The following is a 55724-nucleotide window of genomic DNA, read 5'->3' as shown; positions in this document are numbered from 1 at the left end:
GTCCGATTTCGGCCGCGTCGGCGTCCGCGTCAATTCGATCGCCCCGGGCGAGATCGACACTTCGATCCTGTCGCCGGGCACCGACAAGATCGTCGAGGAAAAGATCCCGATGCGTCGGCTGGGCACGCCGGACGAGGTCGCCAAGATCATCTATGTGCTGTGCACGGAAACCAGTTCCTACGTCAACGGCGCCGAAATCCACATCAACGGCGGCCAGCACGTTTAGAGCATGATCCGGAAAAGTGTGCAGCGTTTTCCGAAAAGATCATGCTCAAACAAATAGCTAAAGCGGTATGACGATTCGAAGAAAAGTCATTCCGCTTTAGGCCCGCGCGACCGCCATTCCGGGACACGCGTCCTTGCGCGGACCCGGAATGATAACAAGCCGTCTACTCCGCGTAGAATTTTCGTGGCGCCGACGCCTCGATGCCGGACGCGCTGGAGCATTCGTCCTCGATCTCGCCGTCCGCCAGCCTCGCGCCGCAGTGCCGGCAAAGCCGCGTCGCGAACGCCCGCGCCTCGCCGGCGGCGCGACCCTGCCGGTAGTGCGCAAGGTCGATGACGTTGCGTGGCGACATTATGAGTTTCTCAACCATGGCATCCTCGCGGCCTGAGACAGCTTTATCGCAGACAAGTTTCGATCATTCGTTCAGCGCACCGCTCAAATTTTAGCGGTGAAGTTGAGATGCGGTTCGCCCGTCGGAAACCAGTCGGCAATCTACAGCCACTTCTTCCACCTGAACAGGAAATAAGGCAGCACGGCCGCCGTCAGCATCATGGCCAGCGCCATCGGGTAACCATGCACCCACTCTAGCTCCGGCATCACCTTGAAATTCATGCCGTAGATCGAGGCGATCAGCGTCGGCGGCATCAGCACCACCGCCATCACCGAGAACAGCTTGATGATGTTGTTCTGCTCCAGGTTGACGACGCCGAGCATGGCGTCGAGCGTGAACGTGATCTTGTTGGAGAGATAGGAGGCGTGGTCGGTCAGGGAAGCGACGTCGCGCTGCATGGTCTTGAGCTGCTCGCGCATGTCCTTGGACCATTTGACCCCCTCCACGACCGCCGACAGGAAGGTGACGACACGGCCGATCGAGACCAGGCTCTCGCGGACTTTCGAGACCAGATCGCCCTTGCGCCCGATCGTGATCAGGATCTGCGAATACCGTTTGGCCTCGCCGTGGCGAGCGCTTTCGGGCTCGAAAATGTCGTGGGAAACCTGGTCGACCTCGGCGCCCGCGCGCTCCAGAATGTCGGCGCAGCGGTCGATCACCGCGTCGAGCAGTTCCATCAGCACCATCTCGCCGGATATGCCGGCCATGCAGGATCGCGCCAGCTTGTGCTCGACCAGGACAAACGGCCTCGGCTCGTCATAGCGCACCGTCACCAGGCGATGGCCGGCCAGGATGAAGGTAACGGCCGTGGTCCTGGGCATGTCGGTATCGGAATGGCACATCAGCGTCGCGGTCATGTAGCGGGCGCTGTTCTCGATGTAGAGCCGGCTGGAAATCTCGATTTCCTGCATGTCCTCCCGGGTCGGCACCGCGATCCCCGCCAGCCGTTCCACCGCACGGTCCTCCTCCGGCGTAGGCTTGACCAGGTCGATCCAGACCGCGCTTTCAGGCAAAACGGGCGGGTCGGCGGCGGGTAGTTTTCTAAGGGTGGCTTCAGCGGGCACATACACCGACAACATGGAACAACTCCGGACAACGCGGACCGGAAATCGGCCCAGCGGTACTAAACCCGATTCTGGCAATCGGCGCATGACCGGCCGGACAAGGCCAGGCTTTTGGTAACGTGGTGGCGTCCCGCCGCCCCCCGATTGGTCGCTGGGGCGGCGTTTTTGCCTGAAAATCCGCCACGAGCCGCAAGGCTTGCGGCACAAAAGCCACAACCAGCGCTTTGCAACACCGGGCCAGACCGCGAACACTGGAATGATCGGCGATTTGCCGATATTGAGTTTAATGGAATCGTCGCGTTTTTGGCGCAGGATCGTTGCCGCGAACGTGAGACTTTCGATTGGAAGTATACCATGTCGTCGCTCAAGATAATCTTCGGGGTCCTCGCCGGCTTGATGCTGTCCGGCTGCATGCAGGCCACCACCTATCAGGCCGCGCCCGAAGCCACGCTCAAACCAAGCGACAAGGCCCAGCTTGCCAAGGCGCGCTACGCCGCGGTCGCCCCGGCTGAACCGTTCCGGCGCGCCATCGTCGACTACCACCGCAAGGAGATGCCGGGCACGATCGTGGTCGATTCCGACAACCACTATCTTTATCTGGTGCAGGACGGCGGCAAGGCGATCCGCTATGGCGTGACCGTGGGCGAAGACGCCCTGGCGTTTTCCGGCATTGCCCGCGTCGGCAACATGGCCGAATGGCCGAAATGGACTCCGACCGCCGACATCCACAAGCGGATCGAGGGCCTGCCGGCGTCGGTGCCGGGTGGCGTCGACAATCCGCTTGGCGCCCGCGCGCTATATCTTTACCAGGGCAACCGCGACACGCTGTTCCGCATTCACGGCACCAACCAGCCCGAATATATCGGCGCCTCGATCTCGTCGGGCTGCATCCGCATGACCAACGAAGACGTCATCGATCTCTACAGCCGGGTCAAGCTCGGCACCGTGGTGGTCGTCCTCGAACCCAAGCAGGGTGATTCGCCGTTCAATTCCAAGATGGCGCTACAGGGTGCGGGCGGCGCCGGCCCGATGCTGCATTAGCGTTCAGCCGATCACGTCGGCGAGATCACGGCAGCGACGGAATGGAAGGCGTCGGTTTGGCTTACCGACGCTTTTTTGCTGTAGCGCCCGGCGAACGGTTGTCGGCGCCGCCCGGAGCAGGCGCGTCACCCGCCGACTTTCCGGCATCCTGTCTGCCGTCATCTTCTTTTGCATCGCCTGATTTGGCGGCGACCTCGCGCGGCGGGGCGTCGTCGGGTCGATCTGCCGGCATAAGAGGCGCGACCTGCGGCAGCGGGTCCCATACGTTCCACTGGCAGATCCGGTAATTGCCGCGCCGCTCCACCAGGTCGAGATGAATGTGGTCTTCATGGTACCAGTCCGAGCCCGGGCCGAGCACCGTCGGGAATCGCGCGCAGGCGGAGCGAAGCACGGCCTCGCGGAACTCGCGCGGTACGGCGCGATCGGTCAGCGAGATCAAGCGGCCGTCGGCGAGCTTGAAGGCGCGAACATCGATCGCGTTGGCGCGGCCATGTTCGGACAGTCGGGCGCCCGCGATCCGGTTGCGGCCCCGGCATTCGTAGGAGTCGAAATTATCCAGATCGGAAACGGTGCTGCCGAGACCTGACGCCAGCGGCGCAATGTCGTTTCGGATCCAGTCGGCCAGCGCCGAGGCCATGCTACAGCGCAGGATTGCCGCCGGCTTGACCGACACCCGCCGCTGGTCCGGCAGCACGATCGCCTCCAGCCTCACCAGGTCCTCGCCGCCGCAGCCGCCGGCGCCACGGATATCGGGGATGCTGGGCGCAATGGCGATCGCCTCCGTCAGCGCCAGCCGGCATGCCGATTCTGGCGGCGGTGCCGAGGCGGCCTGTTCATCGGACTTGTCGGCCTCCTTTGGCGCAGCCTGCTGCTCGCCGGCGGCCGGCCGCCCGGACCCTGCAGGCGGCGCCTCGGCCGGGCGCGGCTTTGGCAGCGGCACCGCCGCGCGCCGCGCCGCCTTCGCTGGCCGCGACGACGCGGCGCCGGACAGGTCGAGAGGACGGGACGCTTTCGCTGCGAAGGCCTGCCCGATGGGCATGCCGGGAACCAGCAGCGCCGACGCCGCGGTAACCATTGCCGCGGCGAGGACGCCAAAGGCCCCAGAAAGCCATTTTCGGCTTGCTTTCTCCGCGTTAAAGTTCATTTCAATTCCATGACCTTACGCCGCACCCTTGATGCTTTTTTGCGGATCGCGGCGGCAAACCATGATCGGGAGGAAGTGCGTATGCTCGGATTGATGCAAGACTGGCCTTTGCTGTGCCACCGGATCATCGAACACGCGGCGAAGTATCATGGCACGCGGGAAGTGGTCACGCGGTCGGTCGAGGGTCCCATCCATCGCACGAATTACGCCGAAATTCATGCCCGCGCGCTGAAAGTATCGCAACGACTCGATCGCGACGGCATCAAGCTCGGCGACCGTGTCGCCACCATCGCATGGAACACCTGGCGCCATCTCGAGGCCTGGTACGGCATCATGGGGATCGGCGCGATCTGCCACACCGTCAATCCGCGGCTGTTCCCGGACCAGATCGCCTGGATCATCAACCACGCGCAGGACCGCGTGGTGCTGATCGACGTCACCTTCGTCCCGATCGTGGAAAAGATCGCCGCCAACCTGCCTAGCGTCGAACGCTATGTCGTGCTCACCGACAAGGCTCACATGCCGCAGACCACGCTGAAAAACGCGGTCGCCTACGAGGACTGGATCGGGGAAGCGGACGGCAAGTTCAAATGGAAGGATTTCGACGAGAACACCGCCGCCGCGATGTGCTATACGTCGGGTACGACCGGCGATCCCAAGGGCGTGCTGTATTCGCATCGCTCCAACGTGCTGCACGCGCTGATGGCCAACAATGTCGACGCTCTCGGCACCAGCGCCGCCGAGACAATGCTGCCGGTGGTGCCATTGTTCCATGCCAACAGCTGGGGCATCGCCTTCTCCGCGCCATCGATGGGCACCAAGCTCGTCATGCCCGGCCCCAAGCTCGACGGCGCATCGGTCTATGAGCTGCTTGACACCGAAAAGGTCACCCATACCGCCGGCGTGCCGACCGTATGGCTGATGCTGCTCAACCACATGGCGGCTGGAAATCTGAAGTTACCGCACCTGAGGAGCGTGGTGTGCGGCGGCTCGGCGATGCCGCGCTCGATGATCAAGGCGTTCGTCGACATGGGCGTTCGCGTCCGCCACGCTTGGGGCATGACCGAGATGAGCCCGATCGGGACCGTCGCGGCGCTGAAGCCGCCGTTCGCCACGCTCACCGGCGAGGAGCGGCTCGACATCCTGCAGACCCAGGGCTATCCCCCGTTCGGCGTCGAGATGAAGATCACCGACGATTCCGGCAAGGAACTGCCCTGGGACGCCAAGACCTTTGGCCGTCTCAAGGTCAGCGGGCCTGCGGTCGCCAAGGCCTATTTCCGGGTCGACACCGAGATTCTTGACGACGAGGGCTTCTTCGACACCGGCGACGTCGCGACCGTCGACCAGCATGGCTACATGCGGATCACCGATCGCTCCAAGGACGTCATCAAGTCAGGCGGCGAATGGATATCGTCGATCGAGCTGGAAAATCTCGCGGTCGGCCATCCCGCGGTGGCGGAAGCCGCCGTGATCGGCGTCTATCATCCCAAATGGGACGAGCGTCCGCTGCTGATCGTCCAGCTCAAGCAAGGTGAGAAGGCGGCACGCGAGGACATCCTGAAATTCATGGATGGCAAGATCGCGAAATGGTGGATGCCTGACGACGTCGTCTTCGTCGACGGCATCCCCCACACCGCGACCGGGAAGATCCTGAAGACCGCGTTGCGCGAGCAATTCAAGAGTTACCGTTTTCCGAACGCTGCGGCCTGAGCGGACCGCCGCCGGACGACCATGATTCGGCCCAAGCCGGACCGGATCATGGTGCAGCGGGCGTGAACCGCCCCGTGCTTTGCCCGGCGGGTGTTGCCCGGCAAAGCTTGAAATTCGCCGCCGGCCATGGTCTCAAGCTGCCAGCTTGCGGCCCGACCCGATCGTCGGCGAGACCGACACCCAACCGGCAGATTTCACCGATGGCACGAAGGTTCTCGGCTCCCTACCAGTCGGAGCCCCTGTCCAGCCTCGCCACATGGTCGCGCAATCTTGCCATCTTCTCCGCGGTCGCGGTGGTGGTTTCGATCCTGATCGTCCGCTTCGGTTTCCTGGAGATGAAGCCGGCGCTGGCGACGTTCTTCGGCGCGCTTGCCTGCGCGGTTCTCTCCATCCTGGTTGGCCTCGCCGCGTTTGCCGCGATCTGGCAGAACGGATCGCGCGGCATGGGCCGGATCCTGCTGGCGTTCCTGATCAACGCCGTCGTGCTCGCCTACCCGGCCTATCTCGGCCTGCAATACCGCAAGCTGCCAAAAATCTACGACATCACCACCGATCCGATCGATCCGCCGCGTTTCGAGGCGCTGGCGCGGCTGCGCAGCGGCGACGGTGCCAATTCCGCGGTTTATGCCGGACTCTATTCGGCCGAGCAGCAACGGCTGGCCTATCCCGAGATCGAAACCGTGGAACTCGACGCGCCGCCGCAGCGCGCCTATGAGGTCGTGCTGCAACTGGTCGCCAAGCGCAAATGGCTCGTGATCGACGAACGCCCGCCGCAGCCACCGCGCCGCGTCGGCCGCATCGAGGCGGTGGCGCGAACGCCGATCATGGGATTCCGCGAGGACGTCTCGATCCGCATCACGCCGGACGGCGAGGATTCGCGCGTCGATATCCGCTCCTCGTCGCGCTATTTCGAAAGCGACCTCGGCAGCAACGCCGCGCGCGTGAGCAGGCTGATCGAGGACATCAACAGCGCAGTCGATAGCGCCAAGCCGGCGACCAAGAAGCCGCAAGCCCCGGTCAAGGGCCAGGCCAAGACAGTGAAGAAGTGACCGCAGGTCATTCCGGGATGCGCAAAGCGCAGACCTCAGATGCGCAATTACGCATCGGGGAATCTCGAGATTCCGGATTCGACACTTCGCCCCGGAATGACCGTTACGCCAATCTGTAGCTGCCACCAATCACCGGGTCGCCTTCGGTCGCGACGATGCCGCGCGAGACCAGGTCTTCCAGATGGGCCAGCACGGAATAGCCGGCGGCGCCGGTCAACCGCGGGTCGAGGCCGATATAGATCGCGCGCACCATGGTCGGAATATCGGTTTCGCCCTTGGCCAGCCGATGCAGGATTGAGGCTTCGCGGGCCTGGCGGTGCCGGGTGAGAAAACGGACATAGCGCGGGCCTTGCGGAATCTCCGGGCCGTGGCCCGCGAAATACAGATCCTCGCCGCGGGCCTCGAGCCGCGCCAGCGAGGCCATGTAGTCGATCATCGACCCGTCCGGCGGGGCGACGATCGAGGTCGACCAGCCCATCACGTGGTCACCGACGAAATTGATCTTGCGCTCGGCCCAGGCGAACGCGAGGTGGTTGGCGGTGTGGCCGGGGGTCGCCACCGCCTCAAGCGCCCAGCCGGCGCCCTCGATGACGTCGCCGTCGGCGACCTCGACGTCCGGGCGGAAGTCGCGGTCGGCGCCAGATTCCGGGTTGTGCTTCTCGCTCTCGAAACGCGGCCGCGAGGCGCGGTGTGGCCCCTCGGCATAGACCGGGGCGCCGGTCGCGGCCTTGATCCGCGCGGTGTTCGGCGAGTGATCGCGATGGGTATGGGTGACCAGGATATGCGTGACGGTCTCGCCGCGCACGGCGTCCAGCAGCGCCTTTGCATGCGCTTCGTCGTCCGGCCCGGGATCGATGATCGCGACCTTCCCTTGGCCTACGATGTAGCTGACCGTGCCGGTGAAGGTGAACGGGCTCGGATTGTCGCAGAGAACCCGCCGCACGCCGGGGCGCGCTTCCTCGACCACGCCGGGGCGAAGCGGAAAATCGCGGTTGAACGGGATGTCGTCGTTGTCGGCCATCGGGAATTTCACTCCAACGTCATTCCGGGGCAGGTCCGGTAGGATGGGTAGAGCGCAGCGAAACCCATCCTGCAACGCATGCCGGACGGCAAGATGGGTTTCGCTGCGCTCTACCCATCCTACGCTGCCGGGATGGCGCGCCCTTACGAAAACGCTTGAATGCCCGTGATCGCCCGGCCCAGGATCAGGGCGTGGACGTCGTGGGTGCCTTCATAGGTGTTCACCGTCTCCAGGTTGGCGGAGTGGCGCATCACCTGGTATTCGATCTGGATTCCATTTCCGCCATGCATGTCGCGGGACGTGCGGGCGATGTCGAGCGCCTTGCCGCAATTGTTGCGCTTGACGATTGAGATCATCTCCGGGGCCATCTTGCCCTCGTCCATCAGCCGGCCGACGCGCAGCGAAGCCTGAAGCCCGAGCGATATTTCGGTCTGCATGTCGGCGAGTTTCTTTTGCACCAGCTGCGTCGCCGCCAGCGGGCGGCCGAACTGCTTGCGGTCGAGCGTGTATTGCCGCGCGCGATGCATGCAGTCCTCGGCCGCTCCCATCACGCCCCAGGAAATGCCGTAGCGGGCGCGGTTGAGGCAGCCGAACGGCCCCTTCAGGCCGGAGACATTGGGCAACAGCGCGGTTTTCGGCACCACCACGCCGTCCATCACGATCTCGCCGGTGACGGAAGCGCGCAACGAAAGTTTGCCGCCGATCTTCGGCGCCGACAGCCCCTTCATGCCTTTTTCGAGGATGAAGCCGCGGATCTGGTTGTCATGTGCGGCGGACTTGGCCCAGACCACAAAGACGTCGGCAATCGGAGCATTGGATATCCACATTTTGGTGCCGGTGAGCCGGTAGCCGTCGGCGACCTTTTCGGCACGGGTCTTCATCCCGCCGGGGTCGGAGCCGGCGTCCGGCTCGGTCAGGCCGAAACAGCCGACCCACTCGCCGGTGGCGAGCTTGGGCAGGTACTTCTTGCGCTGGTTCTCGTCGCCATAGGCGTAGATCGGGTGCATCACCAGCGACGACTGCACCGAATTCATCGAGCGGTATCCGGAATCGACGCGCTCGATCTCGCGCGCCACCAGGCCGTAGGCGACGTAGCTGGCGTTGGCGCAGCCGAATTCTTCCGGCAGCGTGATGCCGATCAGGCCGAGTTCGCCCATCTCGTTGAAGATTTCGCGATCGACGGTTTCCTCGAGATAGGCCTTGGTGACGCGCGGCAACAGCTTGTCCTGCGCATAGGCGCGCGCGGTGTCGCGGATCATGCGCTCGTCCTCGGTGAGTTGCTCGTCGAGCAGGAACGGATCATCCCACTGGAAAGCCGTTTCAGTCGGCTTGTCCTTGGCCTGCGGGCGCACGCTCATGAAAATCCCTTTCGTATCACTTTCTTCCTGGAACCTATCCACCAAATTAGTGCGCTATCGGTGGAAGCGCAATGTTCTGAACGTGATTCCGGGACGCATCGAAGATGCGAGCGTCAGGTGAGCCCCTGCGCGCGCGATTCCGGGTCTGGTGCCTGCGGCCATCCCGCAATGACTGCGACCTATCCTTCCAATTTCTTGTTGGAGACGATCTCGATGCCGAAGCCGGACAGTCCCTTGTAATCATGCACCGACGACGTCAGGTTGACGATCGAGGTGATGCCAAGGTCGCGCAGGATCTGCGCGCCGACCCCGACCTCGCGCCACTGCCGGTTGCGATCGGCTTCCGCCGACTTCTGCTCAGCCACCGGCTCGACCGGGACGCCGGCCGCGCCATCGCGCAGATAAACCAGCACGCCGCGGCCGGCTTTCCTGAAATGGTCAAGCACGATCTGCATCCGCGCCTGACCGGTGAAGAGGTCCTTGACGATGTTGGGCTTGTGCAGGCGCGTCAGCACGTTCTTGCCGTCGCCGACGCCATTATAGACGAAAGCCGCATGGGCGATCTCGTCGAACGGGGAACGGTAGGCATAGCCCTGCAGCGGCCCGATCGGGCTGTCGGTGGTGAAGGTCGCGACCCGCTCGATCAGCTTCTCGCGTGCCTGACGATACGCGATGAGGTCAGCGATCGTGACATGCTTGAGCTTGTGCAGGGCGGCAAAGCGCGCGACCTGCTCGCCCTTCATCACGGTGCCGTCGTCATTCATCAATTCGCTGATGACGCCGACCGGCGGCAGACCAGCGAGCTTGCACAGGTCGACCGCCGCCTCGGTATGGCCCGAGCGCAGCAGCACGCCGCCGTCGCGGGCGATCAGCGGAAAGATGTGGCCGGGCCGGGCGAAATCGTTGGCGCCGGCGTTGGGGTTGGCCAGCGCGCGGCAGCACGAGGCCCGCTCTTCCGCCGAAATGCCGGTACCGCCGTCGGGCTTGTAGTCGATCGAGACCGTAAAGGCGGTGGTGTGGCTGGAATCGTTGTGGGCCACCATCGGATCCAGCCGCAGCCGACGGGCGTCTTCGGCGGTGATCGGCGCGCAGACGATGCCGGAGGTGTGGCGGATGATGAACGCCATCTTCTCGGCGGTGCAGAGCGAGGCGGCGACGATCAGGTCGCCCTCCCCTTCGCGGTCCTCGTCGTCGGTGACGACGACCAGTTCACCATTGGCGAAGGCTTGCAGAACTTGCTGGATGGTATCGGCCATTTCTCGAAAATCTCGCTATGTACAAATGCATTAGCCGGACTCATGGGCCCGCGCCAGCGTCAATCCGCAGCGCAGGACGGCGCGTCGAAAAGGCATGCCACGAAGGGGCCGGAAAGGCAAAATCATCGGCGTCACGAATTTCCGCCAGGCGGCAGCGGCGGCTTTCGAAAGCGCCCGACGTCCGGCTGCGTCCGCTACGGCAGCACTTCGCGGCGCTCGCTGAGCAGCGCGTCGGTTTCGGCGCGCTTGTCGGCCAGCAGCCCGGCGTCGGCCGCCTCGATCACCCTGTAGAGTTCGTGGGCGTCGCTGAGCCGGGTCACGGTCACGTAGTCCGCTCCCGCTGCATAGAGATCGTTGACGTTGGACAATACCTCGGCGGTCGCCACGATCCTGGCGGTCGGATTCAGCGCGCGCACGTGGCGGACCAGCTTCTCGTTGTCGGCACCCTTGAGAAGCGAATCCGGAATACTGAGAATGATCAGCTCGGCCGCGCCGACCCCGGCGTGAACCAGCGTATCGACGTTGCTGATGTCGCCATAGACCACGTGCATGCCGCGGTCCGACAACGTCCGGAACACCACCGGATTGAAGTCGATCACCGTGATCTGCTCGAGAACCGCGGGGTTGCGCCGCTCGATCTCGCTCAGCAACGCGCTGGCGGCGCGGAAGAAGCCGAGGAGGACGATCCGGCGCGCCTGCCCGTGCCCGCTCTCGTGCCCGGCATCGGCGCCATCGCCGTGGTCGAGATCGCGGAGCCCGATCCGCTTCAGCGGTCCGATCAGCCCTCGCGTGACCTGGTCGCTCCGCGCCATCACGAACGTGCTCAGGACCGCCAGCACCACGAATGCGAATGAGGCCGCGCTCGCGGTCTCGGTCCCGATATGGCGCGCGGTGACGCCGGTCTGGATCACCACCAGCGAGAATTCGGAGATTTGCGCCAGGTTGATCGCCGGCAGCAGGCTGGCGCGCAGGCCCTGCTTCATCAGGTAGAGCGGGGTAAAGGTCGTCAGCACCCGGCTGACGACGGTAAACGCCGCGATCAACAGCGCCAGCCCGATCACCGACAGGCCGGGAATCGGGATGGTCATGCCGAGGGCGACGAAGAACAACGTGATGAAGAAGTCGCGCAGCGTCGTCACCTTGGCGGTGACGTCCAGTGCGTAAGGGAATGTCGAAAGCGAAACGCCTGCCACCAGCGAGCCCATCTCGCGCGACAGATGCAGCCGCTCGGCGATCTCGCCGATCAGGAAGCACCAGGCCAGCGCGCCGAGCAGCACCAGTTCCGGCCGGCGCGCGATATGGTGGAACAGCCACGGCAGCACGTAGCGGCTGAGCACCAGCGCGGTCGCCACCAGCACGCCGACCCGGCCGACCGAGAGCAGGACGATGCCGACCTGCAGATTGTCGAGGCTCGGCTGCACGGCGAGGAACAGGATCGCAAAGATGTCCTGCAGCACCAGCACGCCCAGCGTGATGCGTCCGGGCAGCGTGTCGAGTTCGCGCTTCTCGTACAGCACCTTGACGATGATGACCGTGCTCGACAGCGCGCAGGCGACGCAGAGATACACGGCGTCGAATTTGCCGCCCCCCATCGACATGCCGATCCCGACAAAGAACGCCATTCCGAGCACGACGCCGCCGACCAACTGCCCGCCGGCGGCAAACAGGATAACCTTGCCGGCGCGCACGATCTTCTTCAGGTCGATTTCCAGCCCGATCATGAACAGCATGAAAATCAGGCCGAGTTCGGAGATGACGCCGATCGATTCCTGGGACTTGACCCAGCCCATCCCGAATGGACCAATGACGAACCCGGCGATAAGGTAGGCCAGGATCAGCGGCTGGCGCGAAAAATGGGCCAGCAGGCCGAGCCCCCAGGCGAACAGGATGGACAGCGTGATGTCGTGGATGAGTTCGTGCATGTTTCTGGATTGTCCCCGCCTGCAACCTAAAGCGTTTTCGCGCGAAGGGGAAACCGGTTCGCGGCGATAAAACGGCCCAGCCTGACGGAAGGCCGCAAACCAGGCGGTCTTCTCAACAAGAAACAACCGGGAGCGAACACCCATGTCTACCGCCACGGCCTTCGATTTTACGCCATTGCTGCCGGCCGGACTGCCGGCGCCGGCGGCGCGCTGGACCGGCCTTGCCCGATACAGTTTCGTCGGCGGCAATAACGACCCCGACCAGGTTCCGGTCGAGGGCCTGGTTGAGGCGGTCAACGCCGTGCTCCGGCGCGAGGGCAAGACGCTGGCCACCTATGGCCTGGCCAGCGGCCCGCAGGGCTACCGGCCGTTGCGCGAGTTCCTGACCGCCAAACTCAAGCGCGACGCCGGCATCGCCTGCGCCGCCGACGACATCATGATCGTCTCGGGTTCGCTGCAGGCGCTCGACCTCGTCAACGCGACGCTGCTGGCGCCCGGCGACACCGTACTGGTCGAGCAGGAGACCTATCAGGGCGCGTTGAGCCGGCTCGCCCGGCTCGGCGTCAAGGCGGTCGGCATTCCCCTCGACGGCGACGGCATGCGGATGGATGCGCTGGCCGCTGTTCTGGCCGACCACAAGCGGCGCGGCGTCACGCCCAAATACATCTACACCATCCCGACCGTGCAGAACCCGACCGGGTCAATCATGCCGCAGGCGCGGCGCGCGGAGATGCTGGAGCTGTCGCGGCAGTACGGCGTGCCTGTCTTCGAGGACGACTGCTACGCCGACCTGGTGTGGTCCGGCGAACGGCCGCCCGCGGTCTACGCCATGAGCCCGCATGGCGGCGTTATTCACGTCGGCTCGTTCTCCAAATCGATCGCGCCGGCGCTGCGGGTCGGCTTCATCGTCGCCCCCTGGGAGATGATGTCGCGGATGCTGGCGCTGAAGACCGACGCCGGCAGCGGCGCGCTGGAGCAGATGGTGCTCGCCGAATACTGTGCGCCGCATTTTGCGACACATGTGCCGAAACTGACGCGCGGGCTGCGCGCCAAGCTCGACACGCTGATGGAGGCGCTCGACGAGCAGTTCGGCACCTCGGCCGAATTCGAGGATCCAAAGGGCGGCATCTTCCTGTGGGTGAAGCTGCCCGACCATGTCGATACACTGAAACTCTACCAGGCCGCGCTCGCCGCCGGGGTTGCCATCAATCCCGGCCCGGAATGGTCGACCGACAAGGGTTATGCCGGCTGCCGGCTGCGGCTGTGCTTCGCCAGCCCCTCGCACGCGCAGATCCGCGAGGGCATAGCCGCGCTCGCCGAAGTCTGCCGGAAGCAGTTCGGCGTGCCGGAGCGGAGCGCGAACGTCGAGAAGCGGGCGCGAAGCTGAGTCCTAAAGCGCAATTCGAAAAACCGCTGCACACTTTTCCGGATCGTGCTCTTGCTGGTGAAATCGGGCGCCCCGACCGGTCATCTTCAGACAGGACACCCTGATGACGGGGACGCACGCCCAGCATCGCCTAGGCATTGCCCTCGTCGTCGCCGCGGCGGTCGCCTGGAGTACGGCGCCGTTCTTCACCCGGCTGCTGCCCTATGACTCCTGGACCATTCTGTTTTGGCGGGGGTTGTTCGGCGGGAGCGCAATCGCGGTCCTGATGGTGCTGCTGCAAGGCCATGCCGGCCTGCGCGATCTGACCAGGATGGGGAAAAGCGGCTGGCTTGTCGCGCTGTTCTCGACACTGGCCATGATCGCATTCATCCCGGCCCTGCAACTGACCAGCGTCTCCAACGTGGCGATCATCATTGCCACAGGTCCTTTCATCACGGCGGCGCTCGCCTGGGTCTGGCTGCGGGAAATCCCCCGATGGCGAACCATGGTGGCGAGCGCCGTGGCGCTCTGCGGGGTTGCGATCATTGTCGGTAGCGCGCGCGTCGGTTCCGATATTCTCGGAATCGCGCTCGCCTGCTTCATGGCGTTGGCGATCGCCGCGATGACCGTCATGGTGCGGCGGCACAGGGACACGTCGATGGTGGCTGCCGCCGCGATATCGAACCTACTGGGCAGCGTCGTCAGCCTTCCGTTCGCCCAGGGCCTGGTCGCGATAACAGGGTTTGACCTGCTGATCCTGGCGATGTTCGGATTTTTCCAGGTGGCGCTGGGTCTGACGCTGTTTTTTCTGGGCTCCCGCCTGTTGCCATCCGGCCAGGCCGCCCTGATCTCCACGCTGGAGACCCCGCTGATGCCCTTTTGGGTATGGCTGGCGTTCGGCGAGGTTGTCACACTGCGGGTGCTCGGCGGCGGCGCGCTGGTGATGGGCGCCGTCATTGCCGAGATCATCGGCGATAGCCGCAAACAAACGCCAACCAAGTGACGGGCCGAACTACCGCACCGAGAACGGGGCCTGGTAGGGCCGGCCGAACGGCACGCCGTTGATCACGGTCTGCACCGGCTTCAGCAACAGCTTGCCCTCGCGCCGGTTGGTGCGGGTGTCGACGAACGAGGTCGGCCCTTCCACCAGTTCCAGGATCGCGACGTCGCCGGGCGCGCCGATCTGCAGCGTGCCGATCTTGGGCGCGCGGTTGATGATTTTGGCCGGCGTCACCGTCGCCGCCGCCACCACCTGTTCCAGCGACATCCCGAGCGCCATGAACTTGCTCATGACGTTCGGCAGATAGGGCATGCCGGGCGAATTGCCGGAGAAGACGTGGATGTCGGAGGAGATCGTATCCGGCGTGCAGCCGCCGGGCAGCGCCACTTCCGCCACCGTGAAGTCGAAGCTGCCGCCGCCATGGCCGACGTCGAACATGACGCCGCGCTGCTTGGCGGCGAGCGCCGCCGGCAGCAGCTTGCCGTCCTGCACGATGTTGGTGAACACGCCGGCGATGTTGGGCGCGCCGGAATAGGCGTGGGTCAGGACGTCGCCCGGCCGCAGCAGATTGAGAATCTCCGACATCAGCTCTTTGGTCTCGACGCCGCCGATATGCACCATCAACTTGGCCGGCCAGCCGCAGATCTCGCAGGCCTTGATCGAGCGCTTCAGCGGCTCGAGGCCGTGCCGGGCGATCACGTTCTCCGACATCCGCACCTTGACGCCGAGCAGGAAATCCGGGTTCTCGGCCAGCGCCATCGCGCAGGCGTCCACCTGCGCATAGTCGATGTTGTAGAGTTCGGCGACCGGGAAGCCGGACAGTCCGTTGTTGGCGATGTGGACGAAGGCGTAGATCCGCGCCCGGGATTGCGCCACGATGTAGCGGCGCAGCGCGGCGAGATTGTTGACGCCGGCGTCGCCGGCCGACACCACCGTGGTGGTGGCCTGCGCCTGAACCAGCTCGTCGGCGGGAATGCCGATCGCCGAGCCGTAGGGATAGACGTGGGAATGCAGGTCGATCAGCCCCGGCGTCACCAGCCGGCCGGAGGCGTCGATCGTCCGCGACGCGCGCGCCGCCGGAATTTCGCTCTCGACCGCCTCGATCACGCCCCAGCGGATGCCGATGTCGCGCTTTCCGCGCAGCGACTGGCTGGGATCGAGCACGTCGCCGCCCTTGATCACGAGGTCGAACTTGTCGTTCGGCCCCATCGCGGCATGAGCGCGATCCGAGATCGCGGCGACCGCCGCCGATCCGGACGCCATCAGAAAATCACGTCGTGAAAATCCGGTCATTGCAGCCCTCCTCCCACACGATCTTTGTGACGGGATGATGCGTCTGGCGCCGGGTTTCCGCAAGCCGGACGTAGCACCCTGCGCGCAAACGGCTGCCGTTCATAATTCTCCTGTTTGATCCCAGGAACATTCCCCGCAACGGGAGGTTCAATCCTTCCCTATTGGAGGACTTTGAATGAAGAAGCTTGCAATCGTGATCGCCGCACTCGGCGCGATCTTTCTCGCCGCGCCGTCGGTGGCGGACGCCCAGACCGTCGTGATCAAGAGCGGCGGCTACCATGCCGGAAAACACAAGCACCATCACGGCGCGCGTGCCCACTACAGGTCAAATCGCGGCTGGCACCGCGGACATCGGCACGGTCACAACCGCAACAAGGTGGTGGTCATCAAGAAGTATCGTTACTGAATTCGATCACGCCTTTAACGCAGTAAAATGGCTCCTCGCGGAGCCATTTTTTGTTGCGTTCCATTGGTCGCGTAGCGTCCGGCGGCTGAGACCTCAGCTGTAGATTTCGAACAGCCCGGCGCCGCCCTGGCCGCCGCCGATACACATGGTGACGACGCCCCACTTGGCCTTGCGCCGGCGGCCTTCCTGCAGGATGTGACCAGTCAGGCGCGCGCCGGTCATGCCGAAGGGATGGCCGATCGCGATCGAGCCGCCATTGACATTGTACTTCTCGGGATCGATGCCGAGCTTGTCGCGCGAATAGAGACACTGGCTGGCGAAGGCTTCGTTGAGCTCCCAGAGATCGACGTCGCCGATCTTGAGGCCGTGGCGCTTCAACAGTTTCGGCACCGCGTAGATCGGGCCGATGCCCATCTCGTCCGGCTCGCAGCCCGCGGCCGCCCAGGCGACGAAGCGGCCGAGCGGGTTCAGCCCGCGCTTCTCCGCGTCCTTGGCCTCCATCAGCACCACCGCCGCCGCACCGTCCGAGAGCTGGCTGGCGTTGCCGGCAGTGATGTATTTGCCGGGACCCTTGACCGGCTCGAGCTTGGCAAGGCCCTCCATGGTGGTGTCGGGCCGGTTGCACTCGTCGCGGTCGACGACGTAGTCGACGATGCTTTCGGCCTTGGTCGCCTTGTCGACCATTTTCATTTTGGTCTTCATCGGGACGATTTCGTCCTTGAACTTGTTGGCCTGCTGGGCCGCCGCCATCCGGCGCTGCGACTCCAGCGAATACTCGTCCTGGTATTCGCGGCTGAGCTTGTAGCGGTCCGCCACGATGTCGGCGGTGTCGATCATGGCCATGAAGATATCGGGCGCGACCTTGAGCAGGTCGGGATCGATCGATTCCTTCGGCGAGCCGCCGCCGGGAATCGAAATGCTTTCGACGCCGCCGGCGACGATGCAGTCGGCGCCGTCGGAGCGGATCGAGTTGGCGGCCATTGCGATCGTCTGCAGGCCCGACGAGCAGAAGCGGTTGACGGAAACCCCGGCGGTCGACTTCGGCAGGCCCGCCAGCAACGCTGCCTGACGGCCGATATTGGGGGCGCCATGCGCGCAATTGCCGAGATAGCAGTCCTCGACATAGTCCTTGTCGACGCCGGCGCGCGCGACGGCGTGCTTGATGGCGTGAGCCGCCATCGACATCGGCGGGGTGATGTTGAACCCGCCGCGACCGGACTTCGCCAGCCCGGTACGTGCATAGGAAACGATAACAGCTTCACGCATTTTGAAAGACCTCCCTTGGATGCGGCCAGTATGGACCGGACCACGGCCCGTGTGTAGCGAAAACCCGAATTCCGGCGGGCGGAAAAGGCGATGTCTTGATCAATCCCACGCCGGCGCGAAGCCGGGATTGACGCAACGCTTGTCTTTCGGCAACGCCGCGATCGCCTTGCGGTCGGCGTCGTCGAGGTTGACACGGGTTGCGTCAAGGTTGGCCTGCTGGCTTTCCGCGCGCGACGCCTTCGGAATGGCGGCGACGCCGTCCTGGTCGAGCAGCCATTTCAGCGCCACCTGCGCCGCGCTGGCGTTGTGCTTGCGTCCGATCGCGGCAAGGACCGGGTCGGCGGCGGCGCGACCCTGCGTCAGCGGGCAATAGGCGACCAGCGGGATTGATTTCTCGGTGAGGTACCGACGCAGCCGGGCCTGGTCCAGCATCACGTGGTATTCGACCTGGTTGCAGGCGATCGGCGCCTGGATGTCCTCGATCACCGTCTTCAGCAGCGCGATGTTGAAATTGGCGACGCCGATGGCGCGGGTGCGGCCCTCCTGCTTCAGCCGCATCAGCGTCTCGAAGATTTTGGGCAGGTTCATGTTCGGCGCCGGCCAGTGCACCAGATAGAGATCGACCTGGTCGAGCCGCAGCTTCTTCAGGGATGCGTCGAACGCCCGCTGGATCGCCTCCGGCGCCAGGTTCTCGTTCCAGACCTTGGTAGTGACGTGAATATCCTTGCGGGGGATCTTCGCGGCGGCGATCGCCGCCCCGATCGCTTCCTCGTTGCCATACATCTCCGCGGTGTCGATATGGCGGTAACCGAGCCCAAGCGCGCTCTCGACGGCGGCGCGGCAGGCGTCGCCCTGCATCCGGAAGGTGCCAAGGCCGAGCTTGGGCAGGCTGATGCCCTGGGTTTGCAGATGTTCCATCGGTCGAGTCCTGAACTAATAATCGTCGCAGGCGCCACAAATGCCGCGCCAACGGTATTTCATTGCGGGGAGTTGGCCGTTATTGAATAGCTTGCGCGCATGGCGCAGGGCAAATCAAGAGCGGGCCAGGTGACGGATGGGCAGAGCGTTGCAACAATGGCTGGACAACCATGAACTGCCCGCAATCATTGCGGCCGTCCTCGGCGTGGTCGTGACGCTGGCCCTGCTTCTGGTTGTCGGCGGCTATTTCCTTGTGACCCCCCTGACGCCGGCCCCCTACTCGGCCGCCTGCGCCACCGGTCGGCCGATCGCGCCCTCCAGCCGCGCGCACTCCGCGCGGTATTTCGCGACATTGGCTTCCTTGATGTGACCATAGCCGCGCACCAGTTCGGCCGATTTCGCCAACGCCACCAGAAGCGGCCAGTCGTGTGGCCTGGCCCGGTCGAGCTGGCGGAAGATCATGGCCGAATACTCACCCGGCAACGCCCGCTCCATTCGCCGCTCCGCGGTGTAGCCGAACGGATCGAGCGCGCTGCCGCGCAGGAACCTGAGCCGGGTCAGGATCGCAAAGGCGCGGAAGATCCAGCCGCCGAACTCGCGCTTGCGCAAATGCCCGGTGACCTTGTCGCGCCGCGCGAGTAGCGGCGGCGCCAGGCTGACCTTGACGCTCGAATCGCCGTCGAACTGCGCTTTCAGCGCCTCGGCGAATTCGCCGTCGGAGTAAAGCCGGGCGACCTCGTATTCGTCCTTGTAGGCCATCAGCTTGAACAGCCCCTTGGCAAAGGCCTCGGTGAGGTCGTGCGACCCCGGCGAGGCCTTGGCTTCGGCGGCGCGGACGCGCGCGACCTCGGCGAGGTAGCGCTTCGAATAGGCTGCGTCCTGGTAGCCGGCGAGGAAATCCGCCCGGTAAGCGATGCTTTCGTCGAGCGTGCGCTTGGCAGGCTGCGCGCCCGAATTCCTGAACCGCGCCGCGCTGACGACGCGTGGCAGGTCGTGCGCGGCCAGCCGGCCCCACGAAAACGCCAGCTTGTTCATCTCGATCGCAGCGCCGTTGAGATCAATCGCCTTCATGATCGCCGCCAGCGACAACGGAATCGCGCCGCGCTGGAATGCAAAGCCGAGCATGAACGCGTTGGTGGCGATGCTGTCGCCCATCAGCGCGGTGGCAAGCCCGGTCGCATCGAGGATGTCGAGTTCGGAGGCGCTGACCGCCTCGTTGAGCGCCTCCCGCATGGCGCCGGCCTGGAAGTCGATATCCGGGTCGATCACGAAGCTGGCGGTCGGCAACAGGTCGGCGTTGACGACGGCGCGTGTCACGCCGCGTTCGGCGCGACTTAGCGCCGGGACGCTGGTGGCGACGACGATGTCGCAGCCGAGAATGAGGTTGGCGCTGCCGGGGCCGATGCGGACATTGGCGAGGTCATCGGCCGACGGCGCGATCCGGACGTGGCTCATGACCGCGCCGTTCTTCTGCGACAATCCGGTGAAGTCGAGCGTCGAGCAGGCCTTGCCATCGACATGCGCGGCCATGCCGAGCAGCGCGCCGATCGTGATGACGCCGGTGCCACCGATGCCGGTGACGAGGATGTTGTAGGCGCCGTCAAGCTCGCGCACCGCCGGAATCGGCAGGTCGGCAAACAGCGCCGAAGGATCGGCGGCGGCGCGATCGACCTTGCGCAAGCCGCCGCCATGCACGGTGACGAAGCTCGGGCAAAAGCCTTCGATGCAGGAGAAGTCCTTGTTGCAGTTCGACTGGTCGATCCGCCGCTTGCGGCCGAGTTCGGTCTCCAGCGGCTGCACCGAGACGCAGTTGGAAGCAGCCGAGCAGTCGCCGCAGCCTTCGCAGACGCGCTCGTTGATGAAGACGCGCTTCGGCGGGTCCGGATAGAGCCCGCGCTTGCGGCGGCGGCGCTTTTCCGCGGCACAGGTCTGGTCGTAGATCAGCACCGTGAGGCCCTTGACCTCGCGCAGTTCGCGCTGCACGGCGTCGAGTTCGCGGCGGTGATGGACGGTCGTACCAGCCGGAAAATAGTTCGACGGATACTTCTGCGGTTCGTCGGAGACGATCACGAGGCGCTTGGCGCCTTCCGCCGAAACCTGATGCGCGATCTGGGAGACCGTCAGGCCGCCTTCGGCGGGTTGGCCGCCGGTCATCGCCACCGCGTCGTTGTAGAGGATCTTGTAGGTGATGTTGACGCCGGCGGCGGCCGCCGCGCGGATCGCGAGCAGGCCGGAATGGGTGTAGGTGCCGTCGCCGAGATTCTGGAACACATGCGGCTCGCTGGTGAACGGCGCCTGCCCGATCCAGGTGACGCCTTCCGCGCCCATGTGCGAGATCGTCTGGGTCCGGCGGCTCGGCACCGAGAGCGCCATGCCGTGGCAGCCGATGCCGGCCATCGCACGGCTGCCTTCGGGTATCTTGGTCGAGGTGTTGTGCGGGCAGCCCGAGCAGAAATACGGCGTGCGTAGCAGCTTGGCGGCGCCGACGCCGTCCGCCGGCCGATCGAACGCCTCCAGCTTGGCCAGCCGCTGCTCCAGCGCCGGGCTGCGATGGCCGAGCCTGCGTAGCCGTGCGACCACGGCAGCGGCCACCATGGTCGGCGTCAACTCGCCCTCGCTCGGCAGCAGGGTCGCGCCGGTCTCATCGCGCTTGCCGACCACCGAGGGCCGCTTCGACGCGTCGACGTTATAGAGTATCCGCAGCAACTGGTCCTCGATGAAGCCGCGCTTCTCCTCGACCACCAGCACGTCCTGCAGACCCTCGGCGAACGCCCGGGCGCCGTGTTCCTCCAGCGGCCAGGTCAGCGCGACCTTGTAGATGCGCAATCCCAGCGCCTGCGCTTCGGCGTCGGTGATGCCGAGATCGGCCAGCGCCTGCCTGAGGTCGAGATAGGCCTTGCCGGTCGCCATGATGCCGAGCCGCGCCGGCTTCGAATCCAGCACGATGCGGTCGAAGCGGTTGACGCGGGTGAATGCCGCGACCGCCTGCATCTTCGGGCCGTGCAGCCGCCGCTCCTGGTCCATCGGCGCGTCGGGCCAGCGGATCGAAAGCCCGCCCGGCGGCATCTCGAAATCGTCGGGCGTGATGATCTGGATGCGATCGGGATCGCTGACGATCGAGGCCGAGCTTTCGACCGTCTCCGAAATCGCCTTGAAGCCGACCCAGCAACTCGAGTAGCGCGACAGCGCAAACCCCAGAATGCCGAGGTCGAGGTAGTCCTGCAGGGTTGCCGGGTTGACCACGGGCATCAAGGCCGCGGCGAACACCTGCTCGCTCTGGTGCGCGAGCGTCGAGGACTGGCAGCCATGGTCGTCGCCGGCGAGTGCGATCACGCCGCCATGGCGCGAGGTGCCGGCCGAGTTGGCGTGCTTGAGCGCATCCATCGAGCGGTCGACGCCAGGTCCCTTGCCGTACCAGATGCCGAACACGCCATCGACCTTGGCACCGGGGAACATTCCGACCTGCTGGCTGCCCCACACCGCGGTCGCCGCCAGGTCCTCGTTGAGGCCGGGCGAGAATTCGATGTCGTGCTGCTTGAGGAAGGTCTTGGCGCGCCACAGCGCGTGGTCGTACATCCCGAGCGGCGAGCCGCGGTAGCCGGAGATGAAGCCCGCGGTGTTGAGTCCCTGCGCGCGGTCGCGTTCGCGCTGCAACATCGGCAGGCGGACCAGCGCCTGGGTGCCGGACAGGAAAATCCGCTTCGCATCCAGCCGGTACTTGTTGTCCAGCCCCACTTCCATCAACGCCATGGTCTGCTCCCCGCCGCGATATCAGCCGTGCCGGTCGGTCGAACCGGCCTCGTTGGCGTCAGGATGCACCGGTTTTGCCATGCGTGCCCAGCCTGAATCCATGGCCACAGGACATATCTCGCCATTCTGTTGACGATCGCCGGCCCCTTGCCGAAGCCCGGCTTCTTTGAAACGCTGCCATTTGAAAACGCCGCAAGCGCGCGGCGCAATCGGCGATGGTGCCGGCGGCGCTCCGCGCCGCGGTCCTCGAGCGGGATGCGATCACGCCAACAGGGAAACAACAGATGGCCCGCCTGCCCTATCTCGAAGCCGACCAGGTCGCCCCCGAATATCGCGACATGCTCAAGCGCAACACCAACCTGCACAAGCTCTTGGTCAACTCGCCCGACATGGCGCGCGCCTTCAACGGCATCGGCGGCTACATCCGCTTCGACAGCAAGCTCGACCCGCGGCTGCGGGAACTGGCGATCCTCCAGGTCGGCTGGCTGGAGAAATCCGAGTACGAATTCACCCATCATGTGAAGATCGGCAAGGAGTTCGGCGTCACCGACGCGGATATCGCGGGGCTGATGGCCGAGACCGCGGGCAAGTCCTCGACGCTGGAGCCGCTGGCGAAGGCGATCCTGCGCGGCGCGCGCGAGATGACGCGCGAGCTTGCGATGTCGGAGGCGACCTTCGCCGAGATCAAGCGCGAGCTCTCCGACGAGCACATGGTCGACCTCGTGCTCACCATCGCCTTTTACTGCGCCGTCGTGCGCGTGCTGGCAACGATGCAGATCGACAACGAACCGCATTACAAAGAGGTGCTGAAACAGTACCCGATTCCGGGAGTGAAATGAGATGCGCCTGAAAGATCGCGTCGCCATCGTCGTCGGCGCCGGACAGAGCCCTGGCGAAGGCGTTGGCAACGGCCGCGCCACCGCGCTGACCTTCGCGCGCGAAGGCGCCAGGGTGCTGTGCGTCGATCACAATCTGGCGTCGGCGCAGGAGACGGTCGACATGATCCTCGCCAAGGGTGGCACGGCGGCGGCCTTCAAGGCCGACGTCACCCAGAATTCCGACCTCAAGGCGATGGTGACGGATGCGATGGCTCGCTGGGGCCGCATCGACGTGCTGCACAACAATGTCGGCGTCAGCCTGTCCGGCGGCGACGCCGAACTGCTCGACATCACCGAGGAAGCGTTCGACCGTTGCGTGGCGATCAACCTGAAGAGCTGCGTGCTGGCCGCCAAGCACGTGGTCCCGATCATGCGGCGCCAAGGGAGCGGCGTCATCATCAACATCTCCTCGATGGCCGCGATCACCACCTACCCCTATGTGGCCTACAAGGCGACCAAGTCGGCGATGATCGCCTTCACCGAGCAACTCGCCTATCAAAACGCGCAATACGGCATCCGCGCCAACGTTATCCTGCCGGGCCTGATGAACACGCCGATGGCGGTCGACACCCGCGCCCGCGCGTTCAAGAAGAGCCGCGCCGAAGTCGAGGCCGAGCGCGACGCCAAGGTGCCGCTGCGCCAGAAGATGGGCACCGGCTGGGACGTCGCCAACGCCGCCTTGTTCCTCGCCTCCGACGAGGCGGGCTTCATCACCGGCGTGACGCTGCCGGTCGACGGCGGCGCGAGCGTGCGGCGGGGATGATCCGGCAAATTGACGGTGAGAGCCGGCCGCGATGGCGTGAGACGACGCGAACGCGAGATGGTGACAACCATTAATCCCTCATGGTGAGGAGGCGCGAAAGCGCCGTCTCGAACCATGAGGCCCCGCCGGCGCCATTCATCCTTCGAGACGGCGCTTTCGCGCCTCCTCAGGATGAGGTCCGACAACGTGAGCGGCCGAACCCCCGTGTTGCTACGGCCCCTAAATTTACCTTTGGTTAGTAACCTTGACTTAAGGGTTGCGGCAATCGGGCGATCTTTTGGACGCCCCTTGTTCACGCAACCTGCGCCAGCGTATTTGTCCGGCGCGTCTGTGTGATTCGACACATTCAATCGATTGCAATGACACGATGATGTGACAGCGCATCGTCGCGCGTCAAAGTCCGGACTCGTTGCGGTCGCACGAACTTCACGTGCGCCCGCTATGAGACGCCACAAGAATTGTGGGCAAGAGCTGCGAGAACGCCGAGGCACCATGCAAGACGAATTCGACTACGACCTGACCCCGGACCAGTGGGAAACGCTGAAGGCGTTGCGCTCGCCGGCGTCGCGGCTCCCGCGCATGAGCCGGCACGCCATCGATGGCTTGATCGCGCTGGGGCTCGCCGCCATCAACGGCGATGCGCCAGGCATTACGCCGACCGGCCGCAGGGTGCTGGTCAGGGGTTCGTCGCGGCTGCTGCAGGACCTGGCGGCTTGATATCGCCATCCTCGCGAGAGGCGATCGCGAATCAGGCCACCGCGGCGCGACAAAAGCCGCTCAATGCGCCTCGGGCCTGGTCCGGGCGATGATCTCGGCGGCGCCCTTGTCGAGCAGGTCGAGGCCGGCGGCGCGGCCGAGTTCGCGCGGGCGGTCCGCAGCGCCCTGCTGCGACACCTCGATGAAGCGGTCGCCCGCTTCGTCCAGCACCGCCGCCGTCAGCGTCATCTCGCGGCCCGCAAGCGTCGCATAGCCTCGTCGCGCCCGCGCGCGAAATGTCGATGATGGTCGGCGCGCTGTTCGGCATGCTGATCCTCGGTGAACGGGTCACGGCATGGCGGGTCTTGGGGTGCGCGATTCTGATCGGCGGCGTCATCCTGCTTGGATCGGATTCGGCGTAGGACACGATAGCACCGCATTCCCCAGCACCGACGTTATTCCCTCCTAGCTAGCAATCTGGCAAACTGCGTCTTCGAGTTGGCGCGGGATGCAGGGGGCTAAAGGCGCTAAATGGCAACACTGAACGAGTACTTCATCAAGAATGGTGGACGTAATCTCACTCTCGATGAGAGGTGGCCATTGGGAGATAACACGGGCAAGGTGTTTGGCGAAATTACTGCGCGCCTTCATTTTGACTTCGAGGCATATGCTCAATACATCTCATTCTATGTTCCGAGTATGGAAGAGCTGGAGCTTCCAGAAGCATTTGCGCTTCGGGATATCCCTCGTCTATTGAAGGCTCCTTCAGAGCGTGCGCAGGTTACGATGGGATTAGGTGAAGAGCAAACAGACGGCAAAGACTTGATTTTTACTGGTCAGGTATATCTTTACTCCGAACGACCAGTGAAAGCGGAACACAAGGCGCGATTGCTACAGGAGGCAGCGGCGATTGGGCATAGACTGACGTTTAGAAGCGTCGAGTACATGAACGAGCGAAATAAGTATGAGAAGCCTCTAGCGTTCATCTCGCATGACAGTCGAGATAAGAAGGCAATTGCGGAGCCGCTCGCCCTGCAATTGCAGAGAATGATGTGTCCCGTATGGTTCGACCAATACTCGTTGCGCGTCGGCGACAGTTTGCGCGGCAGTATCGAGAAGGGGCTTCAAGAATGCCCGAAATGCATCCTCATCCTGACACCAAACTTTCTCAACAACAATGGTTGGACTAAGGTGGAATACGACTCGATATTCACGCGCGAACTCGTTGAGCGTCAACGTGTCATCTTGCCCGTATGGCACAACGTCACGCCAGAGGACGTGTACAAATATTCGCCGATCCTTGCGGATCGATTTGGCGCTCGATGGTCCGAAGGAGTCGAGGAGACCGCCAGGAAGTTACTGCTAGCTATTGAGGCTCCCGCCTAACGGTTATCCTCACCATTCACGTTCGACGGCGTCATCCTTGACCTGCTTGAATCGGCCTCGGCCTGACGTCCACCGACCGTCACACCGGCTTTTCGTCGTACGTCACCGGCGAAGTGACCACCAGCAACACCGGATCGACCAGTCCCGAATTTGCGATGGCGTGTTCGACGCCGGACGGCGGGACGATGAAGTCGCGTGCGGGCGACGTGATTCCCAATCCGCGGGTAGATGCCGGTTCGCGTCAGGCCAACGCGGCGCGACCAACACCGCTCAATGCGCGTCAGGCCTTGTCCGCGCGATGATCTCGGCAGCGCCCTGGTCAAGCAGGTCGAGGCCGACGTCGCGTCCAAGTTCGCGCGGGCGGCTCGCCCCGCCCTGTCGCGACACCTCGATGAAGCGGTCGCCGGTTTCGTCCAGCACGGAAGCCGTCAGTGTCATCTCGTCGCCCGCGAGCGTCGCGTAACCCGCGATCGGCGAGTTGCAATGGCCGTTGAGGACCCACAGCACCTCGCGCTCGGCCTCGGCGCAAAGCCGCGAGGCCGCGTCCTCGATCTTCGCCAGCCGGCCGCGCGTCGGCCAGTCCTGCGCGACGCATTCGACCGCGACGATGCCCTGCCCCACCGCCGGCAGCATCTCGCGAACCGAAAAATCATAAGCGATGCGTGAGGCCATCCCGATGCGCTCCAGCCCCGATCGCGCCATCACCAGCGCGTCCGCAGGCCCGACCTCGCCGCCATCAGGCAGCCGCTGCCTGTCGCCGCGGTCGAGTTTGGCCACGCGGGTATCGGCGGCGCCGCGGAAATGAATCACGGTGATCTCGGGAAACAGCCGGCGCAGATAGGCCGCGCGCCGCACCGCATCGGTACCGACCTTGAAGCCCTTGCCGCGCGCGGCGCGTATTTCCGCCAGCGCGAGTCCGGGACGCAGCACCAGCGCGTCGTTGGCGGCGTCGCGCGGCAGCATCGCCGCAATGACGAGGCCCGGCGTCTCCTCGTTGCCGGGGACGTCCTTCAGCGAGTGCATCGCCGCCTGCAATTGCCCGCCGCGCATGGCCTCGCGGATTTCGGCGACGAAGGCGCCGCCCTTGCCGCCATAGCGCAGCAGCTTGCTGGTCTGGTCCTGGTCGCCGCGGGTTTCGAATCTGACGATTTCGACGTCGATCTCGGGATCGGAGGCGCGCAGCAGCCGCGCGATCGCATCGGTCTGCGCCAGCGCCATCGCGCTCTTGCGCGTGCCAATCCGTAGGCTCTGTCCCGACACAAGCTCTCCGTTCGAACGCGATCAGGGCCGCCGAAAGCGGACCACAACCCGATCGCGACGCCCCGTTTGGTAAAGCAAGCGGCCGATCAAGACAATGACCTGACGGCGTAGGTGCTGTGCCGCTCAGCCTTCCGCTTCCCGCTCCATGTCGCGGCCGGACAGGTCCTCGCCCTGCATGTTGGCGTAGTCCCGCGCCATCTCCCGCATCAGGAATTTGGCGGGGACGTCATGATAGGAACCGTGGTCGTTGATATATTGCATGTAGGTCCGCCCGGCGCCGTCGAACGGGTGCAGCAGCGCGTCGTCGTGGCCGTCGAAATCGAGTGGCGCGACGCCGACCTTGGCGCAGAGCGTGGCGTTGAAGGTCGGCGTTGCCTTGCGCCAGGCGCCATCGACATGGACTTCCGAATAGCCGTGCCAGGTGAAGATGTCGGTCCCCATGCTGGCGCGCAGCTTGGCCGTGGTGAGATGGTTGCGCACGTCGGCGAATCCGACCCGGGCGGCAACGCCGTGGACGCGGCACGCCGCGGCGTACAGCGCCGCCTTGCCCACGCAATAGCCGACGCCGGCCGCCAGCACGCTCGAAGCACGGAACGTCTCCGGCGCGCGCATGTCGACATAGGGGTTGTAGCGGATGCCGTCGCGCACCGCGCGGTAGAGCAGGCTTGCCTTTTCCCGATCGCCGGCGTTGACGGCGACCGCGGATCTGGCGAAGTCCTGCACCGCCGGATGGTCGCTGTCGATATATTCGCCGGGATCGGTGTAGAGGCGGCGGAGCGTGTAGGAAAGCGCGTCGGGCATGCCACAGTCTAGCAAGCGGCATTTGCGCAATTCAATTCAATAGTCGGGCCTGGCGCGGCCTTGCCGGAGGGCGGCTGACCACGCCTGCCGGGGGCGCGGACGCCCCCGAGCCGGCAGCGTCCATCCATGCTTCGCCGCCCCGGGGGGTGGCGTTCCTGCTCACCCGGGGAACAGGCGATGTGCGTTGATCAGTCCCGATGAGCGCCGTTCTTGCGGACCAGGTCGGACAACTGGGCCACGAGTTCTCGAAGCCGGGCGTTCTCCTCGATCAGTGCTCGGGCTTCGTCGGCAGGTTCATTGTTGGCGCGAGGCGCCGGCCCATCGCCCTGAAGGGCGTCTTCAAGCAGCGCCAGCGCGTCGTCGGTCGGTTCGTCAACCCAAAATGTGGGTTCGCTGCGGCGGCCTTGCTTGCTATGCAGCGGTTGGTCTACTCGCATGATTTATACTCCACGAAAAAATGCAACATACCCCCAGTCAATCTGGTCGCGCGGCCAGACTGAAGTGAGTCGGCCGGCAATTTTGCGACGAAAATGGGAAGCGGATGGTGACGACCCCGGCGCCAAAGCGGCGTCATTGCGGCGAATCACAGGCGTCTTTGCAAGCTCGCTACAGAGCGACGATCGCCAGTTGGCGCAGCGCGTAGAGCACCTGCAGGCCGGTCACAACCAGCGCCGCGATCATCAGATAAAAACTAAGATGCATGTAGGGCTTTGAACCAAATGCTTTTCCCGGCCCGCGCGGATTTTGCGCCAGGCCGTCAACCAAACTCGGTACGCGTCGGAAAGGGCACGCGCCGGCGAAGCTGCTGCCGGCAATCGCAAAAGAAAGCCTCCGCCGCCGCGGAAGTGATGCGGTTATCGCGAACTTCTGGTTGGTATCGTGAACCTCTTCTGTCCGGAGGTTTCCTGTTCGACGCCGGATTCCCGGCTTTCTTACGTGCTGTAGAAGATCTTGATCGCCCACAGCACGACGACGATGGCCGTTACCAGCGTGGCCGCCGTCAATACACTTTCTAAGGAAGCGACTCTCATACTACTCTCCGCTTCCCAGCCCCGTTAGCGGTCTAGTTGATTCGTCGATTCCACCGCAACCGCGCCATCATGACGGCTTGAAAGCCGCAACCGCTTGTGCTTTGCGGGCCACACCTTCTCCTGCGCCGGCAGCGGACCGAACATTAGCAACACACCGTCGCCCGCAAGCGGCTAGCGGGCTATTCCGGCCGAACTGCCGCGGCATAGCCCGTTGCGACCGGCACGCTTCGCCGCCGTTCCGCCAGCGCCGCCAGGCGGTCATATTCCTCCGCGACCTTGAGCAGGCGCCCCTGGTCCTTGACGGCGTTGGCGGCGATGGCCCTGGTCCGCGCTGCGCGCCGGCGCCAGTGCTCCGCATTGGTCAGGTAATCCGTCATCGCTGTCCCCCAACGTGGTTCGGTATTCGAAACCCGCGCTGACTTCAGAATGCCGGGCGATACGTCAAATTTTTGGCCTAAACCGATCCGCGATGTGGCTGGGAGCCGCGCGAGCGGCGTCGGCGATCCCGGTCGCCGCACTTGTCGGCGGTCCCGGGCGCCGAGCTCGTCGGCGATCCCGGTCGCCGAGCTTGTCGGCGATCCCGAGCGCCGAGCTTGACGCGTTTGCCGGCGCGTTTCCGACTCAAATTCGCCCCCGACTCAAGCGAAGTTGTTCGCCGCGAACGCGCCGCGCGATCAGGATCCGTCATGAACACCGAACGCCCCCCGCCCCGTCAACGCGCCCGTGCCGGTGTGCCGGGCGAGCGGCATACTGTTCCGCCGTCGCGCCAGGACGATGCCGTGATCCAGGCGGGTGGATCCGCGGATCGGGAATCCCGCGACATTGCGCTGCTGCTCGAGGATAACGCCAGGCTTCGCAAGCTCGCGGTTCAACTGTCGAACCTGCTCGGCGACCTTCCCGATCGCAACGCGTGAGTCCGGACCGGGCGTCGAACGGATTGAGACATTAGTGCAACAACCGTCATCCGAAATTCCGGAAGGTACAGCGTTGGGAAGCGAACACGGTCTTGTGGGAGTATAATTGCAGCGGTGGTAGCGAAAGGAGTTTTCGGTGTCGAAGTCTGCAATTGGCGAGCAAGTCGAGAACGTCGCCCACGAATCGGGCACGGCCATCGTCGCGCTCTCGCGCGCTGAGGGAACTCTTGCACCCGTGGTCGATGCAGACGGTCACGGCGCGCGCGGACTTTTCCCCAGGTCGAAGCCGGCGTTCATGCTGGCAAGTCAGGAGACCGCATGACCGCCCGTCCAGCCACACAAGCAATCCCGCCAAGCGAACTGACCAATGGCGGCGACAGCGCCGCGCGCGCCGAGCATCCGTTCGACCGCCTCGCCAACGCCTTGAATCGTTCGCCTGGATTGGAGCGCGTCCGCGCGAACTGGAATCCGGTTGGCTTCAAGCCAACGCCGGAGATCATCCATCGGGAGCCACGTTCCGGTTCGATCGAAACCGAAAAGGCGCTGCTGGCGGCGATGACGGACGGTATCGTCAAGACGTCTGGCAAGGCGCCCGCAGCCAAGCGCAGCCGCGCCGCTCCGGCGTCCAAACGCCCGAAGGCGGCCAAGCCCGATGTGGCCAGGCTTGAGGAAATCAAGCCTGAGGAAATCAAGGCTGAAGAGATCAAGGCGCCTGAGATCAAGGTGAATGACGGGCAGGCGGCGCCGGCCGCGCCGCTGACGGTTGCCGCCGCACCGATCGCGCCCGAAGCGGCTGCCGTCGCCCCGCAACGCACCAGCCGCGCCTTTGCGATTATCGCAGCCCTCGCGCTGGCGACGGTGGCGGCGTATTTTTCCGTCACCGGCATGGCCGAGATTTTTCCCGGCGCGCCGGTGGCGGTGATGGTGCTGGCGGCGACGATGGAGGCCGGCAAGCTTGTGATGGCGGGGTGGCTGGCCGCGCATTGGCGCCGGGTCGGATGGACGACGCGCGCGGTCATGGTCAGCCTCGTGACCGGCCTGGCGCTGATCAACGCCGTCGGGGTGTTCGGCAAGCTGGTCGAAGCCCATGTCGGGGTGGCGGCCTCGGCGCGATCGGGCGTCGCCGAGCGCATTGAGTCGCTCGACGCCCGGATCGCGGCGCAGTCGGCCGCGATTGCCGACCTCGGCAGTCGCATCGCGCAGATCGACCGCGCCGTGGACGAATCGACGCGGCGCGGCCGGGTCACCAGCGCGATCAACATCGCCACCCAGCAGCGGGCGACCCGCGACGGACTCGACGCGCAGCGACAGGCGGCAACCGCAACGCTGGTCGGTCTGCAGGCGCAGCGCGCCGCGCTGGTGGGCGAGCGCGCCCGCATCGAGGCCTCCACCGGCCCGGTCCAGTATCTGGCGACAATGGCCGGCGCTGCGCCGGAATCCGCGGTGCGATGGCTGATCCTCTTGATGGTGCTGTGCTGCGATCCCGCGGCGATCGCCCTGACCGCGGCGGCGGCGGGTTCCCGGCGCTGATGCGCCCGGGTCAGCCATCCGAAATCAGATATGCGGCCGGCGGCGGCGTGGCGGTGGCGTTCGGGCCGTGGCGCATCTCACGCCTTGGGCTGCCGGGAGGGCTGACTGTGATTGAGGGTCTGATAGGATTGTCCTCCCTCGGGATTCCATGGCAATATTGGCTCAGGAGGAATCGAGACAAATGAAACGCGCCAAGATGATCCTGACCGCTTCGCTGCTCGCCGGGATGAGCGCGCTAACGGTGAATGATTCCGCGGAAGCCCGCCACAAGCGCGGGGGATCCAGCGATTATGTGGTAAGTGCCGCGGTCTGCAGCCCTCCGCCGCCTCCCCTCTCCTATATCTATCCTGCCCCGAATTGGGAGCCGTTCTTCCGACGTCATGTCTACCGCTACGGCCCGATCCTGATTTGTGAACCATCATTTCGGACGACAAAGGTGATTTCGGTTCTCAATTAGAGTGAAGTAAATGGCGGCTTCGCCGCAGCTGTGATCTTTTCGCGACAGCCCTGGAAAATCAGCGTCACGCGCGGCCATACCCCCCGAGCGGCGGACGCCCGAAATCCCGACTGCCCCTATCGATAGCTGACACGCAATTCGTCGGGGGCTCCATGCGACAGCATATCATGGCCGCGGGACTGGTCGCCGCCACCGTGGCGGGATTGGACGCGGCGGCTTCCGCGCAGCAAGCCTCGCCTTACGCGCCGCGCGGCGCGGTCAGCCAGGGCCTGGAAAGCGGGTTTTACGTCTGGCTTGACGGCGCGTACCACAATGTCAGCCTGCCGGCCTACCGGCTGGGTTTGCACGCAGCGACCCGCGTCGCGCTTCAGGACCGCGGTTCGGTGCAAACGATCGAGCCTCATGTGGATGGCGGCGGCTTTCGCGGCGCCATCGGTTATGCCGTGCCCGGGACCGGCGCAAGATTTGAGTTTGGCGGCTCCTATGTGCAGGCCAAGGCCAGCGATTCCAGCTTCACATCGACCTCCGACATGGCGATCGGAACCCAATTCGTGGATGGTCGCATCGGCAGCGGATATGTTTGCTCGACGGCCGTGTTCTTCGGCAGCTGCAACGTCTCCGGTGTGCTCAACAGCGAGTACGCGGCCTGGCAGTTCAACGGCAAGGTCGCCGCCGAACGCACCCTTGGCTCGGTGAAGCTGACGCCTTTCGTGGCCGTCTTTGGCGGCAATACCCGAGCCTTGCAATCGCTGTCCCAGTCATTTGCCTATATCGACAATGGTACGGGATTGACAACCACAACCGGTCGGTATTCCGCCAACACAGACCTGAAGTGGACCGACATCGGCGCGCGCGCAGGTTTCGATCTTCACGTCCCGGTTTCCGCGGCGCTCACCATCGGGTTCACCGGCTGGCTGGGAGCGGCCGGACGCGAGACGTCGCTGTCAGCGAGGGACTCCGCGAGCGACACCTTTGCAAACTTCGACGGCAGCGGAGCGCTCTCGACCCGCGATAACAAGACGGTGCTGCTCGCCAACGCGGAAACCGGCTTCGCCTACAAGCTGACCCCGGCGGCGGCGTTGCGTGGCTTCGTCGGGCTCAACTATGATGGCGGCGTTCCCGGCATTGCCACTCCCTCGTTCGCTGGGTCCTTCGCCATCGCAACCTCAGGGCCGGCGGCCGCGATCAACTACCACAGCGAGACCAGCTACTACGCCGGCGGCGGCGTGACGGTGAAGTTCGGACCGTAGCGCATCACGCCTACGGCCGCGCCGCGACCGGCGGCGTCAGGCTTGCCACCAGCTTCGCCAGTTCACTTTGCTCCGACGTGCCGGTTTTCTCGAACACGCGGGCGAGATGGGTTTTCACCGTGGAGTCGGCGATGCCGAGCGCCTCCGCCGCCGCCGCGCGGTTCTTGCCCGAGGCGATCTCGACCAGCACGCGCGCCTCGGTCGGCGTCAACTCATAGAGCGCGACCAGCGCCTCCACCGGCAGCAAGGCATCGACCCGCGCCGGCGTCACGAATACCGCCGCCACCGCGCCGGGCGCCAGATCAGGCCGCAGTTTGCCGGATTTGAGCGGCAGCACATGGGCGATGGCGGGCCGGCCGTCGCGGCCGGAGACGGGCACGCCGATGCCGGCCAGGCCGATCCGGGATTCGTTGCGCGCGGCGCGGTTGATGGCGGTGACGAGCGCCGACGTCGCCTGCGTCGAGCTGGCGCGCAACAATCCGTCTTGCGACATGATCGGCGCACCAGCGCCCAGCATCGCTTGCGCGGCGGCGTTGGCATGGCGGATGCGCGCGTCGGCGTCCACCAGCACCACCGCGACGGCGAGCGTGTCCAGCGTCGTCTCGAACGCCGTCGCGACGATCGACTTTATGTCCAACAAATCGCCGATGGCGACGGCGCGGCGGATATGCGGGACGAGTAACTCGGCGATCGCCAGATCCCGCGGCCCGACCAGATCGCGCGTGGGCGGAATATACAAATGAAACGCCCCCATCTGGCTTCCTGATCGCATGATGGTGCCGTTGATTGCGTCTTGGTAGCCGGCAGGCTTCGCCCATTCCAGAAAGAAGCGGCTCTGACAAAACTCCTCGGTGCTGATGCCGGTCTTGTCGCAGAGGCGGCGCGTATCCGAGATGTCACCCACTTCTTCGCGCTGCATCGCCGGCCAGAACGGCATCAGGGCCGCATACTTTTCCTCGAATAGTTTCGTCCAGGCAGGATCGCCGCCCCATTGCGCGGCCCAGCGCATGGACATCTGCCGATAGTCAAAAATGCTGATAGACCCCATCGTCGCGCCGACCAGGCCGCAGGCGGACTCGATCGCATCCGGCCACAGCGCCGGATCGACTGCGCTGTCATAGATCTTGCCGATGACGGCGGAGAGCCTGTCAGACGTAATGTCGGCAATCATCGAGCGCTCCAGCATCCAGCCAATCGATGAACGCAATCACGCGAGAAGACAATTGCCATCGTGTAACCAGCTACCACGTTCGGACCGGAACGCATCTTACGCTACGGCCGCGCTGCGACCGGCGGCGTCAGGCTTGCGACCAGCTTCGCCAGTTCGCTTTGCTCCGAGGTGCCGGTCTTCTCGAACACGCGGGCGAGATGGGTTTTCACCGTCGAGTCGGCGATCCCTAGCGCTTCGGCTGCCGCCGCGCGGTTCCTGCCCGAGGCGATCTCGACCAGCACCCGCGCCTCGGTCGGCGTCAGCTCGTAGAGCGCGACCAGCGCCTCCACCGGCGGCAGCGCTTCGAGCTGCGCCGGCGTCACGAACACCGCCGCCACCGCGCCGGGCGCCAGATCCGGCCGCAGCTTGCCGGACTTCAGCGGCAGCACATGGGCGATGGCGGGGCGGCCGTCGCGGCCGCTGACGGGCACGCCGATGCCGGCCAGCCCGATTCCGGATTCATTCGCGGCGGCGCGGGCAATGGCGGTTGCGAGCGCCAGCGTCGCCGGCGTCGTGCTGGCGCGCAGCAATCCGTCTCGCGACATGATCGGCGCATCAGCGCTCAGCATCGTCTGCGCGGCGGTGTTGGCATGGCGAATGCGCGCCTCGGCGTCCACCAGCACCACTGCGATGGCGAGCGTGTCCAGCGTCGCCTCGAACGCGGTCGCGGCGATCGATTTCATATCCAGCAGATCGCCGATGGCGACGGCGCGTCGGATATGCGGGACCAGCAGTTCGGCGACCGCCCATTCCTCCGGGCCGCAGAGATCGCGCGTCGGCGGAGTCAGCAGATGGAAAAGCCCAAACTGCGTTTCCGAACGGCTGACGATGGAGGTGACGGAGTCGCGATGCCCGGCCGGGTCGGCCCATTCGGTGAAGAATGGGCTCTTGCGGATTTCCTCCTCGTTGCCGCCGGCGATCTCGAACGTGCGGCGCGAACTGATGACTTCACCCACGTCAAATTTCGGGATGATCTTCCAGAACGGCATCATCTCCCCGTATTTCTCCCGATACAATTTCATCCAATGCGGATCGCCGCCCCATTGCGGACCGTAGCGCATGCCCCACCGATCCGAATCGTAAATGCCGATATAGCTGTGCGTCGCGCCGATCAGCCCGCACGCGCCTTCGAGCGCAAGCGGCCACAGCGCCGGATCGACCGCGCTGTCGTAGATCTTGCCGATGACATCTGAAAGCTTGTCAGGGGCGATATCGATGGACATCGAGTGCTCCAAATTATTTGCGGCCGGTTTCTCGGCCGTCACGGCCGGGCCTATGTCCCGGCCATCCACGCCTTAATCTGAATTGAAAGTATCAAGACGTGGATGCCCGCGACAAGCGCGGGCATGACGTGTCTTTCTCCAAGCGCACAATGAAGAGCGGAAACTAACCAAAAACAATAGTGTCTTTTCCTTCATCCCCCGCACGGGGGATGCGCGGGCGATTGCCGCCGAAACCTTGAACGCGGATGAAAAAATTGCCGCGAATTGCGCCGCGAACATGCGCATCTGCGCGCCACTTCACCCGCGCGGGGGACGCCCGGCGACATCCCGTTCACTACAATTTTGCAAATCCAATCAAAACCGATTGGCGCTACGATTCGTTCGAACCGATCCATAACGGCCCACGACTAGTGTCCGGTGGAGTCATGATGACTCCATGCAACATCAGGAGAATCTCTAATGAGCGCGATCACCAATCTGCTCAAGAGCACCGCCGCCATCGGCGCTGTCGCTCTCGGGCTGTGCTTCGTCGCCTCGCCGGCGAGCGCCGAGGGCAAGGCCGCTGGCTCTACCTGGAATGCCTCCACGTTCGCTGCCGCCTGTCAAAGTTCAAACAGGTGCATCGGAGGAACTGGACCGGGAGGAAGCGGCTACTACGGTCAAATCAATAACGACGGCAAGACGACGCACGTCAGATGCACGACTACCCGATGCACCTATGATACGAGATCCGATCCTACGACTGGCGGTGGCGGCGGCGGCGGCTCGCCGGCGCGCGTGGCCGCTCCCGATAAGACTCTCGGCACCGGCGTCGGCCTCAGCGGCCTGCTCGCGGCTCAAGGTGCGAGCACGCCGGCCAAGCCCAGCGTCCCAAAGACTGGCCCGAAAGTCGATACCGTGTACGCGCCGGTCGACAAGCCACCGAAGATCGAGATCGCCAGGCCGGCGCAGGTCGAGCCTCCTAAGCTGACCGCCGTCCCGGCCAAGGACATCAAGGTCAACACCATCCGGTAACTGGCGTTTGATCATGCATCGGTGGCGCCTGCGGGCATGATTGCCCGCAGGCGGTTTCGAAAAGCCGGTTTGAACCTCTCACGGCGAGCCGCGATTGATGCTGGATGCAACCGAATCGCTTCAACAGGGGATACCGATGTCTGCCATCGCCGATCTGCTCAAGAGCGCGGCGGCCGCGGGCGCTGTGACGCTCGCATTGTGCGCCAGCCACACCTCCGCCTCCGCGGAGGTGCGCGCTTGTACAGCTTCGGAGTTCACCTTTGTGACTGATGCAAACATCATCAACTGCGCCGTAGCGGGGGGTGGCATTCTATGCACCAGCTTCGGCGCACCACGATGCTGCCCGCCGAACGCCACACAAGCTTTTCAATGCGACGGGCTTGTGAACAGAGTTACCACTCCCCCGCCAGGAGTACGCCCGCCAACCGTCAAGCCGGATATCCCGGCCGTCACCAGCGTTAGTCCACCGCCGAAAACTCCGCGCATTCCGCGCGCCGAGACCGCGCCCGCCAACGTCGCACCGGTGAAGCCGCCGTCTGGCCCGATTGTCAGATAGGCGGCCGGGGGTGCGCGGACATAACTCGTTACACTTTTGGTTCGATCGATTTAACCAAGACAATTTTCAGGCTGGATGAGCAATGCGACGATCTCTCGATGAAGTCAGATGCTGGACCGCGCCGTTCACAACCCTGCTGCTGGCAAGCGCGCTGCCGCTCGCGCAACCCGCGTCCGCGCAGCAGGCGCCGACCTTTTTCTTCATGACCAATTTCGAGGCGCTGCACACGTCGGAGAACGGCGGCAGCGCCGTGCCGGCGCGCGGCGCCAACGCCAACATCCGCCCGATCGCCGGGCTGACCGGCAAGGTGCTGGGCGACGCGACGCTGACCGTGCTCGGCGGCGCGTCCGCCACCCGCTATTCCGAAACGCCGCGCAGCGACGCCGACAGCCTGTTTGCGATGGCGAACCTTTCCAGGACCGTCGGCGACTACAAGTTCGGCGCTTCTTTCCTGTTCGCCAATTCGCAAGACCCGACCTTCGCCGTCGGCGTCGCCAAGACCTACGACACCACGCTGTCGATCTCCCGCGCGTTCACCCCGGAGGCGTTCGGCGGCTGGTCGATCACGCCGCAACTGAAGGCGTCGCGGCGCAATTCGGACGCGCTGATCGTCGAGCGCTGGGCGGTCGGCGCATCGATCGAGGCCTCGCGCCCGGCCTTCGGCGGCAGGTTCACCATCAGCGGCGGCTACGACTGGCTCGACTACGTCGCGGACGGGCGACACGACGACGCCTTCATCATGTCGTCGAGCTGGCTGTACGACCTCGACGCCACCGTACAGTATGGGCTGAAGGCGGATGCGGTGTTCGCTAAATCGAACGTGACCGGCAAGAGCGTGGATTCGTTTTCCATCGGACCCACCTTGCGGGTATTGTTCGCCAAATGAACCGGAGAAAAATCATGCGCAGGCTTGTCCTCTCGATGCTGATCGCCGCGGTGGTGGTCCCGGCGCCGGCCATGGCCGCCGCGCTGGGCAAGAATCCCGGCGCCAGTCCCGCCGCCGCCGAGGTCGACGACCTGCTTCGCCGCATCGAGCGCGATCTCGACCGCTTGACCCGCGGCCTCAACAGCGACGTGGCGCACATCGAGAAAAAGCGCCGCCCCGCCGCGACGCCGGCCGAGGGATCGCCACGGCTGATGCAGCGGTGAATTCGGTTAGGGTTAGCGCATTACGGACGACCGATCCGATATTCCCTGGCGAGTTCATTATCTACCGCGTCGATCATCGCGACCACATCGCGCGCGTCGGACTGAACTACAAGTTCAGATAGCGGCCAAACGCCCTCGCGCGTCGCGACCGGGACCCCATGACAGGCACGGCTGCGATGCGCCTATCACTTGGCAGCGCCGCGCGCTCGCAGGCATACGGACAACTTCGCTTGTCGGGCAAATCACTTCCACCGGCTGCGTCGCCCGGCTGTCCAGCCTCCTGCGAAAAAATAATCTGCTTTTCTGATAATCCGAATTGATCTATAAGCCGCTTGTCTCTTCCCGGCAAGAGGGGCGATCGCGCGTCGTCACGAACGTGGGAAGGGATGCGGTGGACGCGGGCAGCGCCGGCGCGCAAGGGATCGCAGGGCGGACTTTCCGTGAGCGATTCTTCGAGCGCGCGATACGAACGGCGATGGCCTGCGTACGGCAAAAGCGTGTGGTCCTGGCAACCCGTGGCTGGTGTCAAGCCGGCGGAGATAGCGAGAGCCCAACCGGGCTTTTCGCAATCGTCAATCCGCCGGCGATGGAGGCAAGACGAATTCGTCTCCAGGGAGAGTACGCCATAAGCCGTCAACCCATTGCGCAGGGAATGCCGGCGTGCCCCGGCTGTACCTGTATGCTCGTGTGCGCCCACTACCAAATCTTTGCACACGAGACCGCGGGTGCAGCAAGCACCCGGCATTCCCTGCTCCCTCTTTTCGGGGGAGACAAGGTTCAACTACAGCAAACCTCGGGCTCTATGAGCCGCGAGAACGCGAACGTATACTCAGTCGTCGTCATCCGCGAAGGCGGATGATCCAGTATTCCAGAGACAGCCGTGATAGAATCGAGAAGCCGCGGCGTACTGGATACCCCGCATGCGCGGGGTATGACGATCCAACGCATACCCAGTCGTCGTCACCCGCGCGAGTGCGCAATTGCGCACGGGGCGGGTGACCCAGTATTCAGAGACAGCAGTGATAGAATCGAGAAGCCGCGGCGTACTGGATACCCCGCTTGCGCCGGGTATGACGATCCAACGCGCACTCAGTCGTCGTCACCCGCGCGAGTGCGCAATTGCGCACGGGGCGGGTGATCCAGTATTCCAGAGCCAGCCCTGATAGAATCGAGAAGCCGCGGCGTACTGGATACCCCGCATGCGCGGGGTATGACGATCCAACGCGTACTCAGTCGTCGTCACCTGCGCGAGTGCGCAATTGCGCACGGGGCGGGTGATCCAGTATTCAGAGACAGCCGTGAACGAACCGATAAGCCGCGGCGTACTGGATACCCCGCATGCGCGGGGTATGACGATCCGCTACGGAGCGGGCAGCCATGGGCCTGCAATGGCCGCGCCAATACCTTCAACCCAGCCGCGAGAACGAAGGCTCATGCGCGTCTGAGGCGGGAATCGGCGGTTGACTCGGGAACCGCCAGCAATCAGAAAAAGCCGTGAAAATTGAATGGTCGGAGTAGCAGGATTCGAACCTGCGACCCCCTGCTCCCGAAGCAGGTGCGCTACCGGGCTGCGCTATACTCCGACATAGGAACGCGGCTTATAGCCTTGGGTCCCGGTGACCGCAAGGAGCCGGATTGAGGAATAAATCACGGTGAAAGTCGGCCTTCAGACCCAGATATTGCCCGCCGGCGAGGCCGCGGTGGCGGCGGCTGCGCGCATCCTCGCCGCGGGCGGGCTGGTCGCGTTCCCGACCGAGACGGTCTATGGCCTCGGCGCTGATGCCACTAACGCGGCCGCGATCGCAAGTCTTTACCAAGCCAAGGGCCGCCCCGCCTTCAACCCGCTGATCGCCCATGTCGGCGACCTCGCCGCGGCGCGCCGGATCGCCCGCTTCGACGCCGCCGCGCTGGCGCTCGCCGCAGCGTTCTGGCCGGGCCCGCTGACGCTGGTGCTACCGAAGGCGCCGGGCTGCGCGGTGGCCGATCTCATGACCGCCGGCCTCGAAACCATCGCGGTCCGGATCCCGGCCCATCCGGTGGCGCGCGACATCCTGCGCGCGTTCGGCGGCCCGGTGGCGGCGCCGTCGGCCAACCTCTCCGGTCATGTCTCGCCGACCACCGCCGCGCATGTGGCGAGCGACCTTTCCGGCCGCATCGACCTGATCGTCGACGGCGGCGCGGTCGCGGTCGGCGTCGAGTCGACCATCGTCGGCTGCTTCGACCAGCCGATGCTGCTGCGGCCGGGCGGCCTGCCGCGCGCGGAGATCGAGCGCGTGCTGGGCCGCGCGCTGCTGGCCCCGCCCGATGACGCCGACAGCGACAGCGAGCAGCCGCTGGCGCCGGGCATGCTGGCGTCGCATTACGCCCCGCGCGCCCGGGTACGGCTCGATGCGGTCAGCCTGGAACCGGGCGAGGCGCTGCTGGCGTTTGGCTCCGATGCAATGGCGGGAATTGACGCCGCCGCCGCCGTGATGAACCTGTCACCACGCGGCGATATCGACGAGGCCGCCGCCAATCTGTTCGGCCATCTGCGCGCGCTCGACAGCAAGGGCGTTGGCACGATCGCGGTGATGCCGGTTCCCGAGCAAGGATTGGGCGAAGCCATCAACGACCGGCTGCGCCGCGCGGCGGTCGGGCGGCCATGAGCGGGCGGCGATGAAGGAAGAAACGGCGATGAACATCTTGCAGGGCACCGTGCCCCCGCTTCCGCCCGAGCTGATCGGGAAATTTCGCGCCATCGTCGGCGAGAAATACGCGGTCACCGATGCCGCCGACATCGCGCCCTACCTCACCGAGGAACGCGACCTGTTCCGCGGCCGCTCGCCGCTGGTGTTGCGGCCGAGCTCCACGGCGGAGGTTGCCGCGATCTGCCAGCTCGCCAACGCGCACCAGATCGCGCTGGTGCCGCAGGGCGGCAATACCGGCCTTGTCGGCGGCCAGACCCCGCATCATGGCGAGGTGGTGGTCTCGCTGCGGCGGCTCGATAAAATTCGCGAGGTCGATCCCGCCTCCAACACCATGACCTGCGAGGCCGGCGTGGTGCTGCAGGTAGCGCAGGCGCGCGCCGCCGAGATCGACCGCCTGTTCCCGCTGTCGCTCGGCGCCGAGGGCAGTTGCACCATCGGCGGCAACCTCTCCACCAATGCCGGCGGCACCGCGGCGCTGGCCTACGGCGTGGCGCGCGAGATGGCGCTCGGGCTGGAAGTCGTGCTCGCCGATGGCCGTATCCTCAACGGGCTGTCGAAACTGAAAAAGGACAACACCGGCTACGACCTGCGCAACCTCTTCATCGGCGCCGAAGGCACGCTCGGCATCATCACCGCGGCGACGCTGAAATTGTTTCCGAAGCCGCGCGCGGTGGAGACCGCCTATGTCGGCCTGAAATCGCCGGCGCAGGCGCTCAAGCTGTTGTCGATTTCGCAGAACGAGGCGGCCGGCAGTCTCACCAGCTTCGAATTACTGGCCGACGTCGCCGTCGATTTCAGCCTGCGGCACGGCATCGACATCCGCGATCCGCTTGGCAGCAAGCATCCCTGGTACGTGCTGATGGAATTGTCGTCCCCGCGCGATGACGCCCGCGCCGCGCTGGAATCCATCCTCACAAAAGGCATGGAACAGGGCTTCGTCGAGGACGCCGTGATCGCGGCGAATCTGAGCCAGCGCGCCGCGTTCTGGAAGCTGCGCGACGAGATGTCGGCGGCGCAGAAGCCGGAAGGCGGCTCGATCAAGCACGACATCTCGGTGCCGGTCGCCGCCGTGCCCGATTTCATCGCGGAGGCCGATGCGGCGGTCGTGAGGTTGATTCCGGGCGCGCGGCCGGTGCCGTTCGGCCATCTCGGCGACGGCAACATCCACTACAACGTGAGCCAGCCGGTCGGCGGCGACACCGCCGACTTCATGTCGCGCTGGCACGAGGTCAACGCGGCCGTGTACGCGATCGTGCTGCGGCTGGGCGGATCGATCTCGGCCGAGCACGGCATCGGCGTGCTCAAGCGCGACGAACTCCCCGACGTCAAGGACAAGGTCGCAATCGAACTGATGCGCGGCATCAAGGCGATGCTGGACCCAAACGGCATCATGAACCCCGGCAAGGTGTTGTAGACGGCGCGCGACGCGTGATCGCGCGGGAATTTCCGATGAATGCTCAGAACAACGACCCCTGCCCCTCGTCTTCGGAAGCCGGCTTGCGCGGCCTCGGCTTTTTCGCGGGCGCGGACGCCAAAGCCGCCCTCTCCTCCTCCGTAACCGGCAGCAGCAATTGCGCGTCGTCGTTGACGACGCGATTGACTCGCGTGGAAATCTCGCGCCAGGCGAACGCGCCGTCGGCCGGCGCGCGCAGCAGCGCCATGACGTCGTCGGCGGTGTTGCTCCGGCTGTCGAGCCAGCGCTCGAAATCGCCGGGCGCGATGGTCACGGGAACGCGGTGATGCAGCGCCGTCATCTCGCCGGTGGCCTGTGCGGTGACGATGGCGACCCCGTCGGTTTCCTCGCCGTTCGGGCCGATCCAGGTTTCCGCCAGCGCGGCAAAACCGACCGGCGCGCCGTCGCGGCGGTGGACGAAAAACGGCCGCTTGCGGCCGCCGGCCTCCTGCCACTCGTAGTAGCCGTCGGCCGGGATCAGGCAGCGCCGCCGCCGGATCGCGTTCCGGAAGGCCGGCTTCTCCCGCACCGTTTCAGAACGCGCGTTGATCAGCAGCGCGAATTTGCGGGGGTCTTCGGCCCAGGACGGTACCAGCCCCCACCGCATCAGCCGAAAGTGGCGGCCGCCATTCTCCAGGATCACCACAGGGACAGGTTGGGTCGGCGCGATGTTAAACCGGGGCGGGAAATTGGGCTGCTCGACATAGCCGAACATCTGCCGAAGCGCGGCCGGAGGCGAAGTGATGACGAAGCGTCCGCACATTATATGTCCATGATAATCATCCGTTTAACGGGTGTTAACTCCGAATGCTAACAGTGGGTCCGATGACCTCAACGGCCGCCACACCAGCGCGATCCGATCGCCCGACGTCGCCACCAGCAGGCCGCATGGACGAGGCCCGTGCGGCGGAGCTGCGCGCGGCCAACATCAACCCCCACACCGGCCTTGCCACCGACTACCTCAATCATTTCAACGAAGCCGTCATGCTGCTCGAGATGGTTCCGGACATGCCGGAATGCGCCGAGGATTTCCTGACCTGGACCCCGCTGTCCTACGCCGAACATTTCTGGGCCTCCAATTTCAAGGCCCGCGACCTCGCCATCGAGGCCTATGAATCCGCCGATCCCAAGATCCGCGAGGATTTCGACAATCTCACCGCGTCCATGACCTCGATCCTGACCGCGGTGGGCGCGGCGATGCGGGAGGCCACGCAGGACAAGACCCGCGCGACGCTGGCCGAGCAGGCGGCGTCCTGGGTCAAGCCGCTGGTGGCGCTGGCTGGCGGCGTCATCAATGGCGGCCCAGAGTCCGAAGCCGAAACCAGCGTACCGGACCGCTGACCGCATGACGCCCGATCGCCCTCAGCTCGCCATCAGCGGCGCGATCTTTCGCGACGGCAACATCCTGCTGGTTCGCCGCGCCCGCGCGCCGGGCCTCGGTCTCTACTCATTCCCCGGCGGCCGGGTCGAATTCGGCGAATCGCTGCACGCGGCGCTCCACCGCGAAGTCGACGAGGAAACCGGTTTGCGAATCGCCATTGTGGGCCTGGCCGGCTGGCGCGAGGTGCTGCCGGCAGGCGGCGGCGGGCATTATGTCATCATGTCGTTCGCCGCGCGCTGGACCGCGGGGGAGCCGGTTCTCAACGACGAGCACGACGACTTCAAATGGCTGGCGCCGGATGCGATCGGCGATCTCAAGGTCACCGGCGGCCTGGCGGAGGTCATCGCAACCGCCCGCAAGCTGGTCTAGGCGGCTCAATCCGGCGCCGCACGCCTTGCCTCGGGCGCATTGAGGAGGCATATCGGGCCAAATGCTCAAGCACGCCCTCGCCGCCCTCCTCCTCATCTCGGCATGCCATCTGGCCCCGGCGCGGGCCCAGGACGCCGCCGCGCCGTTCGACGGTGACCTGCAGCGGCTGGCCGAAATCCTCGGCACGCTGCACTATCTCAGGGGCATCTGCGGCGCCAATGAGGGGGCGAAATGGCGCAACGAGATGCAGGCGCTGATCGACGCCGAAACCCCCTCCGGCGACCGCCGCGCCCGCATGGTCGCCGGCTTCAACCGTGGTTATAACGGCTTCCAGCAGACCTACCGGACCTGCACGCCCGCCGCCTCCGTCGCCATTCGCCGATACATCGAGGAAGGCTCCAGGATCTCGCGCGACCTCACCGCGCGCTACGCGAACTGAGCCATGGACGCGATTTTCTTCGACCTGGACGGCACCCTGACGGACCCCAAGCCCGGCATCACAAAGTCGATCCAGTACGCGCTGCAACGGCTTGATCACCCTGCGATTCCGACCGACGACGAACTGACCTGGTGCATCGGGCCGCCGCTGCGCACGAGCTTCGTGCGACTGCTCGGGGGCGAACATTCGGCGGATCGCGCCGTGTCGCTCTACCGCGAACGGTTTTCCGACGTCGGGCTGTATGAGAACGCCGTCTACGACGGCATCGACGAGGTGCTCACAGCGCTACGCGCCTCCGGCCACCGGCTGTTTGTCGCCACCAGCAAGGCGCTCGTGTTCGCCGATCGCATCATCGACCATTTCGGCCTGCGCGACCACTTCGAACGCGTGTTCGGCGCCGAGCTCGACGGCACCCGCGCGGACAAGTCGGATCTGCTGCAATACGCGTTGAAGGAGACCGCGGTCGATCCGTCCAAGACCCTGATGGTCGGCGACCGCAGCCACGACATGGTCGGCGCAAGAAACAACGGCATGAAGGGCATTGGCGTGCTGTACGGCTACGGCAGCCGCGAGGAGTTGCTGGAAGCCGGCGCGCGCCATGTCTGCGCGACGCCGAGAGCTATCCTGAGTTGCATCTCCTGAAGTTTGCACAATTGGGGGCGGCTGCCGCCATATCGGCGCCGCCGTTAACCTTTCTTAAAGATGTGGTCTTTGCGAAACCCTGACGCGTGCTAGAGCTTGCCGCGTTCGACGCGATCCGCCCTGGATCGCGCGCAAATGTTGTCGAGTTTCATGCGCCACCCAGCCGCCATTTCGATCGCCCGCCAGCCGCTTGCCGACCACGAACAGAAGCAGGCCGCACTCGGCTACCTCAACGAGGCCTGGGCGGAGGCGCGGCACGACGGCGTTGACGGCGACTGTCTCGCGCAGGCAAGCCTGTTCACGGCGCTCGCCGAACTGGTGTCGACCTATGGCGAGGATGCGGTGGCGAAATTCGCCGAAGGCCTCCCGGCCCGCCTGCGCAACGGCGAGTTTTCGCTGTCGCTGGCCAGGCAGTAGCTACCCCTTCAGCGTCTCCAGAAACCGCACCGGCTCGCCGGTCGACGGCGTTGTCACCTCGCCCTGCCACATCACGCGCTGGCCGCGAACGAACGTGCCGACCGGCCAGCCGGTGACCCGGACGCCGTCATAGGGCGTCCAGCCGGCGCGCGAGGCGATCCATTTGTTGGTGATGGTCTCCGAGCGCTTCAGGTCGACGATGGTGAGATCGGCGTCATAGCCGGCCGCGATGCGCCCCTTGCAGGCGATGTTGAACAGCCGCGCGGGGCCGGCGCTGGTGAGGTCGACCAGGCGCGAAAGCGACAGCCGCCCGGCATTGACGTGATCCAGCATCACCGGCACCAGCGTCTGCACCCCGGTCATGCCCGAGGGCGACGCCGGGTAGATTTTCGCCTTTTCCTCCAGGGTATGCGGGGCGTGGTCGGAGCCGAGCACGTCGATGATGCCCTGCTCGATGCCGCGCCAGATACCGTCGCGATGATCGGCCGAACGCACCGGCGGGTTCATCTGCGCGCGGGTGCCGAGCCGCTCGTAGCATTCGGGGGCGACCAGCGTCAGATGATGCGGCGTCGCCTCGCAGGAGGCCACGTCCTTGTGGTCGCTGAGGAAATCGATCTCCTCCTTAGTCGAAATATGCAGAACGTGAATGCGCTTGCCGGTCTCGTGGGCGAGCTTGACCAGCCGCTGGGTGGCCAGCAGCGCCGCGGTGACGTCGCGCCAGACCGGGTGCGAGCGCGGATCGCCTTCGACGCGGAGCGGCTTGCGATCGTTGAGGCGGTATTCGTCCTCGGCGTGAAAGGCGGCACGACGGCGGATCACCTGGAAAATGCGCCGCAGGCTCTCGTCGTCCTCGACCAGCAATGCGCCGGTCGAAGACCCGACGAACACCTTCACCCCGGCGCAGCCATGTGCCCGCTCAAGCTCCGGCAGATCCTGCACGTTCTCACGGGTGCCGCCGATGAAGAATGCGAAGTCGCAATGCATGCGGTGGCGGGCGCGGTTCACCTTGTCTGTGAAGTCGCGTTCGGTGACGGTCAGCGGATCGGTGTTGGGCATTTCGAACACCGCGGTCACCCCGCCCATGACAGCACCGCGCGACCCTGTTTCGAGGTCTTCCTTGTGAGTCAGGCCCGGCTCGCGGAAATGCACCTGCGTATCCATCACGCCGGGCAGGATGTGCAGGCCCTTGCAGTCGATCGTCTCGCCGGCGGCAGCCTGTCCGAGCCCACCGATCGCGGCGATCCGGCCATTGGAAATGCCGACGTCCCGAACGCCCTCGCCGTCCTGATTGACCACGGTGCCGGATTTCAGAATGGTATCAAATCGCTGATTCATCGGGAGTTCATCGTCCTGCGCGCTGGCTTTAGGGCCTTGTTGACAGCACCTTAGCGCCTTACGTTGCGATGTGATATCCGGCGCCTGCGTTTTTCCAAGAACTTGAACGGGCGTCGACAACCCTAGCCGGCAAGAGAGGCCATTTCAGCGAATGAAAGCAGCGTTTCTTCCAGACCGGGGCGTGGTCAGGGTCAGCGGCGAGGATGCCCGCACCTTCCTCAATGGCCTCGTCACCACAGATATCACGCTGCTGCAGCCCGGACTTGCCCGGTTCGGCGCGCTCTTGACGCCGCAGGGCAAGATCACCGCCGACTTCCTGATATTCGAAGCCCCGGCCGGCCAGGACGGCGACTTCCTGATCGATGCGCCCCGCGCGCTGGCGCAGGGCCTTGCCGACAAGCTCGGCTTTTACAAGCTGCGCGCCAAGGTCGCGGTCGAGAACATCTCCGACAGCATGGGCGTGCTGGCGGCATGGGGCGGCGAGCCGGCCACGAGGCCGGGCCTGGCGTATGCCGACCCGCGCCATCAGGCGCTGGGCTGGCGCATGCTCCTCTCGCCGGTAGACCGCAAGCAGGAGGTGGCCGACCTGATCGGCGCCGACCTCATGGATGGCGAGGCGTATGAGGCCCATCGCATCGCCTGCGGGGTGCCGCGCGGCGGCCTCGATTTCATGTACAGCGACGCCTTTCCGCACGAGACCAATATGGACCGTCTGAACGGCGTCGATTTCGACAAGGGCTGCTATGTCGGTCAGGAAGTGGTGTCGCGGATGCAGCATCGCGGCACGGCGCGGACCCGAATCGTGCGGGTGATCCTCGACGACTTCTCGCCCGAAACCGGCATCCCGATTCTCGCCGGCGACAAGCCGGTGGGCACGATGGGCTCGACCGCCGGTGGCCAAGGGCTGGCGCTGGTCCGGGTCGATCGCGTCGCCGACGCCCTCGACGCCGGCCTCGCCCTGACCGCTGGCGGCCTCGCCCTGCACCTGGCCGATCCGAACGACGTTCGTCCCGTGCCGAAACAGACCGTCGCATGAGCCGATCCGCGCGCCTGCACGCCGATGGCAAGCTGCGCTGCCCCTGGCCGGGCGAAGACCCGTTCTATGTGGCCTACCACGACACCGAATGGGGCGTGCCGGAATATGACGACCGCGCGTTGTACGAGAAGCTGATCCTCGACGGCTTTCAGGCCGGACTGTCCTGGATCACGATCCTGCGCAAGCGCGAGAATTTCCGCAAAGCCTTCGACGACTTCCAGCCGGAGAAGATCGCGCGCTACGACGCCAGGAAAGTTCACGCGCTGATGAACGACGCCGGCATCGTGCGTAACCGCGCCAAGATCGAAGGCGCCGTCAACAGCGCGAAGTCCTATCTGAAGATCATGGAGGAAGGCCCTGGCTTCTCTGGCTTCCTCTGGGACTTTGTCGACGGCAGGCCAATCGTTAACAAATTCAAAACCGCCGCCACCGTTCCCGGCTCGACACCGCTCTCGATCCGGATTTCCGAGGAGCTCGGCGCGCGCGGGTTCAAGTTTGTAGGCCCAACCATCGTCTACGCCTTCATGCAGGCCACCGGCATGGTCAACGACCATCTCGTTACATGCTTCTGCCACGAGACCTGCAGCGGCCAGCATCGCAAGCCCCGGCTCAAGGTCAAATGACGGCCGGAAAGTCCCCCGCCACCGGTAGCTCACCCCGCGCCTGGCAGCGGATGCTTTCGGGACGGCGGCTCGACCTGCTGGACCCCTCGCCGCTCGATATCGAGATCGCCGACATTGCCCACGGGCTGGCCCGCGTCGCGCGCTGGAACGGACAAACCTCCGGCGCTCATGTTTTCTCGGTGGCGCAGCATACGCTGCTGGTCGAAGCCGTGATGCGCGAGCAGATACCGCGCGTCGACCTCCGCTTCCGGCTGGCGGCGCTGCTGCACGACGCGCCGGAATACGTCATCGGCGACATGATCTCGCCGTTCAAGGCGGTGCTCGGCGGCGACTACAAGGTGGTGGAAAAACGCCTGCTCGCGGCGATCCATCGTCGCTTCGGCCTGCCGCCGGTTCTGGCGGATCAAATCACCGATGCGATCAAGGCCGCCGACCACGGCGCGGCCTACCTCGAAGCCACGCATCTTGCCGGCTTTTCGCAAGCCGAGGCGAGGCGCCTGTTCGGCAAAGACCCCGGACTGCCCGAAGCAGCAATGCGCGATTATCTGACGCCATGGACGGCGGCCAAGGCGGAGAAGAGGTTCTTGACGCGATTCAACCTGTTGTTCGCTTGATCGGTGACGTAGGGTAGCGAAGGCGCTTTTGACGCCGCGCCTTGCCAAATCCGGGCATCGTTAACGGGGACGGGCATGCTTTCCGCTTTGCCTACCCCAGGGGCAACCGCCTATTATCCGCAGCCAAAGGACACCCCTCCGGGGAATGCTTCGAGGGATCGCCATGCTTCACATCTGTTCGCTTGCTGCACTTCCAGAAACCGTCAAAGCCACCGGCGCCAGCCACATCCTCACCGTGATGGCCAATGTCGACCAGGTGCAGCGGCCGGCAACGGTGCTGGAGGCGAACCATCTGCGGGTGTCGATGGACGACATCACCGAGCACATGGATGGATTTCTCGCGCCTTCCGATCAGCATATCGAGAAGGTACTGAATTTCGTTCGAAGCTGGGACCGCCGCGCCCCGATGGTGGTGCATTGCTATGCCGGCATCAGCCGCTCCACGGCGAGCGCCTTTGCCGCCGCCTGCGCGCTCAATCCGCACCGCGACGAGAGCGAGATTGCGCGCCAAATTCGCGACCGTTCCCCGATCGCTGCGCCAAATCGGCTGATCGTCAGCCTCGCCGACAAGGCGTTGGGACGAGAAGGCCGGATGCTGCGTGCGCTCGACGAGATGGGGCCGGGCAGCATGACCGTCGAAGGCCGGCCGTTCCGCCTTGATCTCGACTAAAGCGTGATCAGTGCACTTTGACTTGTTGATCGAGCCTGATTTTTCAGACTGATGCCTCCCGACTCTCCGGATCATGCCAGGCGCCAATTTGAACTTTTGGCGGGAGAAGCCGCACTCACTGGATTGCAACCGGGCCGTTTGACGTGGCGGGTTAACGGTCTGACGTGCCCACCTGGAGGCCTTATGTTCGATTCTGAGTTCGCTTTCCTGGCGCTGGCGATCGCGATCGCCGCCCTCATTTTCGCGCGAAAGGCGATAAACCAGGTTGCGGCGCTGCAAGCGCGGCTGGAAGCGATCGGGACGACGACGGCCACGCCGCCGCCGCTCCCGCCGCGGCAAGCGTTCACGCCAACACAGCCACCGGCTTCGGCCGCGGCCCAGCAAGAGCCACCGCCTATCATTGCGGACGTTGGGTCTATCGCACCGGCTGCGGCTCCCCATACGGCCGCGCCAGCCGCCGCCGGCCCGCCTCCGCTGCCGCCACCCGATCGCGGCTTCGAAGAGACCGTCGGCACGCGCTGGGTGGTGTGGATCGGCGGGCTGACGCTGGCGCTCGGCGGATTCTTCATGGTTCGCTACTCGATCGAGGCAAACCTGCTCAGCAACGAGATCCGCACGGCGCTGGGGGGCCTGTTCGCCCTGACGCTGCTTGCCGCCGGCGAATGGACCCGCCGCAAGGAAAGCATCTCGGCCATCGAAGCGCTGCCTGTCGCCAACATCCCCGCCATTCTCACCGCCGCGGGAACAGCGGTCGCGTTCGCGACGGTCTTTGCCGCCTACGCGCTGTACGGCTTTCTGGCGCCGGCCAGCGCGTTCATCCTGCTCGGGCTGGTCGCGCTGGGGACGCTTGCCGCGGCGCTGCTGCACGGGCCGACGCTCGCCGGTCTCGGCATCGTCGGCGCCTTTGTGACGCCTGTTCTGGTCTCGTCCGACAAACCGGACTATTGGGCGCTCTATATCTATCTCGCCATCGTCACCGCGGCGGCCTTCGGCCTGGCGCGGGTCCGGCTGTGGCGCTGGCTCGCGGTCACCACCATCGCCTTTGCGTTGTTGTGGACGTTCCCTTGCCTGCAATGCGGACCGTCGATGGTCGCCCCGCACGCCTTCCACGTCTTCGCCGGCTTCGCCCTCGCCGCGCTGCTCGTGGTCTGCGGATTCATGTTCGGGCCGCCCGCGGTCGAAGGCGAGGTCGAGCCGATCTCGTCCGGCTCGCTCGCGGCCTACCTGTTCGGCGCAACCTTGATCGTGCTGACCAGCTTTCACAACGATACCGCGATGGTCGTGTTTGGCCTGCTGGTAGCGGGCATCCTGGCTGTCGGCTGGCGCAGCGACGCCGCCACCGGCGCGGTCGGCGCTGCCGCTGCATTGGTGTTCGTGGTATTCGCCGAGTGGGCGGTTCGCGCCAATCCGGAGGTGCTGGTGCTGCCCGGCGGTCCGCTGCCGGGAATCGGACCCGGCGCGACCGACGGATCGGTGTCGCTGCATCTGATATCGGCCGCGATCTTCGCGGCAGGATTTGGAGTCGCCGGGTTCATGGCGCAAAGCCGTTCGGTCGGAGCGGTCATTCCGGTGATCTGGTCGGCCGCGGGGGTGTTCACGCCGCTGGCGCTGCTGGTGGCGCTTTACGCCCGCATCGCGCATCTCGACCGCTCGATCCCATTTGCCATTCTCGCGGTCTTGCTGGCCGCAGCCTATGCCGCCGCGACCGAGAGCCTTTCCAGGCGCGACGATCGTCCAGGATTGCAGGCCTCGATCGCGCTGTTTGCGACCGGCGCGCTGGCCGCGCTCGCGCTGGCGCTGACCTTCGCGCTGGAGAAAGGCTGGCTGTCGATCGCGCTGGCGCTGATCTCGGCGGGCACCGCCTGGATTTCGACGCAGCGGCCGATCCCGTTCCTGCGCTCGCTCGCCGCCATCCTGGCCGGCATCGTGGTGCTGCGGATCGGTTACGAGCCGCGCATCGTTGGCCAGGCGGTCGGCGCCACCCCGATCTTCAACTGGCTATTGTGGGGCTACGGCATTCCGGCGCTCGCGTTCTGGGCCGGCAGCGTCTTCCTGCGCCGCGGCGGCGATGACGCACCGTTGCGAACGGTGGAAGCGGCGGCGATCCTGTTCACGGTGCTGCTGGCGTTCATGCAAATCCGCCACGCCGTCAATCAGGGCGACGTCTACCGCGCGAGCGCCGGGCTCACCGAAATCGCGCTGCAGGTCTGCATGGCGCTGGCGATGGCGATCGGACTGGAGCGGCTACGCGTGCGCACCGGCAGCGTCATTCACAACATCGGCGCGATCCTGCTCACGGCCTTCGCAGGCCTCACGGCTGTGTTCGGGCTGATGCTGCTGGAAAACCCGATTCTCTGGTACATCGACGTCGGCGGCGCGGTCGTCAATCTGTTGCTGCTCGGCTACGCCCTGCCCGCAGTGCTCGCGCTGCTGCTGTCCTATGCCGTTGCCGGCCGGCGTCCGGTCGGCTACGCCAACACGATCGCGGCGGCAGCGCTCGTTCTCGCGCTTGCTTACGTCACGTTTGAAGTCCGGCGAATCTATCACGGCCCGTTCTTGTCGGTCGGGCCGACCACCGGCGCTGAGCAGTACACCTATTCGATCGCCTGGCTCGCATTCGGCGTGGCACTGCTCGGTATCGGCATCGTCTTCAACTCGCAGCGCGCGCGGCTGGCATCCGCTGTTGTCATCGCGCTGACGATCCTGAAGGCCTTCCTGATCGACATGTCGGCGCTGACCGGCGTTTACCGCGCGCTGTCATTCATGGGCCTTGGCCTGGTGCTGGTGGCGATCGGCTGGCTGTACCAGAAAATTCTGTTCCGCCGGCGCGCAGCCCCGCCCGCCGCACCGTTGGCGCAGACAAGCGGGTGAGCGGTCAGGCCGCCCGCACCGTATCGGAGCAACCTTGATCTTGACGCGGTTGCGAGCCTCCGGCTCGGCGCGCATCGCGGGGCTACAGCCGTCAATCCGTCGAGCGGCGCAGTTCCGGCGCGCTTTCGGCCTTGGGCTCCGACTTCGCGGGTTCCGGTTTCACCGCCTCAAGTTTCACGGGCTCGAGTTTCGCGGTCTCGACCGACGGCCTGTCGACGCCAGCCGTCGCCTCGGCACGTACGTCCATCGGGCGCGCCGAACGCTCCCGGTGCAGTGAACGCGGCCGCGCCACTGAGCGCGCCATCAGCATCTGCGACGCGCCCTGGTGACGGAAATCGCAATAGGCGAAGCCCATGCCCGAGACCGAGCCGCGGAACGAACGGTCGTCGCGCTTTTCAAGATTGAAACACGGCTCGAACGGAAGGCCCTTGATCGATGCGCAGACGGCCTGGCCGCGGATCTGCAGCGTGTTGCCGGGCAGGCGCACACGGCGGACCGGGCCCTCGCCGTTGAATTGCACTGAACCGGCGGCGCCGAGATCATCCAGCACGCGGCCAGCGCCGCGGGAACCGTCAAAACAGGTAAAGGCAAAGACCTTGCCGGCCACGAACCGGCGGGCCTCCTCGGCATTCATCATCCCGGCCAGCGCAGGCGCCACCATCGCAGCGGCCGTGACGGCCCCCAGAACCAAACGCGCAAGCATGCAGCTACTCCAACTTTACAAGAGCGCGGGCACCCGCCTGAAGGTCTCTTTACCCGCTGCTTACCATACGAACCGTGGCAACATTGGAGCAGCTTGGTTGGGAAAGTCTGAACAGAGTTAGGTAATCTTTACCACGATTCGACCGCGGACCTGGCCGGCCAGGATTTGGGCTGCCGCCCCGATCAATTGATCCAAGCCGATTTCATGAGTGATTTCAGCTAGTTTTGCCTTGTTGAGATCGCTGGCGAGACGGCTCCAGGCGAGTTCGCGCCGTTCCAGCGGACACATCACCGAATCGATGCCGAGAAGGCACACCCCACGCAAAATAAACGGCGCGACCGAGGACGGCAGGTCCATGCCGGCGGCCAGGCCGCAGGCGGCGATGGCCCCGCCATACCGGGTCATCGACAAGATGTTGGCGAGTGTGGTCGAGCCAACGCTGTCGACCCCGCCCGCCCAGCGCTCTTTGGCCAGCGGCTTGGCTGGGCCGGAGAGCTCGGCGCGGTCGATCACCTCGGCAGCGCCCAGACCTTTCAGATAGTCGGATTCCGAAACCCGGCCGGTGGAGGCGATGACGTGGTAGCCGAGTTTCGAGAGCACGGCGATGGCGACCGAGCCGACGCCGCCGGCCGCGCCCGTGACCACGACCGGGCCGCTCCTGGGCGTCAGGCCGTGTTTCTCGAGCGCCAGCACTGACAGCATCGCGGTGTAACCGGCGGTGCCGATCGCCATCGCTTCGCGGGTCGAGATATCTGCCGGCAGCCGCACCAGCCAGTCGCCCTTGACGCGCGCCTTCTCGGCATAGGCGCCGAGATGGGTTTCGCCCATGCCCCAGCCATTGCAGACGACCTTGTCGCCGACCTTCCACTTCGGATGCGAGGATTGCGCCACGGTTCCCGCGAAGTCGATGCCGGCGATCATCGGAAAGCGCCGCACCACCGGGGCCTTGCCGGTCAGGGCCAGCCCGTCCTTGTAGTTGAGTGTCGACCACTCCACCGCGACGGTGACATCGCCTTCCATCAATTCGGCTTCGTCGAATTGAGTAAGCGCCGCTGTCGTGCCTTTTTCCGCCTTGTCGATCCTGATGGCCCTGAATGTTCCCACGATAAACTCTCCAAACTCTTGAATGTCGCTGGATGTTTACCGCATCAGGCGGGTTGCGCAACCGGACGCGCCACGGGCTGTTCGACGATCGGCAGGTTGATCAGCGCCGAAAGCACGCCGAACAAGATTGAAAGCCACCAGATCGGCGTGTAGGACCCGAACTGTTCGAACACGATGCCGCCGAGCCAAACCCCGAGAAAGCCGCCGATCTGGTGGCTGACAAAGGCAAAGCCGTACAGCGTCGCAAACCAGCGGGTGCCGAACATCAGCGCCACCAGCGCCGAAGTCGGCGGCACCGTCGAGAGCCAGGTCAGGCCGCTGACGGCGCCGAACACCAGTGCCGAGAAGGTCGTGATCGGGAAAGAGATGAACGCCACGATCGACAGTGCGCGGGTCAGATAGATGACCGAGAGAATATAGCGTTTCGGAAAATGGTTCTGCAGCCAACCGACGCCGAGCGAGCCGATGATGTTGAACAGGCCGATGGCGGCCACCACCCAGCCTCCGGTCTGCGACGAGACGCCTTGATCGGCGAGATAGGCCGGCAGATGCACCGTGATGAAGGCGAGCTGAAAGCCGCAGGTGAAGAAACCGAGCACCAGCAGCACATAAGACCGATGGCCAAACGCTTCCGCCAGCGCCGTCATGAACGACTGCTGGGCCTCGGCCGGGACACTCGCCGAGGTGGCCGGCGTCGCCGGCGGAGTTGCGAGCGCCAGCGAAAGCGGAACGATCAGCAGCATCAGCAGGGCGAATACCGTCAGCGCCGGCTGCCAGCCGAAATTGTCGATCATCGCCACGCCGAAGGGCGCGAACAGGAATTGCCCGAACGATCCGGCCGCCGTGCCGGCGCCGAGCGCGACGCCGCGCCTCTCCACCGGCAGCAGCTTGCTGAAAGCCGAAAGCACCAGGTTGAACGAGCAGCCGGAAAGACCAAAGCCGATCATGACGCCGGCGCCGAAATCGAGCGACAGCGGCGTCGCACCATAGCGCATGAGCAGCAGACCACCAGCGTACAATAGCGCGCCGACAATCATGACTCGCATGACACCAAACCGGTCGGCGATGGCGCCTGCGATCG

General features: G+C 65.0%; 55 protein-coding genes, 1 tRNA gene and 1 pseudogene (2 of these 57 only partly in view). 31 read left to right on the top strand and 26 right to left on the bottom strand.

Going from position 1 to position 55724, the window contains the following annotated elements:
- Positions 1 to 226 carry the 3' end of an SDR family oxidoreductase gene (locus tag Q0D31_RS12240; RefSeq protein WP_291850571.1) on the top strand. The gene continues 527 nt to the left of window position 1, outside the view, so the window shows 226 of its 753 coding nt (coding positions 528-753); its start codon lies off the left edge, out of view; its stop codon occupies positions 224 to 226.
- A 163-nt stretch (positions 227 to 389) separates the two neighbouring features.
- Here the strand turns inward: Q0D31_RS12240 and Q0D31_RS12235 are convergent, their stop codons facing one another.
- Complete coding sequence (locus tag Q0D31_RS12235; protein ID WP_291850568.1) at positions 390 to 596, bottom strand: hypothetical protein; 207 nt, start codon at positions 594 to 596, stop codon at positions 390 to 392.
- A gap of 122 nt (positions 597 to 718) precedes the next feature.
- Positions 719 to 1696, bottom strand: coding sequence for a magnesium transporter CorA family protein (locus Q0D31_RS12230; RefSeq protein ID WP_291850565.1), 978 nt, complete (start codon positions 1694 to 1696; stop codon positions 719 to 721).
- A gap of 339 nt (positions 1697 to 2035) precedes the next feature.
- On the opposite strand from Q0D31_RS12230, the gene Q0D31_RS12225 reads away from it, so the two are divergent.
- Positions 2036 to 2722, top strand: coding sequence for a L,D-transpeptidase (locus tag Q0D31_RS12225; RefSeq protein ID WP_291850562.1), 687 nt, complete (start codon positions 2036 to 2038; stop codon positions 2720 to 2722).
- A 61-nt stretch (positions 2723 to 2783) separates the two neighbouring features.
- On the opposite strand, the gene Q0D31_RS12220 is transcribed toward Q0D31_RS12225, so the two are convergent.
- A complete protein-coding gene (locus tag Q0D31_RS12220; RefSeq protein ID WP_291850559.1) occupies positions 2784 to 3866 on the bottom strand; it encodes an extensin family protein in 1083 nt (360 codons plus the stop codon).
- Between the two features lie 81 nt (positions 3867 to 3947).
- Here Q0D31_RS12220 and Q0D31_RS12215 point away from each other — a divergent pair, with 81 nt between their 5' ends.
- Both Q0D31_RS12215 and Q0D31_RS12210 read left to right on the top strand, forming a co-directional pair.
- Positions 3948 to 5576 carry a fatty-acid--CoA ligase gene (locus Q0D31_RS12215; RefSeq protein ID WP_291850556.1) on the top strand — a complete coding sequence of 543 codons (1629 nt, stop codon included), beginning with the start codon at positions 3948 to 3950 and terminating at the stop codon, positions 5574 to 5576.
- A gap of 200 nt (positions 5577 to 5776) precedes the next feature.
- Positions 5777 to 6625 carry a DUF1499 domain-containing protein gene (locus Q0D31_RS12210; protein WP_291850552.1) on the top strand — a complete coding sequence of 283 codons (849 nt, stop codon included), beginning with the start codon at positions 5777 to 5779 and terminating at the stop codon, positions 6623 to 6625.
- Between the two features lie 103 nt (positions 6626 to 6728).
- Here Q0D31_RS12210 and Q0D31_RS12205 read toward each other — a convergent pair whose 3' ends face one another.
- From Q0D31_RS12205 to Q0D31_RS12190, 4 genes are all read right to left on the bottom strand, one after another.
- Positions 6729 to 7646 carry an MBL fold metallo-hydrolase gene (locus Q0D31_RS12205; RefSeq protein WP_291850549.1) on the bottom strand — a complete coding sequence of 306 codons (918 nt, stop codon included), beginning with the start codon at positions 7644 to 7646 and terminating at the stop codon, positions 6729 to 6731.
- 143 nt (positions 7647 to 7789) lie between these two features.
- Positions 7790 to 9004, bottom strand: a complete 1215-nt coding sequence (locus Q0D31_RS12200; protein ID WP_291850546.1) for an acyl-CoA dehydrogenase — start codon at positions 9002 to 9004, stop codon at positions 7790 to 7792.
- A 179-nt stretch (positions 9005 to 9183) separates the two neighbouring features.
- Entirely contained in the window at positions 9184 to 10260 is a 1077-nt protein-coding gene (gene ribB / locus Q0D31_RS12195) for a 3,4-dihydroxy-2-butanone-4-phosphate synthase (RefSeq protein WP_291850543.1), read from the bottom strand.
- 194 nt (positions 10261 to 10454) lie between these two features.
- Entirely contained in the window at positions 10455 to 12182 is a 1728-nt protein-coding gene (locus Q0D31_RS12190) for a cation:proton antiporter (RefSeq protein ID WP_291850540.1), read from the bottom strand.
- Between the two features lie 142 nt (positions 12183 to 12324).
- Between Q0D31_RS12190 and Q0D31_RS12185 the strand changes: the two genes are divergently transcribed.
- The gene (locus Q0D31_RS12185) at positions 12325 to 13569 is read left to right on the top strand and encodes a PLP-dependent aminotransferase family protein (protein ID WP_291850537.1); all 1245 of its coding nucleotides are present in this window, start codon (positions 12325 to 12327) and stop codon (positions 13567 to 13569) included.
- A 103-nt stretch (positions 13570 to 13672) separates the two neighbouring features.
- Positions 13673 to 14551, top strand: coding sequence for a DMT family transporter (locus Q0D31_RS12180; protein ID WP_291850534.1), 879 nt, complete (start codon positions 13673 to 13675; stop codon positions 14549 to 14551).
- A gap of 9 nt (positions 14552 to 14560) precedes the next feature.
- Here Q0D31_RS12180 and Q0D31_RS12175 read toward each other — a convergent pair whose 3' ends face one another.
- A complete protein-coding gene (locus Q0D31_RS12175) occupies positions 14561 to 15841 on the bottom strand; it encodes an amidohydrolase/deacetylase family metallohydrolase (RefSeq protein WP_291850531.1) in 1281 nt (426 codons plus the stop codon).
- 175 nt (positions 15842 to 16016) lie between these two features.
- Here Q0D31_RS12175 and Q0D31_RS12170 point away from each other — a divergent pair, with 175 nt between their 5' ends.
- On the top strand, positions 16017 to 16247 hold the full coding sequence (locus Q0D31_RS12170; RefSeq protein ID WP_291850528.1) for a hypothetical protein: 231 nt from the start codon (positions 16017 to 16019) through the stop codon (positions 16245 to 16247).
- Positions 16248 to 16340: 93 nt separating this feature from the next.
- Here Q0D31_RS12170 and Q0D31_RS12165 read toward each other — a convergent pair whose 3' ends face one another.
- The 3 genes from Q0D31_RS12165 to Q0D31_RS12155 form a co-directional block, all read right to left on the bottom strand.
- Positions 16341 to 17513 (bottom strand): acetyl-CoA C-acyltransferase, encoded by a 1173-nt coding sequence (locus Q0D31_RS12165; protein ID WP_291850525.1) that lies wholly within the window; start codon positions 17511 to 17513, stop codon positions 16341 to 16343.
- Positions 17514 to 17612: 99 nt separating this feature from the next.
- Positions 17613 to 18431: an aldo/keto reductase gene (locus Q0D31_RS12160; protein WP_291850522.1), complete on the bottom strand. Its 819-nt coding sequence runs from the start codon at positions 18429 to 18431 to the stop codon at positions 17613 to 17615.
- 276 nt (positions 18432 to 18707) lie between these two features.
- Positions 18708 to 22181 (bottom strand): indolepyruvate ferredoxin oxidoreductase family protein, encoded by a 3474-nt coding sequence (locus Q0D31_RS12155; protein WP_291850518.1) that lies wholly within the window; start codon positions 22179 to 22181, stop codon positions 18708 to 18710.
- Between the two features lie 284 nt (positions 22182 to 22465).
- On the opposite strand from Q0D31_RS12155, the gene Q0D31_RS12150 reads away from it, so the two are divergent.
- The 3 genes from Q0D31_RS12150 (at position 22466) to Q0D31_RS12140 (ending at position 24539) form a co-directional block, all read left to right on the top strand.
- Positions 22466 to 23020 carry a carboxymuconolactone decarboxylase family protein gene (locus Q0D31_RS12150; RefSeq protein ID WP_291850515.1) on the top strand — a complete coding sequence of 185 codons (555 nt, stop codon included), beginning with the start codon at positions 22466 to 22468 and terminating at the stop codon, positions 23018 to 23020.
- A 1-nt stretch (position 23021) separates the two neighbouring features.
- Positions 23022 to 23822 (top strand): SDR family NAD(P)-dependent oxidoreductase, encoded by an 801-nt coding sequence (locus tag Q0D31_RS12145; RefSeq protein ID WP_291850512.1) that lies wholly within the window; start codon positions 23022 to 23024, stop codon positions 23820 to 23822.
- A 492-nt stretch (positions 23823 to 24314) separates the two neighbouring features.
- Positions 24315 to 24539: a hypothetical protein gene (locus Q0D31_RS12140; RefSeq protein WP_291850509.1), complete on the top strand. Its 225-nt coding sequence runs from the start codon at positions 24315 to 24317 to the stop codon at positions 24537 to 24539.
- A 60-nt stretch (positions 24540 to 24599) separates the two neighbouring features.
- Here Q0D31_RS12140 and Q0D31_RS12135 read toward each other — a convergent pair.
- Positions 24600 to 24794, bottom strand: a pseudogene (locus Q0D31_RS12135) (hydroxymethylbilane synthase); the annotation flags it as partial.
- A 255-nt stretch (positions 24795 to 25049) separates the two neighbouring features.
- Between Q0D31_RS12135 and Q0D31_RS12130 the strand changes: the two are divergent.
- Positions 25050 to 25904 carry a toll/interleukin-1 receptor domain-containing protein gene (locus Q0D31_RS12130; RefSeq protein WP_291850506.1) on the top strand — a complete coding sequence of 285 codons (855 nt, stop codon included), beginning with the start codon at positions 25050 to 25052 and terminating at the stop codon, positions 25902 to 25904.
- Positions 25905 to 25983: 79 nt separating this feature from the next.
- Here the strand turns inward: Q0D31_RS12130 and Q0D31_RS12125 are convergent, their stop codons facing one another.
- The 6 genes from Q0D31_RS12125 to Q0D31_RS12100 form a co-directional block, all read right to left on the bottom strand.
- A complete protein-coding gene (locus Q0D31_RS12125) occupies positions 25984 to 26121 on the bottom strand; it encodes a hypothetical protein (protein WP_291850503.1) in 138 nt (45 codons plus the stop codon).
- A gap of 53 nt (positions 26122 to 26174) precedes the next feature.
- The gene (gene hemC, locus Q0D31_RS12120) at positions 26175 to 27164 is read right to left on the bottom strand and encodes a hydroxymethylbilane synthase (protein WP_291850499.1); all 990 of its coding nucleotides are present in this window, start codon (positions 27162 to 27164) and stop codon (positions 26175 to 26177) included.
- Positions 27165 to 27287: 123 nt separating this feature from the next.
- Entirely contained in the window at positions 27288 to 27965 is a 678-nt protein-coding gene (locus tag Q0D31_RS12115; protein ID WP_291850495.1) for a transglutaminase family protein, read from the bottom strand.
- Positions 27966 to 28153: 188 nt separating this feature from the next.
- Positions 28154 to 28402 carry a hypothetical protein gene (locus Q0D31_RS12110; RefSeq protein WP_291850493.1) on the bottom strand — a complete coding sequence of 83 codons (249 nt, stop codon included), beginning with the start codon at positions 28400 to 28402 and terminating at the stop codon, positions 28154 to 28156.
- Between the two features lie 169 nt (positions 28403 to 28571).
- A complete protein-coding gene (locus tag Q0D31_RS12105) occupies positions 28572 to 28730 on the bottom strand; it encodes a hypothetical protein (RefSeq protein WP_291850490.1) in 159 nt (52 codons plus the stop codon).
- Between the two features lie 445 nt (positions 28731 to 29175).
- Positions 29176 to 29373 (bottom strand): hypothetical protein, encoded by a 198-nt coding sequence (locus tag Q0D31_RS12100; RefSeq protein WP_291850487.1) that lies wholly within the window; start codon positions 29371 to 29373, stop codon positions 29176 to 29178.
- Between the two features lie 309 nt (positions 29374 to 29682).
- On the opposite strand from Q0D31_RS12100, the gene Q0D31_RS12095 reads away from it, so the two are divergent.
- The 5 genes from Q0D31_RS12095 to Q0D31_RS12075 all read left to right on the top strand — a co-directional run bounded on the left by Q0D31_RS12095 (position 29683) and on the right by Q0D31_RS12075 (position 33147).
- Positions 29683 to 29910 carry a hypothetical protein gene (locus Q0D31_RS12095; protein WP_291850484.1) on the top strand — a complete coding sequence of 76 codons (228 nt, stop codon included), beginning with the start codon at positions 29683 to 29685 and terminating at the stop codon, positions 29908 to 29910.
- A 136-nt stretch (positions 29911 to 30046) separates the two neighbouring features.
- Positions 30047 to 30232, top strand: a complete 186-nt coding sequence (locus Q0D31_RS12090) for a hypothetical protein (protein WP_291850481.1) — start codon at positions 30047 to 30049, stop codon at positions 30230 to 30232.
- Complete coding sequence (locus Q0D31_RS12085) at positions 30229 to 31440, top strand: hypothetical protein (RefSeq protein WP_291850478.1); 1212 nt, start codon at positions 30229 to 30231, stop codon at positions 31438 to 31440. Before Q0D31_RS12090 ends, Q0D31_RS12085 begins: the two co-directional genes overlap by 4 nt.
- A 181-nt stretch (positions 31441 to 31621) precedes the next feature.
- The gene (locus Q0D31_RS12080) at positions 31622 to 31897 is read left to right on the top strand and encodes a hypothetical protein (RefSeq protein ID WP_291850475.1); all 276 of its coding nucleotides are present in this window, start codon (positions 31622 to 31624) and stop codon (positions 31895 to 31897) included.
- Between the two features lie 152 nt (positions 31898 to 32049).
- A complete protein-coding gene (locus tag Q0D31_RS12075; RefSeq protein ID WP_291850472.1) occupies positions 32050 to 33147 on the top strand; it encodes a hypothetical protein in 1098 nt (365 codons plus the stop codon).
- A gap of 10 nt (positions 33148 to 33157) precedes the next feature.
- On the opposite strand, the gene Q0D31_RS12070 is transcribed toward Q0D31_RS12075, so the two are convergent.
- Both Q0D31_RS12070 and Q0D31_RS12065 read right to left on the bottom strand, forming a co-directional pair.
- Positions 33158 to 34318 (bottom strand): LuxR C-terminal-related transcriptional regulator, encoded by a 1161-nt coding sequence (locus Q0D31_RS12070; protein ID WP_291850469.1) that lies wholly within the window; start codon positions 34316 to 34318, stop codon positions 33158 to 33160.
- A 101-nt stretch (positions 34319 to 34419) separates the two neighbouring features.
- The gene (locus tag Q0D31_RS12065) at positions 34420 to 35580 is read right to left on the bottom strand and encodes a helix-turn-helix transcriptional regulator (protein WP_291850467.1); all 1161 of its coding nucleotides are present in this window, start codon (positions 35578 to 35580) and stop codon (positions 34420 to 34422) included.
- A 459-nt stretch (positions 35581 to 36039) separates the two neighbouring features.
- Here Q0D31_RS12065 and Q0D31_RS12060 point away from each other — a divergent pair, with 459 nt between their 5' ends.
- The 3 genes from Q0D31_RS12060 to Q0D31_RS12050 all read left to right on the top strand — a co-directional run bounded on the left by Q0D31_RS12060 (position 36040) and on the right by Q0D31_RS12050 (position 38299).
- Positions 36040 to 36594 carry a hypothetical protein gene (locus Q0D31_RS12060; protein ID WP_291850464.1) on the top strand — a complete coding sequence of 185 codons (555 nt, stop codon included), beginning with the start codon at positions 36040 to 36042 and terminating at the stop codon, positions 36592 to 36594.
- A gap of 638 nt (positions 36595 to 37232) precedes the next feature.
- Positions 37233 to 38036 (top strand): hypothetical protein, encoded by an 804-nt coding sequence (locus tag Q0D31_RS12055; protein WP_291850461.1) that lies wholly within the window; start codon positions 37233 to 37235, stop codon positions 38034 to 38036.
- 14 nt (positions 38037 to 38050) lie between these two features.
- Positions 38051 to 38299: a hypothetical protein gene (locus Q0D31_RS12050; RefSeq protein ID WP_291850457.1), complete on the top strand. Its 249-nt coding sequence runs from the start codon at positions 38051 to 38053 to the stop codon at positions 38297 to 38299.
- A gap of 1506 nt (positions 38300 to 39805) precedes the next feature.
- Here the strand turns inward: Q0D31_RS12050 and Q0D31_RS12045 are convergent.
- A tRNA-Pro gene (locus tag Q0D31_RS12045) sits at positions 39806 to 39882 on the bottom strand.
- Positions 39883 to 39951: 69 nt separating this feature from the next.
- On the opposite strand from Q0D31_RS12045, the gene Q0D31_RS12040 reads away from it, so the two are divergent.
- Together Q0D31_RS12040 and Q0D31_RS12035 are read left to right on the top strand one after the other, a co-directional pair.
- On the top strand, positions 39952 to 40944 hold the full coding sequence (locus Q0D31_RS12040) for an L-threonylcarbamoyladenylate synthase (protein WP_291850454.1): 993 nt from the start codon (positions 39952 to 39954) through the stop codon (positions 40942 to 40944).
- 28 nt (positions 40945 to 40972) lie between these two features.
- Entirely contained in the window at positions 40973 to 42400 is a 1428-nt protein-coding gene (locus Q0D31_RS12035; RefSeq protein ID WP_291850451.1) for an FAD-binding oxidoreductase, read from the top strand.
- Positions 42401 to 42443: 43 nt separating this feature from the next.
- On the opposite strand, the gene Q0D31_RS12030 is transcribed toward Q0D31_RS12035, so the two are convergent.
- Positions 42444 to 43202 carry an SOS response-associated peptidase gene (locus Q0D31_RS12030; protein ID WP_291850448.1) on the bottom strand — a complete coding sequence of 253 codons (759 nt, stop codon included), beginning with the start codon at positions 43200 to 43202 and terminating at the stop codon, positions 42444 to 42446.
- Between the two features lie 62 nt (positions 43203 to 43264).
- Here Q0D31_RS12030 and Q0D31_RS12025 point away from each other — a divergent pair, with 62 nt between their 5' ends.
- The 5 genes from Q0D31_RS12025 to Q0D31_RS12005 all read left to right on the top strand — a co-directional run bounded on the left by Q0D31_RS12025 (position 43265) and on the right by Q0D31_RS12005 (position 45687).
- Positions 43265 to 43780 (top strand): hypothetical protein, encoded by a 516-nt coding sequence (locus Q0D31_RS12025; RefSeq protein ID WP_291850444.1) that lies wholly within the window; start codon positions 43265 to 43267, stop codon positions 43778 to 43780.
- Positions 43781 to 43784: 4 nt separating this feature from the next.
- Positions 43785 to 44189 (top strand): NUDIX hydrolase, encoded by a 405-nt coding sequence (locus Q0D31_RS12020; protein ID WP_291850441.1) that lies wholly within the window; start codon positions 43785 to 43787, stop codon positions 44187 to 44189.
- A gap of 61 nt (positions 44190 to 44250) precedes the next feature.
- Positions 44251 to 44628 (top strand): TIGR02301 family protein, encoded by a 378-nt coding sequence (locus Q0D31_RS12015; RefSeq protein WP_291850439.1) that lies wholly within the window; start codon positions 44251 to 44253, stop codon positions 44626 to 44628.
- 3 nt (positions 44629 to 44631) lie between these two features.
- The gene (locus Q0D31_RS12010; RefSeq protein ID WP_291850436.1) at positions 44632 to 45270 is read left to right on the top strand and encodes an HAD family hydrolase; all 639 of its coding nucleotides are present in this window, start codon (positions 44632 to 44634) and stop codon (positions 45268 to 45270) included.
- A 150-nt stretch (positions 45271 to 45420) separates the two neighbouring features.
- Entirely contained in the window at positions 45421 to 45687 is a 267-nt protein-coding gene (locus Q0D31_RS12005; RefSeq protein WP_291850433.1) for a hypothetical protein, read from the top strand.
- Here Q0D31_RS12005 and Q0D31_RS12000 read toward each other — a convergent pair whose 3' ends face one another.
- Positions 45688 to 47022, bottom strand: a complete 1335-nt coding sequence (locus Q0D31_RS12000; RefSeq protein ID WP_291850428.1) for a dihydroorotase — start codon at positions 47020 to 47022, stop codon at positions 45688 to 45690.
- A 151-nt stretch (positions 47023 to 47173) separates the two neighbouring features.
- On the opposite strand from Q0D31_RS12000, the gene Q0D31_RS11995 reads away from it, so the two are divergent.
- The 5 genes from Q0D31_RS11995 (at position 47174) to Q0D31_RS11975 (ending at position 52836) form a co-directional block, all read left to right on the top strand.
- On the top strand, positions 47174 to 48058 hold the full coding sequence (locus Q0D31_RS11995; RefSeq protein WP_291850426.1) for a folate-binding protein: 885 nt from the start codon (positions 47174 to 47176) through the stop codon (positions 48056 to 48058).
- Positions 48055 to 48681, top strand: coding sequence for a DNA-3-methyladenine glycosylase I (locus Q0D31_RS11990; protein ID WP_291850421.1), 627 nt, complete (start codon positions 48055 to 48057; stop codon positions 48679 to 48681). Before Q0D31_RS11995 ends, Q0D31_RS11990 begins: the two co-directional genes overlap by 4 nt.
- Positions 48678 to 49295 (top strand): HD family hydrolase, encoded by a 618-nt coding sequence (locus Q0D31_RS11985; RefSeq protein WP_291850418.1) that lies wholly within the window; start codon positions 48678 to 48680, stop codon positions 49293 to 49295. The genes Q0D31_RS11990 and Q0D31_RS11985 overlap by 4 nt, the downstream gene beginning before the upstream one ends.
- A 163-nt stretch (positions 49296 to 49458) precedes the next feature.
- Positions 49459 to 49965, top strand: coding sequence for a protein-tyrosine phosphatase family protein (locus Q0D31_RS11980; protein ID WP_291850415.1), 507 nt, complete (start codon positions 49459 to 49461; stop codon positions 49963 to 49965).
- 183 nt (positions 49966 to 50148) lie between these two features.
- A complete protein-coding gene (locus tag Q0D31_RS11975) occupies positions 50149 to 52836 on the top strand; it encodes a DUF2339 domain-containing protein (RefSeq protein ID WP_291850412.1) in 2688 nt (895 codons plus the stop codon).
- A 91-nt stretch (positions 52837 to 52927) separates the two neighbouring features.
- Here Q0D31_RS11975 and Q0D31_RS11970 read toward each other — a convergent pair whose 3' ends face one another.
- From Q0D31_RS11970 to Q0D31_RS11960, 3 genes are all read right to left on the bottom strand, one after another.
- Positions 52928 to 53539 (bottom strand): hypothetical protein, encoded by a 612-nt coding sequence (locus Q0D31_RS11970; RefSeq protein ID WP_291850409.1) that lies wholly within the window; start codon positions 53537 to 53539, stop codon positions 52928 to 52930.
- Between the two features lie 117 nt (positions 53540 to 53656).
- Entirely contained in the window at positions 53657 to 54643 is a 987-nt protein-coding gene (locus Q0D31_RS11965; RefSeq protein ID WP_291850406.1) for an MDR family oxidoreductase, read from the bottom strand.
- A gap of 44 nt (positions 54644 to 54687) precedes the next feature.
- On the bottom strand, positions 54688 to 55724 hold the 3' portion of the coding sequence (locus Q0D31_RS11960; protein ID WP_291850404.1) for an MFS transporter. Its footprint extends 223 nt past the window's final position; only the last 1037 of its 1260 coding nucleotides appear in the window; its start codon lies beyond the right edge, outside the window; the stop codon is at positions 54688 to 54690.

It is taken from the genome of Bradyrhizobium sp., from assembly GCF_022844465.1.
Lineage (GTDB): Bacteria > Pseudomonadota > Alphaproteobacteria > Rhizobiales > Xanthobacteraceae > Bradyrhizobium.
The sequence above is the reverse complement of the archived record's forward strand: the minus strand, read 5'-3'. Positions and strand labels throughout refer to the sequence as shown.

Coding starts and splice junctions, on each gene's coding strand:
- Q0D31_RS12170 (WP_291850528.1), top strand. CDS start 16,017: ATGAAGAAGCTTGCAATCGTGATCGCCGCACTCGGCGCGATCTTTCTC.
- ribB (WP_291850543.1), bottom strand. CDS start 10,260: ATGGCCGATACCATCCAGCAAGTTCTGCAAGCCTTCGCCAATGGTGAA.
- Q0D31_RS12070 (WP_291850469.1), bottom strand. CDS start 34,318: ATGATTGCCGACATTACGTCTGACAGGCTCTCCGCCGTCATCGGCAAG.
- Q0D31_RS12215 (WP_291850556.1), top strand. CDS start 3,948: ATGCTCGGATTGATGCAAGACTGGCCTTTGCTGTGCCACCGGATCATC.
- Q0D31_RS12150 (WP_291850515.1), top strand. CDS start 22,466: ATGGCCCGCCTGCCCTATCTCGAAGCCGACCAGGTCGCCCCCGAATAT.
- Q0D31_RS12055 (WP_291850461.1), top strand. CDS start 37,233: ATGCGACGATCTCTCGATGAAGTCAGATGCTGGACCGCGCCGTTCACA.
- Q0D31_RS12140 (WP_291850509.1), top strand. CDS start 24,315: ATGCAAGACGAATTCGACTACGACCTGACCCCGGACCAGTGGGAAACG.
- Q0D31_RS12210 (WP_291850552.1), top strand. CDS start 5,777: ATGGCACGAAGGTTCTCGGCTCCCTACCAGTCGGAGCCCCTGTCCAGC.
- Q0D31_RS12060 (WP_291850464.1), top strand. CDS start 36,040: ATGAGCGCGATCACCAATCTGCTCAAGAGCACCGCCGCCATCGGCGCT.
- Q0D31_RS12015 (WP_291850439.1), top strand. CDS start 44,251: ATGCTCAAGCACGCCCTCGCCGCCCTCCTCCTCATCTCGGCATGCCAT.
- Q0D31_RS12030 (WP_291850448.1), bottom strand. CDS start 43,202: ATGTGCGGACGCTTCGTCATCACTTCGCCTCCGGCCGCGCTTCGGCAG.
- Q0D31_RS11985 (WP_291850418.1), top strand. CDS start 48,678: ATGACGGCCGGAAAGTCCCCCGCCACCGGTAGCTCACCCCGCGCCTGG.
- Q0D31_RS11995 (WP_291850426.1), top strand. CDS start 47,174: ATGAAAGCAGCGTTTCTTCCAGACCGGGGCGTGGTCAGGGTCAGCGGC.
- Q0D31_RS12165 (WP_291850525.1), bottom strand. CDS start 17,513: ATGCGTGAAGCTGTTATCGTTTCCTATGCACGTACCGGGCTGGCGAAG.
- Q0D31_RS12190 (WP_291850540.1), bottom strand. CDS start 12,182: ATGCACGAACTCATCCACGACATCACGCTGTCCATCCTGTTCGCCTGG.
- Q0D31_RS11990 (WP_291850421.1), top strand. CDS start 48,055: ATGAGCCGATCCGCGCGCCTGCACGCCGATGGCAAGCTGCGCTGCCCC.
- Q0D31_RS12005 (WP_291850433.1), top strand. CDS start 45,421: ATGCGCCACCCAGCCGCCATTTCGATCGCCCGCCAGCCGCTTGCCGAC.
- Q0D31_RS12010 (WP_291850436.1), top strand. CDS start 44,632: ATGGACGCGATTTTCTTCGACCTGGACGGCACCCTGACGGACCCCAAG.
- Q0D31_RS12075 (WP_291850472.1), top strand. CDS start 32,050: ATGCGACAGCATATCATGGCCGCGGGACTGGTCGCCGCCACCGTGGCG.
- Q0D31_RS12095 (WP_291850484.1), top strand. CDS start 29,683: ATGAACACCGAACGCCCCCCGCCCCGTCAACGCGCCCGTGCCGGTGTG.
- Q0D31_RS12175 (WP_291850531.1), bottom strand. CDS start 15,841: ATGACCGGATTTTCACGACGTGATTTTCTGATGGCGTCCGGATCGGCG.
- Q0D31_RS12065 (WP_291850467.1), bottom strand. CDS start 35,580: ATGTCCATCGATATCGCCCCTGACAAGCTTTCAGATGTCATCGGCAAG.
- Q0D31_RS12025 (WP_291850444.1), top strand. CDS start 43,265: ATGACCTCAACGGCCGCCACACCAGCGCGATCCGATCGCCCGACGTCG.
- Q0D31_RS12000 (WP_291850428.1), bottom strand. CDS start 47,022: ATGAATCAGCGATTTGATACCATTCTGAAATCCGGCACCGTGGTCAAT.
- Q0D31_RS11980 (WP_291850415.1), top strand. CDS start 49,459: ATGCTTCACATCTGTTCGCTTGCTGCACTTCCAGAAACCGTCAAAGCC.
- Q0D31_RS12080 (WP_291850475.1), top strand. CDS start 31,622: ATGAAACGCGCCAAGATGATCCTGACCGCTTCGCTGCTCGCCGGGATG.
- Q0D31_RS12110 (WP_291850493.1), bottom strand. CDS start 28,402: ATGCGAGTAGACCAACCGCTGCATAGCAAGCAAGGCCGCCGCAGCGAA.
- Q0D31_RS12130 (WP_291850506.1), top strand. CDS start 25,050: ATGGCAACACTGAACGAGTACTTCATCAAGAATGGTGGACGTAATCTC.
- Q0D31_RS12100 (WP_291850487.1), bottom strand. CDS start 29,373: ATGACGGATTACCTGACCAATGCGGAGCACTGGCGCCGGCGCGCAGCG.
- Q0D31_RS12200 (WP_291850546.1), bottom strand. CDS start 9,004: ATGAGCGTGCGCCCGCAGGCCAAGGACAAGCCGACTGAAACGGCTTTC.
- Q0D31_RS12020 (WP_291850441.1), top strand. CDS start 43,785: ATGACGCCCGATCGCCCTCAGCTCGCCATCAGCGGCGCGATCTTTCGC.
- Q0D31_RS11975 (WP_291850412.1), top strand. CDS start 50,149: ATGTTCGATTCTGAGTTCGCTTTCCTGGCGCTGGCGATCGCGATCGCC.
- Q0D31_RS12205 (WP_291850549.1), bottom strand. CDS start 7,646: ATGGCCGACAACGACGACATCCCGTTCAACCGCGATTTTCCGCTTCGC.
- Q0D31_RS12085 (WP_291850478.1), top strand. CDS start 30,229: ATGACCGCCCGTCCAGCCACACAAGCAATCCCGCCAAGCGAACTGACC.
- Q0D31_RS12160 (WP_291850522.1), bottom strand. CDS start 18,431: ATGGAACATCTGCAAACCCAGGGCATCAGCCTGCCCAAGCTCGGCCTT.
- Q0D31_RS12230 (WP_291850565.1), bottom strand. CDS start 1,696: ATGTTGTCGGTGTATGTGCCCGCTGAAGCCACCCTTAGAAAACTACCC.
- Q0D31_RS12180 (WP_291850534.1), top strand. CDS start 13,673: ATGACGGGGACGCACGCCCAGCATCGCCTAGGCATTGCCCTCGTCGTC.
- Q0D31_RS12155 (WP_291850518.1), bottom strand. CDS start 22,181: ATGGCGTTGATGGAAGTGGGGCTGGACAACAAGTACCGGCTGGATGCG.
- Q0D31_RS12050 (WP_291850457.1), top strand. CDS start 38,051: ATGCGCAGGCTTGTCCTCTCGATGCTGATCGCCGCGGTGGTGGTCCCG.
- Q0D31_RS12145 (WP_291850512.1), top strand. CDS start 23,022: ATGCGCCTGAAAGATCGCGTCGCCATCGTCGTCGGCGCCGGACAGAGC.
- Q0D31_RS11970 (WP_291850409.1), bottom strand. CDS start 53,539: ATGCTTGCGCGTTTGGTTCTGGGGGCCGTCACGGCCGCTGCGATGGTG.
- Q0D31_RS12185 (WP_291850537.1), top strand. CDS start 12,325: ATGTCTACCGCCACGGCCTTCGATTTTACGCCATTGCTGCCGGCCGGA.
- Q0D31_RS12235 (WP_291850568.1), bottom strand. CDS start 596: ATGGTTGAGAAACTCATAATGTCGCCACGCAACGTCATCGACCTTGCG.
- Q0D31_RS12115 (WP_291850495.1), bottom strand. CDS start 27,965: ATGCCCGACGCGCTTTCCTACACGCTCCGCCGCCTCTACACCGATCCC.
- Q0D31_RS12035 (WP_291850451.1), top strand. CDS start 40,973: ATGAACATCTTGCAGGGCACCGTGCCCCCGCTTCCGCCCGAGCTGATC.
- Q0D31_RS12220 (WP_291850559.1), bottom strand. CDS start 3,866: ATGAACTTTAACGCGGAGAAAGCAAGCCGAAAATGGCTTTCTGGGGCC.
- Q0D31_RS12225 (WP_291850562.1), top strand. CDS start 2,036: ATGTCGTCGCTCAAGATAATCTTCGGGGTCCTCGCCGGCTTGATGCTG.